The 57,009-nt window shown below is 72.2% G+C and carries 53 protein-coding genes (2 of these 53 only partly in view); 18 read left to right on the plus strand and 35 right to left on the minus strand.

Annotated elements, in window-relative coordinates:
• The 3 genes from WCD41_RS22595 to WCD41_RS22605 all read left to right on the plus strand — a co-directional run.
• Positions 1-367: the 3' portion of an FMN-binding glutamate synthase family protein gene (locus WCD41_RS22595; RefSeq protein ID WP_337716654.1), read on the plus strand. The gene continues 1,043 nt to the left of window position 1, outside the view; 367 of the gene's 1,410 nt are visible here — the last part of the coding sequence; the start codon falls outside the window, past its left edge; the stop codon is at positions 365-367.
• Complete coding sequence (locus WCD41_RS22600; protein ID WP_337716656.1) at positions 360-824, plus strand: hypothetical protein; 465 nt, start codon at positions 360-362, stop codon at positions 822-824. The genes WCD41_RS22595 and WCD41_RS22600 overlap by 8 nt, the downstream gene beginning before the upstream one ends.
• Before the next feature lie 105 nt (positions 825-929).
• Entirely contained in the window at positions 930-2,570 is a 1,641-nt protein-coding gene (locus WCD41_RS22605) for a trimethylamine N-oxide permease (RefSeq protein ID WP_337716658.1), read from the plus strand.
• A gap of 2 nt (positions 2,571-2,572) precedes the next feature.
• Here the strand turns inward: WCD41_RS22605 and WCD41_RS22610 are convergent, their stop codons facing one another.
• From WCD41_RS22610 to WCD41_RS22620, 3 genes are read right to left on the minus strand one after another with little or no spacing between them, the layout of a single operon-like run.
• Positions 2,573-3,226, minus strand: coding sequence for a helix-turn-helix domain-containing protein (locus WCD41_RS22610; protein WP_337716661.1), 654 nt, complete (start codon positions 3,224-3,226; stop codon positions 2,573-2,575).
• A complete protein-coding gene (locus WCD41_RS22615; RefSeq protein WP_337716663.1) occupies positions 3,223-3,927 on the minus strand; it encodes a type 1 glutamine amidotransferase in 705 nt (234 codons plus the stop codon). The genes WCD41_RS22610 and WCD41_RS22615 overlap by 4 nt, the downstream gene beginning before the upstream one ends.
• A 23-nt stretch (positions 3,928-3,950) precedes the next feature.
• The gene (locus WCD41_RS22620) at positions 3,951-5,666 is read right to left on the minus strand and encodes a serine/threonine-protein kinase (RefSeq protein WP_337716665.1); all 1,716 of its coding nucleotides are present in this window, start codon (positions 5,664-5,666) and stop codon (positions 3,951-3,953) included.
• A 171-nt stretch (positions 5,667-5,837) separates the two neighbouring features.
• Here WCD41_RS22620 and WCD41_RS22625 point away from each other — a divergent pair, with 171 nt between their 5' ends.
• Entirely contained in the window at positions 5,838-7,202 is a 1,365-nt protein-coding gene (locus tag WCD41_RS22625) for a GntP family permease (RefSeq protein ID WP_337716667.1), read from the plus strand.
• A gap of 113 nt (positions 7,203-7,315) precedes the next feature.
• Here WCD41_RS22625 and WCD41_RS22630 read toward each other — a convergent pair whose 3' ends face one another.
• The 5 genes from WCD41_RS22630 to WCD41_RS22650 form a co-directional block, all read right to left on the minus strand.
• Entirely contained in the window at positions 7,316-10,822 is a 3,507-nt protein-coding gene (locus WCD41_RS22630) for a tetratricopeptide repeat protein (protein ID WP_337716669.1), read from the minus strand.
• Positions 10,823-10,912: 90 nt separating this feature from the next.
• On the minus strand, positions 10,913-11,605 hold the full coding sequence (locus tag WCD41_RS22635; RefSeq protein ID WP_337716670.1) for a CDP-alcohol phosphatidyltransferase family protein: 693 nt from the start codon (positions 11,603-11,605) through the stop codon (positions 10,913-10,915).
• Entirely contained in the window at positions 11,592-12,389 is a 798-nt protein-coding gene (locus WCD41_RS22640) for an endonuclease/exonuclease/phosphatase family protein (RefSeq protein ID WP_337716672.1), read from the minus strand. The genes WCD41_RS22635 and WCD41_RS22640 overlap by 14 nt, the downstream gene beginning before the upstream one ends.
• Before the next feature lie 26 nt (positions 12,390-12,415).
• Positions 12,416-13,114 carry a hypothetical protein gene (locus WCD41_RS22645; RefSeq protein ID WP_337716674.1) on the minus strand — a complete coding sequence of 233 codons (699 nt, stop codon included), beginning with the start codon at positions 13,112-13,114 and terminating at the stop codon, positions 12,416-12,418.
• Complete coding sequence (locus WCD41_RS22650; protein ID WP_337716676.1) at positions 13,111-14,373, minus strand: helix-turn-helix domain-containing protein; 1,263 nt, start codon at positions 14,371-14,373, stop codon at positions 13,111-13,113. Before WCD41_RS22650 ends, WCD41_RS22645 begins: the two co-directional genes overlap by 4 nt.
• 309 nt (positions 14,374-14,682) lie before the next feature.
• Between WCD41_RS22650 and WCD41_RS22655 the strand changes: the two genes are divergently transcribed.
• The gene (locus WCD41_RS22655) at positions 14,683-15,234 is read left to right on the plus strand and encodes a hypothetical protein (protein ID WP_337716678.1); all 552 of its coding nucleotides are present in this window, start codon (positions 14,683-14,685) and stop codon (positions 15,232-15,234) included.
• Here the strand turns inward: WCD41_RS22655 and WCD41_RS22660 are convergent.
• Positions 15,228-17,408: a phosphatase domain-containing protein gene (locus WCD41_RS22660; protein WP_337716680.1), complete on the minus strand. Its 2,181-nt coding sequence runs from the start codon at positions 17,406-17,408 to the stop codon at positions 15,228-15,230. The two genes, WCD41_RS22655 and WCD41_RS22660, sit on opposite strands and share 7 nt — an antisense overlap.
• A 71-nt stretch (positions 17,409-17,479) precedes the next feature.
• On the opposite strand from WCD41_RS22660, the gene WCD41_RS22665 reads away from it, so the two are divergent.
• Entirely contained in the window at positions 17,480-17,935 is a 456-nt protein-coding gene (locus WCD41_RS22665; protein ID WP_337716682.1) for a pyridoxamine 5'-phosphate oxidase family protein, read from the plus strand.
• Positions 17,936-17,940: 5 nt separating this feature from the next.
• On the opposite strand, the gene WCD41_RS22670 is transcribed toward WCD41_RS22665, so the two are convergent.
• The 7 genes from WCD41_RS22670 to WCD41_RS31170 form a co-directional block, all read right to left on the minus strand.
• Entirely contained in the window at positions 17,941-19,299 is a 1,359-nt protein-coding gene (locus tag WCD41_RS22670; RefSeq protein ID WP_337716684.1) for an APC family permease, read from the minus strand.
• Between the two features lie 62 nt (positions 19,300-19,361).
• Entirely contained in the window at positions 19,362-19,847 is a 486-nt protein-coding gene (locus WCD41_RS22675; RefSeq protein WP_337716686.1) for an SRPBCC family protein, read from the minus strand.
• Positions 19,844-20,521: a hemerythrin domain-containing protein gene (locus WCD41_RS22680; protein WP_337716688.1), complete on the minus strand. Its 678-nt coding sequence runs from the start codon at positions 20,519-20,521 to the stop codon at positions 19,844-19,846. Before WCD41_RS22680 ends, WCD41_RS22675 begins: the two co-directional genes overlap by 4 nt.
• The gene (locus tag WCD41_RS22685) at positions 20,518-21,141 is read right to left on the minus strand and encodes a TetR/AcrR family transcriptional regulator (protein WP_337716690.1); all 624 of its coding nucleotides are present in this window, start codon (positions 21,139-21,141) and stop codon (positions 20,518-20,520) included. Before WCD41_RS22685 ends, WCD41_RS22680 begins: the two co-directional genes overlap by 4 nt.
• Before the next feature lie 87 nt (positions 21,142-21,228).
• Complete coding sequence (locus tag WCD41_RS22690) at positions 21,229-22,017, minus strand: methyltransferase domain-containing protein (RefSeq protein WP_337716692.1); 789 nt, start codon at positions 22,015-22,017, stop codon at positions 21,229-21,231.
• A 53-nt stretch (positions 22,018-22,070) separates the two neighbouring features.
• Positions 22,071-23,279, minus strand: coding sequence for an acyl-CoA dehydrogenase family protein (locus WCD41_RS22695; RefSeq protein WP_337716694.1), 1,209 nt, complete (start codon positions 23,277-23,279; stop codon positions 22,071-22,073).
• 100 nt (positions 23,280-23,379) lie between these two features.
• Positions 23,380-23,457, minus strand: coding sequence for a putative leader peptide (locus WCD41_RS31170; RefSeq protein ID WP_373695181.1), 78 nt, complete (start codon positions 23,455-23,457; stop codon positions 23,380-23,382).
• A gap of 424 nt (positions 23,458-23,881) precedes the next feature.
• On the opposite strand from WCD41_RS31170, the gene WCD41_RS22700 reads away from it, so the two are divergent.
• Positions 23,882-26,014, plus strand: a complete 2,133-nt coding sequence (locus WCD41_RS22700; RefSeq protein ID WP_337716696.1) for a DEAD/DEAH box helicase — start codon at positions 23,882-23,884, stop codon at positions 26,012-26,014.
• A 67-nt stretch (positions 26,015-26,081) separates the two neighbouring features.
• Positions 26,082-26,957: an esterase/lipase family protein gene (locus WCD41_RS22705; protein ID WP_337716698.1), complete on the plus strand. Its 876-nt coding sequence runs from the start codon at positions 26,082-26,084 to the stop codon at positions 26,955-26,957.
• A 7-nt stretch (positions 26,958-26,964) separates the two neighbouring features.
• Here the strand turns inward: WCD41_RS22705 and WCD41_RS22710 are convergent, their stop codons facing one another.
• From WCD41_RS22710 to WCD41_RS22740, 7 genes are all read right to left on the minus strand, one after another.
• Positions 26,965-27,627 (minus strand): NADPH-dependent F420 reductase, encoded by a 663-nt coding sequence (locus WCD41_RS22710; RefSeq protein WP_337716700.1) that lies wholly within the window; start codon positions 27,625-27,627, stop codon positions 26,965-26,967.
• A gap of 251 nt (positions 27,628-27,878) precedes the next feature.
• The gene (locus WCD41_RS22715) at positions 27,879-28,382 is read right to left on the minus strand and encodes a flavin reductase family protein (protein ID WP_337716702.1); all 504 of its coding nucleotides are present in this window, start codon (positions 28,380-28,382) and stop codon (positions 27,879-27,881) included.
• Complete coding sequence (locus tag WCD41_RS22720; protein WP_337716704.1) at positions 28,379-28,690, minus strand: hypothetical protein; 312 nt, start codon at positions 28,688-28,690, stop codon at positions 28,379-28,381. The genes WCD41_RS22715 and WCD41_RS22720 overlap by 4 nt, the downstream gene beginning before the upstream one ends.
• A gap of 19 nt (positions 28,691-28,709) precedes the next feature.
• Complete coding sequence (locus WCD41_RS22725) at positions 28,710-30,089, minus strand: phenylacetate--CoA ligase family protein (RefSeq protein WP_337716706.1); 1,380 nt, start codon at positions 30,087-30,089, stop codon at positions 28,710-28,712.
• Positions 30,086-30,898 carry an SDR family NAD(P)-dependent oxidoreductase gene (locus WCD41_RS22730; protein ID WP_337716708.1) on the minus strand — a complete coding sequence of 271 codons (813 nt, stop codon included), beginning with the start codon at positions 30,896-30,898 and terminating at the stop codon, positions 30,086-30,088. The genes WCD41_RS22725 and WCD41_RS22730 overlap by 4 nt, the downstream gene beginning before the upstream one ends.
• A gap of 89 nt (positions 30,899-30,987) precedes the next feature.
• The gene (locus WCD41_RS22735; protein ID WP_337716709.1) at positions 30,988-31,761 is read right to left on the minus strand and encodes an SDR family NAD(P)-dependent oxidoreductase; all 774 of its coding nucleotides are present in this window, start codon (positions 31,759-31,761) and stop codon (positions 30,988-30,990) included.
• Positions 31,761-32,870, minus strand: coding sequence for an LLM class flavin-dependent oxidoreductase (locus WCD41_RS22740; protein ID WP_337716711.1), 1,110 nt, complete (start codon positions 32,868-32,870; stop codon positions 31,761-31,763). Before WCD41_RS22740 ends, WCD41_RS22735 begins: the two co-directional genes overlap by 1 nt.
• Before the next feature lie 236 nt (positions 32,871-33,106).
• On the opposite strand from WCD41_RS22740, the gene WCD41_RS22745 reads away from it, so the two are divergent.
• Genes WCD41_RS22745 through WCD41_RS22770 form a run of 6 tightly spaced genes read left to right on the plus strand, consistent with a single transcriptional unit; the run spans position 33,107 to position 38,745 of the window.
• Positions 33,107-33,478: a Zn-ribbon domain-containing OB-fold protein gene (locus WCD41_RS22745; protein ID WP_337716713.1), complete on the plus strand. Its 372-nt coding sequence runs from the start codon at positions 33,107-33,109 to the stop codon at positions 33,476-33,478.
• Entirely contained in the window at positions 33,475-34,602 is a 1,128-nt protein-coding gene (locus WCD41_RS22750; protein ID WP_337716715.1) for a thiolase family protein, read from the plus strand. Before WCD41_RS22745 ends, WCD41_RS22750 begins: the two co-directional genes overlap by 4 nt.
• Positions 34,599-35,840, plus strand: coding sequence for a cytochrome P450 (locus tag WCD41_RS22755; protein WP_337716717.1), 1,242 nt, complete (start codon positions 34,599-34,601; stop codon positions 35,838-35,840). The genes WCD41_RS22750 and WCD41_RS22755 overlap by 4 nt, the downstream gene beginning before the upstream one ends.
• Before the next feature lie 15 nt (positions 35,841-35,855).
• Positions 35,856-36,497 carry a TetR/AcrR family transcriptional regulator gene (locus WCD41_RS22760; protein ID WP_337716720.1) on the plus strand — a complete coding sequence of 214 codons (642 nt, stop codon included), beginning with the start codon at positions 35,856-35,858 and terminating at the stop codon, positions 36,495-36,497.
• Positions 36,494-37,255 (plus strand): SDR family NAD(P)-dependent oxidoreductase, encoded by a 762-nt coding sequence (locus tag WCD41_RS22765; RefSeq protein WP_337716722.1) that lies wholly within the window; start codon positions 36,494-36,496, stop codon positions 37,253-37,255. Before WCD41_RS22760 ends, WCD41_RS22765 begins: the two co-directional genes overlap by 4 nt.
• A gap of 11 nt (positions 37,256-37,266) precedes the next feature.
• Positions 37,267-38,745, plus strand: a complete 1,479-nt coding sequence (locus tag WCD41_RS22770) for a class I adenylate-forming enzyme family protein (protein ID WP_337716724.1) — start codon at positions 37,267-37,269, stop codon at positions 38,743-38,745.
• A 6-nt stretch (positions 38,746-38,751) separates the two neighbouring features.
• Here WCD41_RS22770 and WCD41_RS22775 read toward each other — a convergent pair whose 3' ends face one another.
• Positions 38,752-39,876: an alcohol dehydrogenase catalytic domain-containing protein gene (locus tag WCD41_RS22775; protein WP_337716726.1), complete on the minus strand. Its 1,125-nt coding sequence runs from the start codon at positions 39,874-39,876 to the stop codon at positions 38,752-38,754.
• 182 nt (positions 39,877-40,058) lie between these two features.
• Between WCD41_RS22775 and WCD41_RS22780 the strand changes: the two genes are divergently transcribed.
• The gene (locus WCD41_RS22780; RefSeq protein WP_337716728.1) at positions 40,059-40,994 is read left to right on the plus strand and encodes a LysR family transcriptional regulator; all 936 of its coding nucleotides are present in this window, start codon (positions 40,059-40,061) and stop codon (positions 40,992-40,994) included.
• 14 nt (positions 40,995-41,008) lie between these two features.
• On the opposite strand, the gene WCD41_RS22785 is transcribed toward WCD41_RS22780, so the two are convergent.
• A complete protein-coding gene (locus tag WCD41_RS22785) occupies positions 41,009-42,034 on the minus strand; it encodes a 6-phosphofructokinase (protein WP_337716729.1) in 1,026 nt (341 codons plus the stop codon).
• A 273-nt stretch (positions 42,035-42,307) separates the two neighbouring features.
• Between WCD41_RS22785 and WCD41_RS22790 the strand changes: the two genes are divergently transcribed.
• On the plus strand, positions 42,308-42,877 hold the full coding sequence (locus WCD41_RS22790; protein WP_337716730.1) for a hypothetical protein: 570 nt from the start codon (positions 42,308-42,310) through the stop codon (positions 42,875-42,877).
• Positions 42,878-43,105: 228 nt separating this feature from the next.
• Here the strand turns inward: WCD41_RS22790 and WCD41_RS22795 are convergent, their stop codons facing one another.
• The gene (locus WCD41_RS22795; protein ID WP_337716732.1) at positions 43,106-44,260 is read right to left on the minus strand and encodes a glycosyltransferase; all 1,155 of its coding nucleotides are present in this window, start codon (positions 44,258-44,260) and stop codon (positions 43,106-43,108) included.
• A gap of 37 nt (positions 44,261-44,297) precedes the next feature.
• The gene (locus WCD41_RS22800) at positions 44,298-45,173 is read right to left on the minus strand and encodes a hypothetical protein (RefSeq protein ID WP_337716733.1); all 876 of its coding nucleotides are present in this window, start codon (positions 45,171-45,173) and stop codon (positions 44,298-44,300) included.
• A 264-nt stretch (positions 45,174-45,437) separates the two neighbouring features.
• On the opposite strand from WCD41_RS22800, the gene WCD41_RS22805 reads away from it, so the two are divergent.
• Entirely contained in the window at positions 45,438-46,364 is a 927-nt protein-coding gene (locus WCD41_RS22805) for a hypothetical protein (protein ID WP_337716735.1), read from the plus strand.
• 34 nt (positions 46,365-46,398) lie between these two features.
• Here WCD41_RS22805 and WCD41_RS22810 read toward each other — a convergent pair whose 3' ends face one another.
• The 6 genes from WCD41_RS22810 to WCD41_RS22835 all read right to left on the minus strand — a co-directional run bounded on the left by WCD41_RS22810 (position 46,399) and on the right by WCD41_RS22835 (position 52,846).
• On the minus strand, positions 46,399-46,815 hold the full coding sequence (locus WCD41_RS22810) for a hypothetical protein (protein ID WP_337716737.1): 417 nt from the start codon (positions 46,813-46,815) through the stop codon (positions 46,399-46,401).
• Positions 46,812-48,188: an Nramp family divalent metal transporter gene (locus WCD41_RS22815; protein ID WP_337716739.1), complete on the minus strand. Its 1,377-nt coding sequence runs from the start codon at positions 48,186-48,188 to the stop codon at positions 46,812-46,814. Before WCD41_RS22815 ends, WCD41_RS22810 begins: the two co-directional genes overlap by 4 nt.
• Before the next feature lie 139 nt (positions 48,189-48,327).
• Complete coding sequence (locus WCD41_RS22820) at positions 48,328-49,089, minus strand: dihydrodipicolinate synthase family protein (protein WP_337716741.1); 762 nt, start codon at positions 49,087-49,089, stop codon at positions 48,328-48,330.
• 39 nt (positions 49,090-49,128) lie between these two features.
• Complete coding sequence (locus tag WCD41_RS22825) at positions 49,129-50,835, minus strand: IlvD/Edd family dehydratase (RefSeq protein ID WP_337716742.1); 1,707 nt, start codon at positions 50,833-50,835, stop codon at positions 49,129-49,131.
• On the minus strand, positions 50,832-51,536 hold the full coding sequence (locus WCD41_RS22830) for a FadR/GntR family transcriptional regulator (RefSeq protein WP_337716744.1): 705 nt from the start codon (positions 51,534-51,536) through the stop codon (positions 50,832-50,834). The genes WCD41_RS22825 and WCD41_RS22830 overlap by 4 nt, the downstream gene beginning before the upstream one ends.
• Positions 51,533-52,846 carry an enolase C-terminal domain-like protein gene (locus WCD41_RS22835; protein ID WP_337716746.1) on the minus strand — a complete coding sequence of 438 codons (1,314 nt, stop codon included), beginning with the start codon at positions 52,844-52,846 and terminating at the stop codon, positions 51,533-51,535. Before WCD41_RS22835 ends, WCD41_RS22830 begins: the two co-directional genes overlap by 4 nt.
• Positions 52,847-53,106: 260 nt before the next feature.
• Between WCD41_RS22835 and WCD41_RS22840 the strand changes: the two genes are divergently transcribed.
• Positions 53,107-53,316, plus strand: coding sequence for a hypothetical protein (locus WCD41_RS22840; protein WP_337716748.1), 210 nt, complete (start codon positions 53,107-53,109; stop codon positions 53,314-53,316).
• Between the two features lie 408 nt (positions 53,317-53,724).
• Here WCD41_RS22840 and WCD41_RS22845 read toward each other — a convergent pair whose 3' ends face one another.
• Together WCD41_RS22845 and WCD41_RS22850 are read right to left on the minus strand one after the other, a co-directional pair.
• A complete protein-coding gene (locus tag WCD41_RS22845; RefSeq protein ID WP_337716750.1) occupies positions 53,725-54,780 on the minus strand; it encodes a hypothetical protein in 1,056 nt (351 codons plus the stop codon).
• A 965-nt stretch (positions 54,781-55,745) separates the two neighbouring features.
• Positions 55,746-57,009 carry the 3' portion of an APC family permease gene (locus tag WCD41_RS22850; protein WP_337716752.1) on the minus strand. It continues 140 nt past the right edge of the window, so the window shows 1,264 of its 1,404 coding nt (coding positions 141-1,404); its start codon lies off the right edge, out of view; the stop codon is at positions 55,746-55,748.

The following is a 57,009-nucleotide window of genomic DNA, read 5'->3' on the forward strand; positions in this document are numbered from 1 at the left end:
CTTCGGCGTCTCGGCGGCCGAGTTCTACCACTGGCACACCGGGAAGGACCCGGCCGGCATCACCACGCAGGACCCGGAGCTGCGCAAGCGCCTCGACGTCGACGAGGGCGCCACGCGGGTCTACAACTTCCTGCACACCCTGACCCTCGAGGTCCAGATGCTCGCCCGGGCCTGCGGCAAGACCGACGTGCACAGCCTCGAGCCCGAGGACCTCGCGGCGCTGACCACCGAGGCGGCGGCGATGGCGCGGGTGCCGCTCGCCGGCACCAGCTACATCCCGGGTGTCACGGAGTCGCAGACCCTCGAGGAGATCAAGAACCTGCTTGCCAAGCACGTCGCCAACGACGGAAGGGGCTCGGATGTCTGAGGACCCCCAGAAGCTCTTCGACCTGTCCCAGCGGCGGCTGACCACCCGCCAGGGCATCGACACCGAGGAGCTCACCGGGCGGACGTTCCCGTACCAGTTCGACCCGGCGCTCGTCGAGGACATCGATCTGCAGGCCGCGACCCCGGGTGACGACCTGAACTGGCTCGAGGACATCCACCTCATGTCCGAGGACGGCATCCCGGCCGTCTTCGACCGGTACACGAACGCCTTCCTGAAGATTCACTTCGACATCCCGGAGGGCCGGGAGGACGAGTTCGCGCGGAAGGTGCTCATCAAGCACCTGCAGGAGGGCAATTCCTACGGGATCTGGCTCAAGCACCAGCACGCGAAGTTCCCCCAGCCCGAGCTCGGTCCGTGGCTGACCGAATCGGCCACCGTCGGGGAGAACTGGACCCCGCCGACCATGGCGAGCTGGGAGAAGTCGTTCACCTTCTGAACCACACGAAGTCACATCTGGGAACGGGCAATCCGACAGGGGACGAGCATCCGGAGACGCCCGACGACACCGACTGACGCACCGCGCAGGACGGAGGAACGGGCGATGGCCGAGACGACGCGGGAACCGGAACCGCAACGGACGCCGAACATCCCGGACACCGGGGGCGGCGGCATCGACCGCGGTCTGCACCGCACCCTGGACTGGAAAGGGGCCTTCTGGATCGCCAGCGGCGTCCCGGCCCTCGTCCTCTTCTCCATCGGCGCGATCGCGGCCACGGTCGGCGCCCCGTCGCCGCTGGTCTGGACCGTGTCGATCATCTTCGGCCTGCTCCAGTCCTTTGTCTGGGCCGAGATCGCGGGGCTCTTCCCGAGCAAGTCCGGCGGCGCCTCGGTCTACGGCGCGATGGCCTGGGTGCGGTACGCGAAGCCCGTCGCCCCGCTCTCGGTGTGGTGCAACTGGCTCGCCTGGTCGCCGGTGCTCACCGTCGGGTCCGGGCTCGCCGCGGGCTACGTGCTCACGGCGCTCTTCCCGGCCGAGGCGACGATCAACACCTGGTCGATGACCCTGCTCCCGCTGGGCTTCATCCAGGAGGGTCTCGAGGTCCGCCTCAACGCCCAGTTCGTCATCGCGGCGCTGTTCCTGCTGCTGGTCTTCGGCCTGCAGCACGGCGGCATCCTGCGGGCGGCCCGGGTGCAGACGGTGATCGGCCTCGCGGTCCTCGTGCCGCTGCTCGTGATCGGCGTCGTGCCCCTGATCACCGGCGACGTCGTCGCCGCCAACTTCGCGCCGTTCGTCCCGCTCTCCGGCGCCTGGGACGCGAGCGGGTGGACGCTCTTCGCCGGCGGGCTCTTCCTCGCCGCGTGGTCGGCGTACGCCTTCGAGACCTCGATCTGCTACACGGCCGAGTTCCGGAACCCCGGTCGCGACACCGTGCGGGCGATCCTCTCGGCGGGCATCGCCTGCCTGGTCATCTACACGCTCGTGCCGTTCGCCTTCCAGGGTGCCCTCGGCGTCGAGCGCCTGACCCAGGACGACATCGTCGACGGCAACGGGGTCGGCCAGGCGATGACCGAGATCGTCGGCGGCGGCCCGGTCGTCGCCAACCTGCTCATCGTCATGCTCGTCCTCGCGCTGCTGCTGACGATCATGACGACGATGGCCGGTTCGTCGCGCACCCTCTACCAGGGCTCGCGCGACGGGTGGCTCCCGCGCTTCCTGTCGCGCACCAACCAGCACGGTGCCCCGACGCGGGCGATGTGGACCGACCTCGGGTTCAACCTCGTCCTGCTGCTGCTCAGCGACTACGTGTTCGTCCTGGCCACGTCCACCGTCTGCTACATGATCTTCAACTTCCTCAACCTCAACGCCGGGTGGATGCACCGGGTCGACAACCCGGACGCACCGCGGCCGTACCGCGCGCCGACCGCGCTCATCGCGATCGGCACCGTCCTCGCGTTCGTCAACGCCCTGCTGCTGGGCTGGGGCGCGAACGTGTACGGCGGCGGCGCGCTGGCGACCGGCCTCATCGCGGCGGCGATCGTCGTCCCGGTCTTCTACTACCGCCACAAGGTCGTCGATGGTGGCGTCTTCCCGCCGTCCTTCAGCGACGACCTGCCCGCGGAGAACGGCGAGGCCGGGGCCGTGGTGCTCCCGCGCCGCGCCGGCATCCGGCCCTACCTCGTGCTGGGGGGCGGCGTCGTCGTCGTGATCATCGGGCAGCTGCTCGCCGCCGCGGGGAGCTGACGTCAGGGCACGGCCGGCATGTGCCCGTAGCCCGTGACCGTCAGGAACGTGATCGGGAGCGTCACCAGCTCGGACGGGCCGTGCGGGCCCTCGCCGTCGAAGATCAGCGAGTCGCCCGCGTGCATCTCGTACTGCGCGTCGCCGTGGACGTAGCGCATGACCCCGTCGAGCACGTGGAGGAACTCGGTGCCGGGGTGCTGGAACAGCGGGAAGACCTCGCTCGCCTCGGTGAGCGTGCACAGCAGCGGCTCGAGGCGCTTGTGCTGGCCGCGGAGGGCGCCGAGCATCCGGTAGACGTGCCCGACGTTGCTGCCGCGGCGTGAGATCTCCGCGCCGTGGCCCGCCCGGGTGAAGACGGCCTCGCGGTCGGAGTCGATTCCGCGGAACAGGGCGGTCACCGGGATCTCCAGCGCCGCGGCCAGGCGCGAGAGCACCGAGAGGCTGCACGAGGTCTGGGCGTTCTCGATCTTCGAGAGCATCGCCTTGGACATGCCGACCCGACGCGCCAGCGACGTCATCGTCAGGCCCTTGGCGATCCGGTACTCCCGGGTCCGGGAGGCGATCACGTGCTCGAGCTCGCCCAGCCCCGGAGCGGCCGGCTCCTCCGGGATCGGCGCGGGCTCGGCGGCGCCCGGGTCGTCGGTCGCTGACGTCACCGCCCCAGAGTAGTCCCCGTACCCGCAGAGGAAACGCCGTTGACCATCCGGTCGAGCAGCGCGGCGGCCCGTTCGCGGGACTCGGCCTGCCGATGAACGGTCTCGTCGAGCAGTGTCTCGCCGTCGATCCCCGCGGCGGCGAGCGCCGCCCCGTACTTCGCGGCCCACGCGCCGGCGCTCTCCGGCGTCGCCTCCGGGTGGAACTGGACCCCGAGGTGCGGACCCTGGCGGAACGCCTGCACGGCGAGGCCGGTGGTGGCGAGCAGGTCGGCGTCCGGCGGGCAGTCGAACGCGTCGAGGTGCCAGACCAGCCAGGGACCGGGCCCGACGACCTCGGGGTCGGTGGCGTCGACCTCCAGCCAGCCGATCTCGGGGCGCTCGAGGGGACGCACCCGCGCGCCCAGCACGGTCGCGAGGAGCTGCGCGCCGAAGCAGACCCCGAGCACCGGGACGCCGGCCCCGACGGCCCGCGCGAGGAGGGCCCGCTCGGTGGCGAGGTAGGCGACCGACCCGTCCAGCGTCGAGTCGTCGGACCCGAGGGACACGACGAACGCGTAGGGCGTCGGGTCCTCGGGGCGGTCGGTGCGGGCGAGGTCGGCGATCTCCACCGAGTACCCGAGCTCCCGCGCCCGGTCCCCGAGGTAGCCGGGCCCGCAGTCGTCCTGGTGCTGCAGGAACAGCACCCGCCGGTCGTCGCTCATCCGTCCCCGTCGTGTCGTGTCCGTCAGCCGCCGATCTCGGTCCGCGGACGGAAGCGCAGCTGCTGCCACACCGCCCACGACTGGTCCATCGTCGCGGTACGGATTTCCCAGCTGTACGCCATCCCCTCGTAGATGCCGGTCGAGTACACCGTCCCGTCCCGCTCCGCGGTGTACAGCGGGCCCTGCGGGACGTCACCGGCGTTCCACGTCGCGTACTGGTCCACACGCGGGCCCAGCGACTCGGTGTCCTGGTACCAGGCCCGGGCACCGGCGGCGTCGGGCCAGCGCGCGTAGATGACCTGGGCGCTCGGGTCGACGTCGGGGTACACGCACACGATCGCCTCGAGGGGGTTCACCCCCGTGCTCGTGGTCAGCCGGTCGCCGGAGTTCGCGGGTCGGCAGTCCGCCCCGCCGGCGGTCGGGAAGACCTCGGCGAGGGCGAGCTGCCCCGCCGGCGCAGTCGGGGCCGCCGGGGCCGCGGGCGTTGAGGTCCCGTTCTGCGCAGTCAGGACGAGCACGCCGGCGCCGAGCACCAGCAGGAGCGCGGCGAGGCCGGCGACGAGCGCCACGACCTTGCCCCGGCCGCGTCGCGGCGGCTGCGGAGCCGGCCCGGTCGGGTAGGCGAAGGGTGAGGGTGGCGGCGGGAGCGGCGGGGGGCCGGCCGGCTGCCACGGCGGGACGTGCTGCGTGCCCGAGGGCGGAGGCGCCGCGCGGGGGCCGGGGACGTGGGTGGGGGTCGCGCCGGGGCGCGCCGCGGGCGGCGGCGTGCCGGGGTGGACCGTCGTGGCGGCGGCGTCGGGCACGGCGGTGGGTCCCGGGGCGGCTCCCGCGACGGCTCCAGAAGCGGCTCCCGAGGCGGCTTCCGTGACGGTGGCGCCCGGCGTCGCGCGGGCGGCGGCGTCGGCGAGCTCGCCCGCGGTCGCGGGGCGCTGCGCCGGGTCCTTGGCCATCGCCCGCGCGATCACCGCGTCGAGCTCCGGCGGCACGCCGGGCACGAGGGCGGAGAGCTGCGGCGGCGCCTCGTCGAGGTGGGCGTACATGAGCGCCGGCCCCTCGGACACGAACGGCGGGCGCCCGGCGATCGCCTCGAACAGCAGGCAGCCCAGCGCGTACACGTCGACCCGGCGATCCAGCTCGCCGCCGACGAACACCTCCGGAGCCATGTAGGCGAGCGTCCCGATCGCCAGCCCCGTGCCGGTGAGGGCGTTGCTGTCGGCCCGGCCGGCCACGCCGCGGACGATGCCGAAGTCGACGAGGTAGACGAAGTCGCGGCCCCGCTGCTGGGCGATGAGCACGTTCGACGGCTTGACGTCACGGTGGATCAGCCCGTCGTCGTGCGCGGTGTCGAGGGCGTCGGCGATCTGCCGGACGATCTCCACGGCGCGCGCCGGCTCCAGGCGGCCGTTCTTCTCGATGACGCCGGAGAGGTCGTCGCCGGACACGAGACGCATGTCGATGTACAGGTGGCCGTCGATCGTGCCGAAGTCGTGGATCGGGATGACGTGCGGCGACGACAGCCGCGCGACGGTCCGCGACTCGCGGCGGAAGCGTTCGCGGTACTCGTCGTCGTCACCGAGGCCCGCGTGCAGGCGCTTCACCGCGACGGTGCGCTCGCGGGAGGTGTCGAAGGCCCGGTAGACCTCGCCCATCCCGCCGCGTCCGATGCGCTCCTCGAGGCGGTACGGCCCGAAGGTCTCCGTCCCGGCGTCGGCGGTCGGGGGCACGTGGCCGGTGCTCATGCGGCGCTCTCCTGCGTCGTGGGCGGCCCGGCTCACCTCAGCCCCCCGGCTCGATGTCACGCTGAGTATGCAATACCGGGCGACGCAGGGCCAGCAGGGGCGCGAACAGCGCAATAGTCTCACCGAGAGTGATCGAGCGTGGGCGGGCGGTTTGCGTCAGACTCCCGCCCCATGCCCGGCTGGTACCTCGTGACGGCGACCGCCGCGGTCGTCGTGCTCGCCGTCCTGTTGATCGTGCGGGTGCGCATCCACCCCGCCGTGGTCCTCGCGCTCGCGGCGGCGACCGTCGGCCTCGTCACCGGCCTCGGTGTCGAGGGCACCGTCGACGCCGTCACCACCGGCTTCGGCGACATCATGGCCGACGCCGGCCTGCTGATCGCGTTCGGCGTGCTCATCGGCGCGCTGCTGCGCGCGGTGGGGGCGATCGAACGCCTGGTGGCGACGTTGCTGCGCTGGTTCGGCCCGCGGCGCATGCCGATGACCATGACGGTGGCGTGTGCGACGGTCCTGCAGCCGATCTTCGTGGACGTCCTCATCGTCATCGCGGCGCCCCTGGCCCGGCGCATCGCCGCGCGGATCGGGCCGACCGGCGTCCCGCGCATGGCGGCGGCGATCGCGATCGGCTGCGAATGCGGGATCGTGATGATGGTGCCGGGGATCGGCACGGTGGCCATCGCCGGTGTCCTCGGCGTCCCGCTCGGGCGGATGCTGATCTTCGGGCTCGTGGTGCTCGTGCCGACGGTGGTGATCGCCTCCGCGCTCACCGGCGCGATCCTCTCGCGCTGGTGGGACCCGGCGCGGGACGAGCCGGTGGTCGAGCATGAGCCCGAGGTCGAGGACGGGGACGGGGACGAGAGCGGGGTCGAGGACGAGGTGGTCGTCCCGACCTCCACCACTCCCCTGGCGGTCCTGCTCGCGCCCCTGCTGGGCGCCCTGACCCTCATCGCCGCCGGCGCGATCGTCGAGGCGGCCGGCGCGTCGGTGCCCGTGCTCGCCTTCGTCGCGGCGCCGCCGATCGCGCTGCTGCTCGGCGTGCTGGGCACCATGGCCGTGGCGCGCCGGGAGCTGGGCCGCGACGGGATCGAGGGCCCGCTCACCGAGGGCTTCCGCGAGAGCGGGCTGATCCTCGTGCTCACCGGTGTCGGCGGCTCGCTCGCCGAGGCGATCAAGCAGTCGGGGCTGGGCGAGGTGCTCGGCGGGCTGTTCTCGGCCAACACCGCGCTGCCGCTGGCGACGGTCTGGCTCACGGCCGCCGTCCTGCACGTCGCCGTGGGATCGGTGACGATCTCCGCGATCACCGCGGCGGGGGTGCTCGCGCCCGTCGCGCCGGCGATCGGGCTCGACCCGGTCCTCATCGCCCTGGCCGCCGGCACGGGCGCGCTGTTCCTCGTGCACGTCACGAGCAACACGTTCTGGCTGCTGCAGTCGCTGCTCGGGCAGACGGTGCGGGGCGCGCTGAAGACCTGCTCGTTCGGCGTCTCGGTCGCCTCGGTCGTCGGGCTGGGCGCCACGCTCGCCCTGGGCGCGGTGCTCTGAGATGGCCGGGTCGCCACGACCTCCACGGGCGCGACCGGCACGTTTGGCATGATCATCGGGCCTCGCGACCTGCCGAACGTGCCTCTCGCCCCAGCCACCCGAGCGCCGGCCGGTCACGAGCTCTCCCGGACCATCTCCTCGAGTTCCTCGTCGCCGCCGGCTGCTGTCTCCGCCCTGTGCAGGACCTCGGTCCGGGTGGGCTCGTCCAGGACCCCGGCGAGCGTCAGCAGGCAGAAGACGTGCAAGCGGGCGCCTCCGGGGAGGTCGTCCGCGAGTGCGCCGGCGACCTCGACGGCTTCGGTGGCCACCGCCACGGCCTCGGCGTCGCGTCCGACGTCCCGCATCGTGTCGGCGAGGTTGTTGAGCGACTCGGCGAGCTCCAGCCGTCCCAGAGCTGTTGCGTCGGCCCGCTGCCGCCGTAGTGCCACCGCCTCGGTGATCAACTCGAGGGCGACCACGTGCTCGCCCAGCTCGCTGCGGCAGAGGGCCTCGTCGTGGAGCACCGTCGAGAGCAGGTCAGGATCACCGGTGACGCGTCGCCGCACCTCGGCGAAGAGGGGAGCGGCGACGGCGTGCTCGCCGGCCTCGTCGAGGTGCTGGGCGAGTCCGTGCAGCGCGACGTTCAGGTCGTGGTCCCCGTCCGGCGAGCCGTCCGCCAGCTCGCGCAGGATCGCCACGGCCTCCTCGGCCGGCTCCGGGTCGCTCGTGGCCTTCGCGAGCTCGTGCAGGGCCCCGGCGAGCATCTGCCGTCGCGCGCGGCCTCGCCCGTCGGCGTGCCGTCGCATCAGCTCGACGGCCTCCTCGGCGTCCTCGACGGCTCCGGCGACGTCCTTCATCGCCAGTCGAGGTCCGACCCGTGCTCGCAGCGTCTCGGCGAGCTCGACCGCGTCCGAGCCCTCGGGGCCCGGACCGGCGATCTTGCGGAAGATGTCGACCGCCTCGTCGTAGCGGTCGAGCGCCGCGGACACGCGCCCCACATCGTCGAGCGCGCTCCCGAGGTTGTGCAGGGCTGCGGCGAGCGACGACAGCGAGACCGCCGGACGGGCGTCGGCGAGGTCCCGGTAGACGAGCACGGCCTCCGTCAGCCGGATGATGGCGGCCTCGGGGTCACCCGTCCGACGCAGCGCCGTGGCGCTGTTGTTGAGGGCGTCCGCCAGCGCGTCGAGATGTCGGTCGCCGTACCGCCCGACCAGGCCGCGCGCGAGCACGATGGCGCCGTCGGCCAGGGCAGCAGCCTTGGCGTGCTCCCGCCGCTCGGCGTACACCGCGCCGAGGTTCACCAGTGCCTGGATGTGGTCCTCGCGGTACCGGTCGGGCTGCTCGTCGGCGAGCTCCGCGCGGAGGGCCTCGGATGCGGACGCCGCTTCCAGCGCCGCGTCGAGATGCGCATCATCGAGGTGCGCGAGATCGAGGTGCGCGACGGCCAGGTTGGTCAGGATCGCCGCACGCTGGTCGAGCTCCTCGACCTCGGGATCGGTGGAGACGCGGGCCGCCTCGAGGGCGGCTTCCAGCGCCGCGACGGCCTCGCCGGGCCGATGCACGTTTCCGAGGAGGTTGCCGCGGGTGGCCATCAGTGTCGCGCGGTGGTGCGACGGTGCATCCGCGGGCAGCAGCGCCAGGCCCTGCTCGACACGGTCGAGGGCGTCATGGTGCTGGCCGAGGGCGTAGAGCACGGTCGCGAGGGTGTCGAGGGCCATCGCCGTGGCGGTCGGCTCCCTCAGCGTTCGGTACAGGTCGACGGCCGCGACGGCCTCGGCGAGGGCGTGCTCGGACTCGCCGATGTGATTGAGCCTGACGGCCAGATCGTGCGTCAGCCGGGCCCGCGTGACGGGATCCGGGTGGCTGCTGTTCTCCTCGCGACGCAAGGACGCCCGGGTCGCCACGACGGCGAGCCCCGCGAGCGCCGAGCTCCGGTCGGGAAGCTGGTCGAGTACGTCGGGACCGGCGTCCTCACCGACGAGACCCGACAGGACACGCCCGAGCGTGTCGTCGTCGAGGAGGTCGCCGGTGGAGACGGCGATCGCCAGCGGCACGTTGGTCGTCGGGTCGGCGCGCATCATCGCCGTCAGCGCGCGCTCGAGGTGAGGATGGCGGCCGGCCGCCCTGCTCAGGACGGTCAGAGCACGCGTGACGTCGCGGGTCCCGAAGGACGTCGCGATCCGGTCCGGGAGGTCCGGATGGTCGGCCAGCGTGTCGGAGACGAGCTCCTCGCCGAGCCGATCGGGTCGTAGCGACGAGAACGGAGGGGCATCCGGGTACGCCTCGGCGTGCCACCGCAGGTAGGGCACCGGATCGGCCGTCCGCAGCGCGTCGGCCACCAGGCTTCCCGCGTCCGCGTCGGGTGGAGCGGCCGTGAGGGTCGCGCAGGTGACGACGACGGCCAGGTGGTCGTCCGGCTCGGGATCGAGGCCGTGGGGCCGCGCCACGGACGCCCAGAAGCGGCGCTCATGGGCGAGGACCCGGCGCACGGGGTCCACGCTGCTCGTCGCGGGATGCGTGCGATCGAGCAGCTCGGCGAGCGCCGCAGCGTGGACGTCGAGGGCGTGGACGACGTCCAGCCGTGACGGCGAACGCGGCCGGCGAGCACCGGGAAGATGGTCGATGAAGGCGTCGAGAGCCCGCTCGAACTCGGCGACCGGATCGTTCGGCGCCAGCGGAGCGAGCGGCGTCCCGACAAGGCTCTCCGCGAGAGCCGCGACGTGCTCGTCGCGATGGCGCGCCAGGCGTTGACGCCACCGTCCCGCCGTCCTGGCGAGGAGCAGGACGCGCAGTGGGGCCGTCGCCGTTGCGGCGAGGAGGGCCCCGACCTGATCGGAACGGCCCTCCGCGTAGTCGACGACGACCAACGTCGGTACCCGCAGCGTGGCGAGGAGCGCCGGGTCGGCATCCTCGGCCAGCAACCCGGCCGGCCATCCCCGTTCGTGAGCGCAGGACACCAGGCGGAGCGCCAGTCGGGTCTTCCCCACGCCGCCACGACCTGTGCGGAGGCGCACCGGTTCACCTGCGACGGAGTCGAGCCAGCCGTCGAGGTCGGTCAGCTCCTCGTCTCGCCCGGCGAAGGGAACGATCCCGAACTCGGGCCGGAGGAGCGCGCTCGGCGACAGCTCTGCGGGGCGCACCGGTGGCGCCTCGAACACGCGGTGGACGGCGAGCTCGGGCACGAGCCGCAGGAGCCGGTCGATCAGGGCACCGGTGTCGCCGGTCAGGTCTCGGTGTCGCAATGGAGCCGTCTGGACGTCCTCCAGCCCGGCGAGCTCCCCGTCGAGCCCGAGCTCCGCCGGGCCGCTCGCTCCGTCGAGCACGACGGGAACGACGGGGACGTCTCGCCGGAGCGCGTGGAGGATCTCTCGGCGCACCCAGTCACCGGGGTCGTCGATGCGCCGGCTTCCCGGTCGGCCTGTGCCTGCCCAGGCGGGACCGATCACAGCGACGAGGACACGGGCCTCGTCCAGCGCCGACGTCAGCGCGTCCGGCCAGGGCGCACCCGGGAGCAGGGTGTCGGAGTCGCGGAACACCTGATCGGGACCGACCACCTCTGCGAGCCGCCCGGCGAGGTGTGCCGCGGCGATACCGCCGTCTGCGGTGCGGTAGCTGATGAAGACGTCAGGCCCTCGACCCACCCCACCCGCTCCCCCCGTCCGCGACCCACGCGCAGCAGCGTAGCGAGCTGCTGTCGTGCTTCCTGTCGCACAAGGCACGCGTGCCCGGTCTCAACCGTCGAGGTCGCTCAGGTTCCGCGGGCGTCCGTGCAGCTTCCGGCGGACGTTGACGACGAGCTGCCCGGTTGCGACGACGGCGAGCAGGGTCCACACCGCCGCTGCGACCGTCACCGTCACGCCGGCGACATCCGGCACGAGCCCCGCCACGAGGAACGCGAGACCACCGAGGAGCAGGCGGGCCGGGCGCTCGGGGAAGCTCACGAGACCGACCGCGCCCACGCCCTCGGCGGCCGCGCTCCCCCGGATCGACTCGTCGAGCACCGTGAGGACGGCGGCCGCGGCGCACAGCAGCCCGGGCGCTCCGAGGGCCCACAACCCGACGACCATGCTGAGGTCGCCGACCCGGTCGACCAGCTGGTCGACGACGCGACCCCAGGCCGTCGAGGAGTCCGTCAGCTGGGCGACGGCCCCGTCGACGCCGTCGAGCACCGCCACCACCACGACGAGGGCCGCGGCGAGCACCGGCCAGCGTCCGCCGAGCGCGGCGACGGCACCGACGGCGATCGCACCCACGCCGCCGACCAGCGTGACCGTGGTCGGCGAGACCCCGCGACGGGCGAGCGGGGCTCCGAAGAAGTGGGCGACACGCAACCAGGCCCGGGTGGGCCGGGAGCCGCGGACGTCGTAGCCGCCGTGGGCCCGCGACCAGCGGTCGAAGTAGCCCTCGAGGTCATCGACGTCCACCCGCATCACCCCGCGAGCACTGTAGTCGTCGTTCCCCGGACAGCCCGAGATCGGCGACCACCGGGTCGTGATCGCTCGCCCCGGTGCCGCGCACGATCCACGAGCCCCCGACGTCCCAGTCGCCGCTCGCGAGGATCCAGTCCAGGCGCAGCCGACCGCGGTGGAAGCGGCGCGCCACCGCCGCGTCGAGCCGCCCGAACCCGTGGAAGGTGTCCTCGTCCTGGACGCACGTGTCCGCGTATCCCTGGGCGAGCAGGGTCCGGTGCGCCGCCGAGCCGGGCGGGCAGTTGAAGTCGCCGGTGACGACGGTCGGCTCCGCGCTGCCCGCCAGCCGGTGGAGCAGCAGGGCGACGCTCTCCACCCGGGCGCGGTCGCTCCAGTGGTCGAGGTGCACGTTGACGTGCCGGAAGGTGGTGTCGGTGCCGCGGACCCCGAACCGCACCCAGTTCAGCGCGCGCACGTTCCGCGAGTCCCACGACGCCGACGGGACCTCGGGGGTCGCGCTGAGCCAGAACCCGCCGGAGCCGAGCACCTCGAGCCGGTCGCGGGCGTAGAGGATCGCGTTGTGCTCCGGGCGCCATCGCGGGCCCGCGGCCGGACCGAGGACGAGCCCGTAGCCGGGCAGCTCGTCGCGGTAGGTCGCGAGCGCCGGGCGCTGCAGTTCCTGGACGCCGAGCACGTCGGGCGCCTGGTCGAGAACGGTCGCGACGCTGGCGCGCGCCCGGTGCGACCAGCCGTGTCGGCCGTCCACGGGCGTCGTGAACCCGCGGATGTTGAACGTCATGAACCGCAGGCGTGCCGGTCCCGGGATCAGAGCTCCGCGAGGGTCGTGTCGAGCAGCGCGCAGAGCTCGCTCTTCGCGAGGTCCCGGGGAGGGCGGTCGGGCGCCTGGTCGGGACGTCGGTAGACCTCGGTGACCGAGGCGCGGTCCGCACCCTGGAGGACCAGCGTCGCGACGAGGCCGCGCCCCAGGGGCTCGGCGGTGTGCACGACGCTCGTGTCGCACCGGTAGACGTCGCCGGCCGGACGGACGACGACGGGGCTCGACCGCAGGGTGGCCGTGCCGGCGGGCTGCAGCCCGTCGAGCTCGGGTCCCCAGCGGAAGCGGTCGTGCTCGAGGCCGTCGGGATGCTGCACGAAGTGCTGCACCTCGAGACCGGCGCCGCAGATGACCGTGGAGGCGAAGTCCCACCGGTGGCTGTGGGCGTTCGTCTCCCCCCGCGGCGCGACGCCGAGGTCGGCCGCCGGCCACACGTGCAGCCGCATCCGGAAGCGGGGAAGCACGGCCTCGTGGAGAACGATCTTCGCGAACCCGTTCGGGTGCCAGCACGACGCCTTGGCGACCTCGGTGAGACGGGGGTCGTCGTCGCGGAGTGCCCGCAGGAGCGCCCACTGCGCCGCGGGTTCCGCCCGCACCGTCGCGATGGCCGCGGTCAGCTCGTCGAGGGTCGGCTCGGCGGACAGGCAGGCGGCGATGCCGTCGTGGAGCGCGCTCTCCGGTCCGCTCACGGCTGCTGGTCCGGGACAGCTCGGGGCTGGGGCACGATCGCATGACGTTCGGCGGCCAGCCGGGTTGCCGTGACGGCGTCATATTGCAGCCAGATGGGGACGTCGCCGTTGGGCCACACGAACAGCCCGAGACCGGCGTCGTAGAAGCTCCACAGCGAGTCGAGCAGCACCTGGATGCGGGGCCACGGCGGGTCCTCGACGAGACACAGTGCGCGGGCGACCAGCGCCGGGGTGAAGTGCCGGATCTCCAGGTCGCGCACCCGTCCGTGCTCGTCCTTGGGCTCCAGGTTCTCGCGGATCACGTCGTCGTGGGAGCCCGAGAGCAGCCACTGGGTACCCGCCGCGACGGCCTCGTCGACCTCGTCCGCGTCGGTGGCGGCGCCGGTCGCACGCAGGATCCGCAGGGCGATCACGGCGCGGGCCGTGTGGGCCGCCGACGGTCGAGGGCGTCCGCCGACCGCACCGGAGGTCTTCTCCGGCCACACCCCGAGCGTTCCCTCGGCCTGCCGCAGCGCGAGCAGGTCACGGACGGTCCGGCGCGTGAACGCGCTGTCCGGGCGCATCCGGGCGAGCACCTCGAGCACGCTGGTGAGGATGAAGGTGTTCGCGCGCGCGGGCCCGGACGTCAGCGACTCCAGGACGTCCAGGGAGGGACCGAGCGGCTTCGGACCGCCGATGTGGCTCAGCGCGTCGATGACGACCGCGGTGGCCTCCGGCCGGGGTCCCGACCCTCGGGAGGTCCACCCGCCCCCGCGCTCCTGGGCGCCGTGGAGCCAGGTGCCGAGGGCGTGTGGGTCGACGTAGGGGGCGTCGATCAGCGCGAGTGTCTTGATCGCGTAGGCCGAGCTCAGCGGCGTCACGCCGAGGTCGCGGCGGAAGTCGCGGGTCCATCCCTGGGGCGAGCCGTTCCCGTCGACGACGAGGTTGTCGACGATCGCCCGACCCAGAGCCTGGTACACGTCGCGCAGGGTCGTCGGGGTCGGGGCGACCGGCGCCGCGACCTCGTCGTCGACCTCCCCCCGGATCGAGGCGGCGAGCTCGACCAGCGCCCGCCGCGCACCCAGGAGCGTGTCGAGGTGGTCGACCTTGCCCGGCGACGGCAGGTGGCGCCCCGTCTCCCACTGGGACAGCGTGGCGCGCTTGACGCGGAGGGTGTCGGCGAGCTGCTGCTGCGTCCGCCCCGCACGGACCCGGTGCTCGCGCAGGACACGACCGAAGGCCTCGGCGTTGAGGCTCCCGCTCGTTCCGACGGCCGTCATCACATCACCTACCTCGGTAGGCCATCGATCCGGCCAGCGTAGCGACCCCACCAAGCGCGGCGCCCGGCTGCCACCAGCGTGTCCATCGCCTGCACGCGATCTTCCCTTCGGTGGATCAGTCACGGTTGCGTCCCGATCCCTTCGGCGGCAGCAAAGTAGGTAGGTGTACGACCCTTACCCTACCTACTCTCTTACCTACTGTAGGTCGGCGTCGGGGAGTCGCGTCATGACGGTCACCACCAGCTCTCAGCGCACCAGTCGGTCCCGCGGCCGTGCACCGCGTCCGATCCCGACCGGGACGGGGACGTCGTGAGCACCCGGCGCCACGACCCCGGCAGCCGGGGCCAGTGGCCGATCCCGACCGACCCGCAGGGAGTCGGCTGGGCGCTGCTCCGCCACCGGTCCCTCGTCGTCGCCCTGCTCTGGGTCATCGGACCACTCGCCGTCGTGTGGGTGGCCACCGGGTCCTGGGAGGTCATGGCCGCGCTCGCCGGGTGCCAGGCGGCGGCGCTCGCCGTCCCCGACCTCCGCGACGCCCTCGGTGCCCAGGTACGGCGGCTCGTGATCGAGCGCCGGCTCCGGACCGCCTTCCTCGAGCTCCCGGTGTGCAACCGCTCGGGGACGGTCCCGACGGTGGTGCGCAGCGCGGCCCGGACGAACGGGACCTACGTCCTGGTGTGGTGCCCGGCCGGCGTCACGGTCGCGCAGCTCGGTGCGGAGGCGGCAGCGCTCGCCGAGGCGTGCTTCGTCGACGAGGTCGTGGTGGAGCCCCACTCGCGGTGGCCGAACATGGCGGTGCTGTTCGTCGTGCGGCACGGGCTCGGGACGACCACGGGCTCGTCGGACGGGCCCGTTCAGTAGGTCCGCTGCAGTCGCGCGCTCAGCGGGCGGCCGTCGGGGTCGAGCACCATCCGGTAGGCGGGGCCGGTGATCCACCGACGTCGCAGGGTCAGCTCCACCTGCTCGTGGGCGGGAGTGTGGCGGCGCATCCGGCCCGGCGGCCGCGGGCCCTGCTCGCCCCCGGCGTGCCAGGCGTCGAGCGCCGCGGCGCGGGAGCGCACGAGCTCGGCGGCGTGGTCGGGGTCGAGCAGTGCGGCGTCGTCGGGCTCGCCCAGGTGCTCGCGCATCAGCTCGAGGCGCAGCCGGCGGGCCAGGACGCGGGCGCCGTCGCCCAGCCCGCCCGGGTCGGCGGGAGCGCGCCGGTCGCGCTCCTCGTCGAGGATCGCGGTCACCAGCTCCGAGTCGTGCGTCCACGACCGGGAGTTGAAGTTGTTGCTGCCGACGGTGCACCACACGTCGTCGACGACGCAGATCTTGGCGTGCACGTAGACCGGGCTCGCCTCGTCGTTCTCGACGTCGAGGATCTGCACGCGGTCGCCACCGGCCTCGTGCACCATCGCGACCGCCTCCGCCTGCCCGATCATCGCGGGGCTCGGACCGGCGTCGGCGTGCGGGCGCGGCACCACCGCGACCAGGTGCAGCTGGGGCGCGCGGCGCAGCGCGGCCGCGAAGACCCGGGCCACGTCGGCCGACCAGAGGTACTGGTCCTCGACGTAGACCAGCCGCTGTGCCCGCCCCAGGGCCTTGATGAACGCCCGGGCGACGCTGCGCTCGCCCCACGGCGCGTACGGCAGCGGCGGGGTCCGGCGGGGGTAGGTGCGCAGGACCTGGATCGCGCAGCGCCCCGCGGCGGGTGGGTCGGGGGTCGGGGGCGGGAGGACGGCGCCCCGTCGCGGCAGGCGGTGGACGAGGTCGGGGACGACGTGCCACGGCAGCCGCACCAGCGGCGTCGGGTCGATCCAGCGCTCCAGGAACACCTCGTGGAGGTCCCGGACGACGGGTCCGCGCAGCTCGAGCTGGGCGTCGTGGCGGGGATCGCGGTCGTAGGCGTCGCCGGACGCGACCGACTGCGGATCTCCGCGGTGGACGATGTCGTCACGAGCGCCGAGGACGAGGTCGATGCCGCCGACGTAGGCGACGTCGCCGGCCGGGTCGGTGTCGCCGCGGATCACCACGAGCTTCTGGTGGTGGCTGCCCAGCGGCCGGATGCGCTGGTCGAGCAGGACCTCGCCGCCGGCCGCGCGCAGGGCCGCGGCGAGACGGCGGTTCTGGGTGACGTGGTAGCCGAACACCGACAGGTGCGAGCGCCACAGCAGCCCGCACACCCGCGTCCCGCAGCGCGCGGCGTCCGCCAGGGCCTCGGCGACGGTCGGCCCGTCGTCGACGAGCTGCTGGTCGCCGTCGCCGCGCCAGCCCAGGAACAGCACCTGGTCGCCGGGGCCGGTCGCGGCCAGGCGCTCGGCGAGGGTCGCGTAGTAGGCGTGGCCGTGGACGCGCAGCCGGACGTCGTTGCCCTCGGTCCACGGCCGGAGCCGTGTCGCGGGGTTGCCGCGCTCCTGCTCGGTGAGGAACCAGTCGTCGATCCGCGGTTCCCCCGTGGGCTCGTGGAGTCCCAGCGCCGCGCGCAGTCCCGGCAGCATCTCCTCGCCGTTCGGGGCCTCGACGACCGGTGGGCTGTCGTCGCGGGCGACCGGCGAGTCGGACCGCACCACGTCGACGAGGCGGCGCAGGGCGATCGCAGCGACCCGGTCGGGGTGGTCGCGGGCGAAGTCGGCGAAGAGCTGGGGGTCGTGACCGGCGTCGTCGCCGACGAGCACCCAGGAGACGTCCGGATGCTCGACGGCGAGGCGCTCGAGGGCGTCGCGCTTGGCCTCGAGCCCCGCCCCGAACAGCCATCCCGAGAAGAGGCGGCGCCCGGCCATCAGCAGCGTGCCCGGCGGGTACTGGTCGTGGCGCAGCGCCGCCCGCACGACGCGGGCGAGCCGGATCGGCAGACCCGTCAGGAAGTAGACCTCGGCGCCCGGCGCCGCGACCGTCCGCAGCACCCGCTGCATCCCCAGCAGTGAGCGCCGGTCGTGCGGGCCGCGGGTGGCCAGGGCGCGGAGGCGGCCCCACTGGCGCCGCAGCGGCGCCACGCGCAGGACACCGTCGACGTCGTAGACGACCCCGAGCGTGGTCGGCGGTGTCGGGGTCACCGTTCGCATCGTGGCCGGACGGCCGATGCGGGACAAGGTGCCCTGTCGGACCCCGGTGCCATCATCGCCGCGTGACCAGCTGGCAGGACGTCGAGAAGGCCGCGCCGGAGTTCGCCGGGCGCGTGCGGGCGCTCTTCGAGGCCCACAAGCACAAGACCCTGGCGACGCTGCGCGCCGACGGGTCGCCGCGGATCTCCGGCATCGAGACGGAGTTCACCGACGGTGAGCTGACGTTCGGCTCGATGTCCGCCGCCCGGAAGGGCGCCGACCTGCGCCGCGACCCCCGCTTCGCCCTGCACAGCGCCACCGTCGATCCCGTGGAGGGCGCGGAGGCGCAGTGGCCGGGCGAGGCGAAGATCGCCGGCCGCGCGGTCGCCGCGGGCGCCGTCACCGAGGGGCCGGGCGGCGACCTCTTCCACGCCGACATCACCGAGGTCGTCCACACCCACCTCAACGCCCAGGCGACGCTCCTCGTCGTGGAGTGGTGGACGCCCGCGCGGGGGCTGCGCACGGTCGAGCGCGAGTAGGCCGGTCAGAAGGTCAACGTCGTCTCGTGCGGGCCCTGGTCGAAGCGGCGCCGCCCGATGCGCGCGAGGAGGAACAGGATCGTGCCCACCACGACGAACGCGGCCCCGAGCAACCAGATCTCCAGCGACTGCTGGGTCAACAGCACGATGCTGGCGATGATCGCGAGCACGGGGATGATCGTGGGCACCCGGAAGTGCTCGTGGGGCACCTCGTCCTTCTTGAGCACCAGGCACGAGACGTTCGTCGAGATGAAGACGAACAACAGGAGGAGCACCGTGGTGTCGGCGAGGGTGCCGATGTTGCCGACGAAGCTCATGCCGATCGTGGCCGCGCCGACGGCGAGGATCGCGACCCAGGGCGTCCGCCGTGTCGGCGCGACGTTGCCGAAGATCGACGGCAGCAGGCCGACCTCGGCGAGCCCGTAGGTCGCCCGGCTCGCCATCACCATGAACAGCAGCGCGCCGTTGGCGATGGCGACGAGCGCGATCAGGGAGAACAGCCAGCCGGGAATGGGCAGCCCGGATGCGGTGATCACCTCGAGGAGCGGGCCGGTGGACTCGGCCATCACGTTCGGGTCGACGACGATGGCGGAGCCGAGCGCGATGAGCAGGTAGATGACGCCGGCGGTGCTGATCGCCCCGAACAGTGCCCTCGGATATGCCCGGCTCGGCTCCTTGACCTCCTCGGCCATGTTCGCGGCCGCCTCGAAGCCCAGGAACGAGAAGAACGCGACCACCGAGGCGGCGAAGGCGCCGACGAGGATCGGCTGGTCGGGCGACGGCATCAGGATGCGCGCCGGGTCGCCACCGCCACTGCCGAAGACGATCGCCGCGACGACGATGACCATCACCAGACCGGTGGTCTCGATGATCGTCGCGACCGTGTTCGCGGCCAGGGACTCCCGGACGCCCCGGAGGTTGATCCCGATGAGGACCAGGAGGAACACCACGGTGACCGGCGCGGCCGGCACGTCGACGAGCGTCGTGAAGTAGTCGCCCGCGAACGCGTTGGCGAGCAGTGCGGCGGTGACGATTCCGGACGAGAGCATGAAGAACCCGACGATGAAGGTCAGGAACGGCTTCTTGTAGGCGCGTTCCGCATAGCGCGCGGCGCCTCCGGCGTGCGGGTACTTCGAGATCATCTCGGCGTAGGTCCCCGCCGTCAGCAGCGCGACGACCAGCGCGATCACCAGAGGCAGCCACAGCATGCCGCCGACGTCCTCGGCCATCGTGCCGACGAGGGTGTAGATGCCCGCGCCGAGGGTGTCGCCCACGATGAAGAAGAACAGCAGCACCGTGCCGACGTTCCGTGCCAGCTTGGTCTCCTGCGCCGGCGGCTCGGTCGTCTGCCCGGTGTCGGTCATGTGCGGAATGGTCGGTCAGAAGCGGACAGAACGCACGTTCAGCACCGATCCGAAACATGACCTCAACACGATGACGCGACCGTCGCGGCGACCTCGCCGAGGCGCTCGAGGTCCCCGCGCAGCGCAGGGAGGCGGTCACGATGGGCGGGGAGGACGGTGGCGATCAGATGGTCGACGGGCGCCGGGAGGGAGACGACGGTGAACTCCTGCCGGATACGGGTGGCGGCGCCGGCGGGCTCGAGACGCACGGTCCAGTCCGTGGAGTCGCCGAGGAGCCGCGGGCCGTGGGTGCGCCACGCGAGCTCGCGCGGGGCGTCGACGACGCGCAGCGTGCAGACCCGCGCCCATCGGATCCGTCCGGCCTCGTTGGCGCCCCGGAAGCGGACACCGGGCGCCGCCGCCGTCGCGCCGCCGAGCCACTCCGCGCGGGAGCACTCGTGGCTCCACTCCCCGATCCTGGTGACATCGGCGAGGACCGCCCAGACCGCCTCCGGTGGGGCGTCGACGACCACCTCGACGGCGCCGTGGCGGGGCAGCCGCGGGATCACGACGACACCCCGACCGACGTGCCGGCCCAGCGGGCCGCCGCGCGGCGTCGGTACCCGGGACCGAAGACGTGCAGGACGATCTGGCGCGGCAGCCACGCCACCTCGGCCTCGACGACCGCCCGACGGTCCGGGTCCAGGCCGTCGAGCAGCCAGTTGCCCTCCTCGGCCAGCGTCGGCAACGACTTCGGCGCGATGTTGAAGCGCTGGTCCCAGGTGTGCCACTCGCGGTGGGTGATGGTGGCCGAGACCAGGGGCATCGCCTCGTTCTCCTCGCGGTCGAGGTGCGGCAGCAGCACGGCCTCGAGGTCGTCGAGCGCGGCGAGCAGCGCCCGCCGGTCGTCGTCGGCGCCCGAGTCGCCCCACCGGGCGGCGGCCGTGCGCAGCGCGTCCATGGCGGGGTCGATGGCGGCGTGGTCCTCGGCCATGACGTCCAGGAGGTCGGCCGCTTCCGGGCTCTTCGAGCGGACGAGGGGGTAGAGACCGTCGTCCTCCCCGGTGTGGTGGGCGTGCAGGAGGTCCATCAGCCAGGCGAGGTGTGCGGCGAGGGCCCGCCGTCGTCGCGGGGGTGGGGTGCCGGCCAGGGCGTGGCGGGTCCGTCCGAGATCGCGGCGCAGCGCGTCGTGGACGATCCCCATCATGCGGGTGTCGGCCTGGCCGTCCCATGTCATCGTCATGATCCGTTCTCCAGTTCTGTGATCAGGGTGAGGACCCACTGCTGGTACTGCTCGACGCTCCAGCCCGAGCGGTGTACGAGGAGCTCGTAGACCTCGGGACAGGTCTGCGCCCAGAACAGGTCGACCTCGCGGTCGTCGACCGGGCGGCCGAGGACGAGCCGCAGCCCGTCGGCCGTGGAACCACGCCGGCCCTGTTCCTGCGTGGTCCGCAGCTCCGCGAGGGCCGGTTCGCTCCCGGCGCCCTCGCGGAGGGCGAGGTGCAGGCCGATGGTGCGGACGTGGATGTCGGTGATCAGCGCGGCACCGGCCGCGGCGCGGGCGGCGAGGTCGCCCTCCCCCAGCGCGCGGAACAGGGGCCGCTCGGCCAGGGGCACCGGCTCGTCGTCGCCGACGACGGCGCCGTCGAGGGCCGCCGTCAGCAGCCCGACCTTGCCGCCCAGCGTCCCGTAGATCGTCTCGACGGATACCTGGGCGGCCCGGGCGACGTCGCGCATGCCGGTGGCGGCCCAGCCCTTCTCGGCGAACAGCTCGCGCGCGGCGCGCAGGACCGCGGTGCGCGTCTGCGCGGCCTGCAACGCCCGCCGCGGGGACCGGTACGCCCGGGTCGTCGGCTCTGCCATACCGCCGAAGGTAGAACGGCTATGCAGTGAATACAAACATGTTACCGAGCGGCGCCGACCGACTCCCCTGAGCGACGTCGTCGCAGGTCAGGGCGGGTCGTCCACCGCGAGGGCGACGAAGCAGTACCGGTTGAGGCTGAAGAGGTAGTCGGTGCCCCGGGAGCGGAGGTCGGCGGCCCAGCGCGCGACGTCGTCCTCGGTGAGCCCCTGCCGGCCGGCGACGAAGGCGGCGATCGTGCCGATCGTCCCGGCGCTGTAGGTGTCCTCGTCGTGGACCGGGTTGAACAGCGGGATCAGCCGCCGCTCGACGACCCGGAACCCCGCCCGTTCCAGCAGCCCCGGCAGGGTCCGGGGCAGGCGCGGATCGACGAGGTGCTCCTCCCACGCCGCCATGACCCGGCGGTGCAGCTCCCGGTCGGCGGCGTGCCACACCACCGAGTCCCAGTCGGTGTCCAGCAGGAGCACCCGCCCGCCCGGTCGCAGGACCCGCCGGACCTCGACGAGCGCCCCCGGGACGTCGGCGACGTACTCGTAGACCTGCGTGGACACGACGGCGTCGACGGCCGCCGCGCCGTAGGGCAGCGCCTCGGCGCTCCCCTCGTCGATGCCGACCCAGGCGAGGTCACCGCACCGGGCCTGCGCGAGGGCGTTCATGGCGGGGCTGGGTTCGAGGCCCCGCGCCGTGCCGTTCGGGCCGACGGCCTCGGCGATCGCGCGCAGCAGGAAGCCGGGCCCGGACCCGATGTCGAGCACGTCCTCGCCCGGCGCGGGCGCGAGCAGCTCGAGCACCTGCTCGCGCTGCGCCACCACGTCGCGCGTGGCGTAGACGCGCTCGATCCGCCGGGCGGCGTCGTCGCCGAACTCCAGCAGGGACACCGCGACAGGATAGGGACGCTGCGCGGCCCCGAACGCCGCCGTTCGGCCGCAGGTCAGCGGCGTCCCGCGCTCCAGGCGTAGGGCAGCTCCGCACCGTTGAGCACGTGGTCACCGACGGTCTGCAGCTTGTAGATCAGCGGGTTGTGCACCGAGATCGTGCGCGCGTTGCGCCAGTGCCGGTCGAGGCGCAGCTTCTCCGACGTGATCGAGGCGCCGCCCACCTCGAACAGCTGGGTGGTCGCGTCGAGGACGGTCGGGATCACGACGGCCTGGGCGCGCGCCACGTCGAACTCGACGCGGTCGAGCAGCTCGGCGTCGCCGCTGTCGTTCGCGAGCAGGTGGTCGAGCTGGTCGGCGATGTCCAGGACCAGCGTGCGCGCCGCGTAGGCGGTGGCCGACAGCCGTCCGATGACCTGCTGGACCAGCGGGTCGTGCCGGGGCAGGTCGGCGGCGGCGTGGGTGAAGGTGCGGGTGCGGTCCCGCACCCAGCCGGCGACGTCGTCGGTGGCCCGCTGCGCGATGCCGGCGAGCACCGAGAGCTGCACCAGCTGGAGGTACGACGTCCCGTACGTCCGGCCCGGTGTCCCGTACCCGGGGCCGAGGACGCGGTCGGACGGTACGGCGACGTCGCTGAACTCGGTGGTCCCGCTCGCGGTGAGGCGCTGACCGAAGCCGTCCCAGTCGTCGTACTGCGTGACCCCGTCGGCGTCGGCGTCCACGAGGACGGCCACCCGGTCGCCGTCCTGGTCGGCGGCGACGACGATGTGGTCGGCGTAGAGGCTGCCGGTGCTGTAGTACTTCGTGCCGCTCAGACGCAGGGCGTTGTCGGAGGAGCCGTCCGGCGTCACCGCCGTGCTGTACCGGTCGATGGCCCCGACCCCCGGCTCCGAGATCGCGTTGCCGACGAGCACGCCGTCGGCCGCGGCCCGCAGCCACCGCTCGCGCTCCGGACCGTCCTCGGCGAGCAGCTGCTCCTCGACGAACCACCAGTGCACCCGCAGCGCCTGGGGCAGGTTCGACTCGGCCGCCGCGAGCAGGACGAGCTGGCGGAAGAGCTGGCGCACCGACGCGCCGTAGCCGCCGAGCTCGACCGGCACGCGCAGCGCCCCGAAGCGGACCTCCTTCAGCGCGGCGACCTCGTCGTGGGCCAGGGAGCGGTCCTGCTCGCGCTGCACCGCGCCCTCGGCGATGCGGGCGTAGACCGGGGTGAAGATCTCGTCGAGCTGCTCGTCGGTGTAGCGGGAGACGGCCGTCGCGGTCACGGAGGTGTCCTTTCGCAGGGGGCCTCGCCGGGACGGCGCGCGGCGGCAGGGAGCCGGGCCGGCGGTCCGGGGCGAGGAGGAAGGAAGAGGCGAGCGGGGCTCAGCGGCGACAGAGGGCCGACGACACGCGCGCGAGGTCGACGTGACCCCGGGTGGTCAGTCGGACACGGCCGAGCATGCGGGGAGCCTAACCGCCACGCCGCCCGAGCCCAAGATCGTCGGCGGTCGGGAGGTCACCGCTCACCTCGCCGGGCCATCCGGTCCGTCGGCGACCCGTGTCCTCGGGACACGGGTCGCGAACAGTGACCGCAGGAATGGAGCGGTCACCGCCCGCGTTCTCCCGACGTCACCCGCCGGACGGGCGCGCCGTGCGCCGCAGCGGCGGCGGAACGGGTAACCTGCCCGGTGACAGTCGTTCGCCGCCACCGCCCCTCGGCCGGTGCGGCGACCATCACGGGTCGCGCCAGCGGCCCGGACCCGGGACGCGCCCCATCTGACGGGCCCGCGGACCGGACCCGCATCGCGGGAGGAGCCACCCCGGCGCCGCCCACGATCACGACACCGACGTCCGGTGGGACCACCGGGCGCGCCGGAGGAGGCACATGGCTCGTCGAGGCCAGCCCCAGAACAACAGGGCTCGCGGCGGCGCTCCCAGCAACAACAACCGGCGGCGCGGCCGCCGGCGCGAGGACATCACCTCGGTGCTCTCGCAGGCCGTCGACGAGATCGGCGCGGCCCTGCGCAAGGGCCGCCCGACCTCGGCGACCCGCACGAAGTTCCAGGCCGTCGCACTGCTGCTGCGCGACGAGCGCGTCCGCGTCCGGGCGAACGAGGAGCTCAGCGACGCGCGCCGGAACGACCAGCTCAAGCGGCTCGACGACCTCGCGACCTCGCTCGCGAAGACCGCCGTCCGCGACCAGGCGCTGCTCGCGCTGCTCGGCGAGGACGCCGTCGTCACCGACGAGGCCCGCTCGCTCGAGCACGACATGATGCGCCGCGCCGGCATCGCGCCGCCCCGCGAGGAGGCACCCCCCGCCGAGGAGGAGGAGACGCCCGCGGCGTCCGCCAAGCAGGGTGTCGTGCCGCAGTCGGTCATCTCGCGGCAGATGGCGAACCCCTTCCTCGCCCCCGACTTCTCCGCGGCCCGGCCCACCGGGCACCGCCCCACACGCCTGGACGGCTGGGAGCTGCTCGACCCGCTGCTGCGGTCCTTCGAGCGCTCGGGCGACGGCTCGGCGTGCATGACGCTGCCGACGGGCGGCTCGCGCAAGGTGCACGGCGGCCAGGAGCTCATGCCCCACCAGGCGGGCGTCGTCGCGGCCGCCGCGGACGGCCACCGGACCTTCCTGCTCGCCGACGAGCCGGGACTCGGCAAGACCGCGCAGGCGCTGCTCGCCGCCGAGGCCGCGAAGGCGTACCCCCTGCTCGTCGTCGCACCGAACGTCGTCAAGACGAACTGGGTGCGCGAGGCCGGGCTCTGGTCGACCCGCCGCAAGGCCACCGCGATCCAGGGCGACGGCGACAACGTCGACGGCTTCGCCGACATCGTCGTCGTCAACTACGAGGTGCTCGACCGCCACGTCGGGTGGCTGCGCACCTTCGGGTTCCGCGGGATGGTCGTCGACGAGGCGCACTTCATCAAGAACAAGTCGTCGCAGCGCTCGCAGCACGTGCTCTCGCTCGCCGAGCGCATCCGCTCCTTCACCGCCGACCCGCTGTTGATGGCGCTCACCGGCACGCCGCTGATCAACGACATCGAGGACTTCCTGGCCATCTGGGAGTTCCTCGGCTGGATCGACGAGAAGAAGCCGCGCTCCGAGCTGATGGACGCCCTCACCGAGACGGGCCTGACGCCGGCCGACCGGGGCTTCTATCCCGCGGCGCGCTCCGCCGTCGTCGATCGCGGCATCGTGCGTCGCCGCAAGGTCGACGTGGCCGCCGACATCCCCGCACGCCGCATCGCCGACCTCCCCGTCGAGCTCGACGGCCCGACCGGGCGCTCGATCCGGGCGGCCGAGCGCGACCTGGCCCGACGGATGGTCGCGCGCTACACCGACGCGATCGCGGCCCGCGGCGTCGCCGTCGACGGGATCGACCACGAGCTGGTGTCCCGGGTGGCCACCTGGGAGCAGAAGGACGCGGCGGGCGCGTCGAACGGCGACAACGTGTTCAGCATGATGCGCCGCATCGGCACGGCGAAGGCGACGCTCGCCGCCGACTACGCCGCCCAGCTCGCGCGCAGCGCCGGCAAGGTCGTGTTCTTCGCCAAGCACGTCGACGTCATGGACGCCGCCGAGGAGACGTTCGCCAAGCAGGGCGTGCGGTTCTCCTCGATCCGCGGCGACCAGACCCCGACCGTGCGGCAGCGCAACATCGACGCCTTCGTCGACGACCCCGAGGTCGGCGTCGCGGTCTGCTCGCTCACCGCGGCCGGGGTGGGCATCAACCTGCAGGTCGCGTCGAACATCGTGCTCGCCGAGCTGCCCTGGACCGCCGCGGAGCAGACCCAGGCCATCGACCGCTGTCACCGCATCGGCCAGACCGAGCCGGTCACGGCCTGGCGCATCCTGGCCGCGCAGACCATCGACGCCCGCATCGCCGACCTGCTCGGCGAGAAGGCCAACCTCGCCGCCGTCGCCCTCGACGGCGCCGACGAGGAGCTCGGGGCGTCGAGCGACGCCCAGCACGCGGCCCTCGTGGCGCTGCTGACGGAGGAGCTGTCCTCCCCCGCCTGACCGTTGACGTCCCCGAATACTGGGTGTTCGGGGGTCGTCGCGGACCCCGCGGAGCAGGGGAACGCGCATGGCCGCTCCACGACGACCAGCTCGGGACCGGTGGCCGGCGTGGGCACCGTTCTCCGACCGTGCGCCGCTGCGGCGGGTGTTCCTCGTCGTCGTGACCGCCCTGCTCGTGGTGGCGGGGTCGCTCGTGACGGGTGCGGTCGCGCGCGAGTGGGGCGTGCCGCCCGCCGCGGACCCGCGCGACAAGGGTGCCGTGGTGCTGGTCCCCGGTTACGGCGGCGCCCGTGACGCGCTGGTCGGGCTCGCGTTCCGGCTGCGCGTCGTCGGTCGCCCGGCCGTGGTCATGGCGCTGCCCGCGAACGGCACCGGGGACCTCCGGACGCAGGCCGCGATGATCGACGGCACGGTCCGCGACCTGCTGCGGCACGGCACCCCGACCGTCGACCTCGTCGGCTTCTCCTCGGGCGGGGTGGCGGTGTGGCAGTACCTCGCGACCGGCCGCACCGCGCCGGCCGTGCGTCGCGTCGTCACCCTCGGCTCGCCGCTGCGCGGCACGCAGATCGCCGCGGCCGGAACGGCGCTGACCCCCGAGGTGTGCGAGCAGGCGTGCCGCCAGCTCGTGCCCGGCAGCGCGCTGCTCACCGGGCTCGCCGCGCTCCCCCGGCCGGCGATCCCGTGGCTCTCGATCTGGACCGAGACCGACGGGGTCATCACACCGCCCGACTCCGCGGCGCTGCCCGGGATCACCGCGATCCGGCTGCAGTCGATCTGCCCGGCCGCGCGGACGCCGCACGCCTCGCTGCCCGGGTCCCGGCTGGTCATGGGCCTCGTCCTCCGGGCCCTCGGGACCCGCCCGCTCCCCCGCCCCACCGACGCCGACTGCCTGACGCTGCAGGCCGAGGGCGTCGGCTACCCGGTGCTGGTGGGGACCGAGTAGGGCCGGATCACGCGGCGCGGAAGCCCTCCGGACGCTCCGCCGGCGCCTCGGCCAGGGCCCGGCGGACGCCGTCGGCGTCGAGGTCGGCGCCGTACACCGGCGTGCCCGGCTGCTGACGCCACGACTCCTCGAGCGGACCGGCGTCGACGGGGTCGAACCCCAGCTCGTCGATCAGCGCGAGGACCGTCTCCTTCGCCGGACCCTCCGCGCCCGCGACCGGGAGGGCGATGCGGCCCGCCTCCCCGCGGGCGACGCCGCGGTCGAGCAGGTGCTTCCAGTTGATGCCGTTGAACGCCTTGTACACCGGGACACCGAGGTGCCCGGAGACCCAGACGCTCTCCGGCGTGCCGTCCTCGAGGGCGTCGATCCGGCCGTCGCGCTGCTGCGGGTAGTAGTTGTTGGTCTCGATCACGGGCGCGCCGGGCTTCGCCGACGTCACGATCCCCGCCGCGAGGTCGGGCGTGTTCTTCTGCGGGATGCTGACGATCACCACGTCCGCGTCGACCGCGGCCTCGGACGCCCACACGGCCGTCGCGCCGGTCTCCGCGGCGAGCTCGGCCAGGGTCTCGGGGGCCCGGGAGTTCGCGACCCGGACCTCGTGGCCCAGCGCGGCCAGCCGCCGCGTCAGCGTTCCGCCGATCTTGCCTGCACCGATGATGCCGATCCTCATGAGCGGGGAACCCCGTGCCGCAGACCGGCATTCCGCGCTCCGGCCTGCGACGTCGAGATCGCGGATCCGGTGACGGAACCCCGCGTTTCTGCGGCGTCTCGTCACCGAGTTCGTGACCACGTCGGCCCCGCGCGAGCGCCGACCGGGTCGCTCCGTCTCCCGCCCCGGACGCCTCCCCCGGCGAGCGAACGGGGAGTTCGCGCGCCAAGAAGCAGCGAACAGCGCGTTCGCTGCACCCGGCCGGCGAGCCGTCAGGCCGCCACGAGGGGCCGCAGGGCGCTGCGGTGGAACACCAGCGGGCCGTGGCCGTCGTCGACGAGCACCTCGTCGACGCGGCACACGGCGATGAGGTGGTCGCCGGCCACGACGTCGTCGATGACGCGGACGCGCAGGGACAGCGGCGCCTCGGTGACGAAGAGCGCGCCGGCGTCCCGCCGCTCGGTGGCGACGTCACGGAAGCGGTGCTCCGCGGGCCCGGCGAGTGCGCGGGCGACGCCCTCGTGGTGCGCCCCGAGGACGCTGATGCCGAGTCCCGGCGCCCGGCGGAGCAGCGGCCACGTCGCCGATGCGGTCCGCACGCAGATGCTGACCAGCGGCGGGTCGAGCGACACCGGGACGAAGGTGCTCACCGCGATGCCGACGGGCGCGCCGTCCACCTCGGCGCACACCGCGACCACCCCGGTCGGGAACCGGCCGTAGACCTGCCGCAGGTCGTCGCCGGTCAGGGGCACGCGGACCTTCGCCGGCGCGGTCACGCGGACGCCCCGTACTCGACGTGGGCGCGGACGGCGGCGCCGTCGGCCGTGACCCAGCCCTTCGTCCCCGCGTAGTCGATCATCGTGGTCCACTTCTCGTCCCAGCCCGGCTCCTGCGCCCCGGCCCGGGCGCGTGACCGCAGGGTCTCCAGGTCGAGCAGGGCGCCCTCGGCGTCGCCCCGACCGATGCCCGACGCGCGCAGGGCGTCGTCGACCGCATCGGTCGGCAGCGAGGTCGCCACGTGCAGGCGGGTGCAGTCGTCGGGCTCGGCCACATGGGCGGAGCCCGCGGACAGCTGGACGATCACGGATCGGCTCCTCGGGGTGTCAGGGCTTCGGCCGCTGGTCGACGACGCGGCGGGCCTTGAACGTCGTCTCCGGCAGGGTGCCGGGCTCGAGCAGCGTGACCGGCACGCGGATCTGGAGGCTCCGGCGCAGCGCGTCCTCGACACGGCCGACCAGCTCGTCACGCGGAGCGTCACTCGCCGCCGTCGGCGACAGCTCCGCCTCGACCGTCATCTCGTCGAGCGCTCCCACCTTGCTCACGAGGATGCGGAACTCGGGCCCGAGCTCGGGGATCGTGCGCAGGCCGGTCTCGACGGCGCTGGGGAAGACGTTCGCGCCGCGGATGACGAGCATGTCGTCGAGGCGGCCGAGGATCCCTTCCGGCAGGCGCGGGTAGGTGCGCCCGCACGGGCAGGGGTCGGTCGCCAGGTACGTCTCGTCGCCCGGCGCGAAACGGATCATGGGCTGGGAACCGCGCCAGAGGTGGGTGTAGACGACCGCGCCGCGCTCACCGGTCGGGACGGCCGCGTTCAGGTCGTCCGCGGCCACGACCTCGGTGAACACCTCGTCGGTGATGAGGTGGGTGCCCGTGCCGGCCTCGCAGCCGACGCTGGTCTGGAACGGGTACATCTCCGAGGTCGAGCCGGCGTCGCTGACGATCGCGCCCCAGCCCGCCTCGATGATCTTCCGCGTGCCCGGGAGGCTGCCGCCGGGCTCCCCGCCGACGAGGATGCGGCGCACGCTGCTCGCGGCCAGGTCGATGCCGAGGCGCTCGGCGACCGAGAGCAGGTGGATGCAGTACGACGGCGTGGCGCTGAAGACCGTGGAGCCCAGGGTGGTGATCAGCTCGAGGTGGCGCTCGGAGTCGGTCACCCCGAGCGGGAAGACGGTGGCCCCGATCCGCTCGGCGCCCTGCACGACACCCCAGCCGCCGAAGAACAGGCCGAACGGGAAGCCGACCTGCACGAGGTCGTCCGGCCGGATCCCGGCGCACCACTGGGCCATGGCGTGCACGTCAGCGGCGCGCTGCCAGTCGCCGTGGGAGACCGCGTACATCGTCGGCGTCCCGGAGGTCCCGGACGAGCCGTGGATGCGCGCGATCTGTCCGGGCGCGAACTCGGGGGTGTAGCTGCCGAACGGCGGGTGCTCGCGCTGATCGGCGATCAGCATCTTCTTGGTGATCACCGGGACCCTGGCGGTGAAGTCCTCGAGCGAGCGCACCTGGTCGGGATGGAAGCCGTGGGCGTCGTAGTGGCGCCGGTAGAACGGGAGCTCCGCGTAGGCGTGGTGCAGCTGGTGCTGCATGCGCTCGAGGATGATCCGGTCGCGCTCCGCGGGGTCGCGGGTCTCCCGCTCGGCGTCCCAGAACCGGGGGAACCCCCGGTCGTCGACGGCCGCGACCGGGCGTGCCTCGGTCGTCACGACGTCGGCCGCGCGACGATGCCCTGCGCCTCGGCCACGTCCCAGTAGGAGTGCAGGCCGCGCACGTGCTGGCCGCCGTCGACGGGGATGAAATGGCCGGTGATCCGCCCTGCCGTCGGCGACATGAGGAACAGGGCCACGTCCGCGATGTCCGACGGCTCCTGGTGACGGGGCGGCCCGACCAGGGTGCGGTCGAGGAACTCCTGGCCGATCTGCCCGACGGTGAAGCCGGCGCCGAGGGGTGTGTTGACGGTGCCGGGCCCGATCGCGTTGACCCGGATGCCGTGGCGCCCGAGCTCCCCGGCGGCGACCTTGGTGAAGTTCATGACGCCGGCCTTGGCGGCGCAGTAGTGCCCCAGGCCGTCGGTCGCGGCGATCGCGTTGAGCGACGAGATGTTGACGACCGTGCCGCCCCGACCCGCGGCGAGCGCCCGCCGGGCGAAGGCCTTCGTGCACAGGAACGTGCCCTTGAGGCAGGTGTCGACGATGAGGTCCCACTCCTCCTCGGGGCAGTCGACGATCAGCGACAGCGACGCGGTGCCGGCGTTGTTCACCAGGTGGTCGACCGTGCCGAAACGGCTCTCGGCGAGGTCGAAGGCGGCCTCGACGTCGGCGGCGACGGACACCGAGCCCTCCGACCAGGCCAGGCGGTCACCGCCGGCGAGCTCCTCGCCCGCCGCCTTGATGTTGGCCGGCTCGATCTCGAGCCCGACGACGTTCGCCCCGCCCGCGAGCAGCGCCGCGGCGATGCCCTTGCCGATGCCGCTGCCGGCGCCGGTGACCACGGCGGTCTGTCCGGTCAGGTCCATGGGTCTCCTTCGGATGGTCGCTGGGTCGTCGGGACGCACGGGGCCGGCGCCCCGGGGGGTGGGGCGCCGGTCCCGTGCTGCGCCGGCCGTCAGCCGGCGCTGCCCTTGGTGTTCCAGCCGCCGTCGACCGGGAGGATCTCCCCGGTGCAGAAGGCGGCGTCGTCGGAGAACAGGAAGGCCGCCGCCGCGGCGATGTCCTCCGGTCGCCCGAGGCGCGGGATGATGTGCGCGGCCTCGAAGTTCTTGCGCATGCCCTCGGTGATCCCCGCGAGGATCGGGGTGTCGATGGTGCCGGGGCAGATGCAGTTGATGCGGACGCCCCGCGGCCCGTACTCCATGGCCGCCTGCTGGGTCAGGCTGACCACCCCGCCCTTCGCCGCGGAGTAGGCCGCCAGGTTCTCGAGACCCTTGAGCGCGGCCATCGACCCGATGTTGACGATGCTTCCGCCGCCGTTCTCGAGCATCCGCGGGATGGCGGCCTGCATGCCGAGCCAGACGCCCTTCAGGTCGGTGCCCACGACGTGGTCCCAGCCGATGTCGTCGAGGTCGACGACGTTGTCGGGACCGAACGTGTTGGTGACGCCGGCGATGTTGCCGAGCATGTCGAGCCGTCCGTGACCACCGATCGCCTCGTCCATGAGGCGCTTCCAGTCGTCCCGCTGGCGGGTGTCCATGACGATGTGGGTGGCCTGTCCGCCGTCGGCGACGATCTGCTTGGCGGTGGAGTCGTCGTCCTGGAGGTCACCGATGATCACGGCGGCGCCCTCGGCGGCGACGCGCAGCGCCACCGCGCGGCCGATCCCCTGCACCCCGCCGGTGATCACGGCCACCCGCCCCTCGAGGCGGGTGATCCCTGGCGCCATCAGGCGATGCCCAGCGCGACGTTGGCCATCTTCTGACGGCGGGCCATGCGCTGGTTGGCCTGGAAGTTCGGCATGACGTAGCGGGCGAACATCTCCAGGGAGCGGTTCCACTTGTCGGTGGTGACCCAGTCGCGGCAGTTGATCAGCAGCGTGCCGAAGCCGCCGGTCTCCTCCTCGAGCTCCTTGATCTGGCGGGTGCACTCCTCGGGGCTGCCGACGATCCACGGGATGTTCTCGACCATCCAGTCGAGCGTCAGGTCGGCGTCGGTCATCCCGTCGCCGATCTTCATCAGGGCGCCGAGACCGAGGCCGAACAGGTAGTCGTAGGACAGCTTGACGCCCTCGCGGATGTCGCGGAGCGCCTGGTCCTTGTTGTCGGTGACGTACACCTCGCGCACGACCCGCCAGTTCTCGCGGGTGACGGACTCGGCGATGCCGGCGCGGTTGCCTGCCTCCAGCATCGCGGCGCCCATGGCCTTGAGGTCCGGGGCGTCCATGTACGTGCCGTTGTCGGTGGGCGCGAAGTGCACGGAGAGCGGCTTCCAGCCCTTCTCGCCGCACTTCGCGTAGTTGTGCGTGCCGGTGAGGCCGGCGATCGCGAACGGCGGGACGTCCTGGTACGGACCGACCTGGAGCTGGCGGTTCTCGTACTTCCAGTACACGCCCTCGTAGCTGACCGGGTCCTCGGACGTCAGCAGCTGCCAGATGATCTCCAGCGCCTCGTTGGTCCGCGGCGACGCCTCGGAGGGCTCGAGACCGAACAGCGCCTTGTCGGTGGGCAGCCCGCCCCCGCCGAACCCGTACTCGAGCCGGCCGTGGGTGAGGTGGTCGAGGAACGCGAGGCGCTCGGCGACCATGAACGGGTCCTGGTACGGCAAGTTCACGACGCCCGTGCCGAGCCGGATCCGGTGCGTCAACGCCGACGCCTTGGCGATCATGAACTCCGGCACGGGGACGTTCTCGTACCCGCCGGTGTGGTGCTCACCGATCCAGTACTCCGAGAACCCCAGCCGCTCCGCCTCGACGATCGCGGCGATGTCGCGGTCGTAGGACAGCGTCCAGTTCTCGATCGGCGGGTGCTCCGGCATCGTGAAAAAGCCGAACTTCATCGATCGGTTCCTCCTGCTCGACTCGAGCGCGCACAACGGGGCGAGTGGGCGGCGTTGGCAAACTGCTGTTTGCCATCGGCGGTAGGGCCACTGTGGTCCGGCTCACGGACCGTGTCAAGACTGCTGACGACTACCGAGCCAGACCAGGGCGTCCCGCGCCAAACCTGCGACGTCGACGGTTGTTAACCGACCGATCGTTTGCTTACATGGCCGCCAGCCGAGACGCAGGAGTGCTCATGTCCTCTCCGACGGGCGCCGATCCGCGCCCGGAGATCCGCCGCGACGCCGACGGCGACTGGGTCGTCGTGGGGCGGCGGTGTCGTGCCTGCGCCGAGCCCGTGGCCTACGCCTGGCCGCGGTGCCCGGCGTGCGGCGCGGAGCTGGAGGAGGCGCGCTTCGGCCCGCGGGGCACCGTCTGGAGCAGCACCGTGGTCCGGATCGCCGTGCCCGGACACACCCCTCCCTACGCCCTGGCCTACGTCGACCTCGACGACGGGCCGCGGGTGCTCGCCCACGTGGCCGGGGACGAGCCGGCCCCGATCGGCGGTCCGGCGTGGCTGATCGGGACCTCGGACGAGGGCGACCTGCAGGTGGAGGTGGCCCGGTGAGCGTTGCCGTGGCCGGCGTCGGCACGTCCCACTTCGGCCGCCAGCCCGACCGCGACCTCGTGGCCCTCGCGGACGACGCGGTGAGCGAGGCGTTCGCCGACGCCGGGGTGGACGGCGTCGACGCCGTCTGGGTCGGCACCGTCTTCGCTCCCGCCGGGGTCGCCCAGCGGGTGCTGCGCGCCATGGGGATCACCGGCGTCCCGATCCTCACCGTCGAGAACGCCTGCGCCAGCGGGACGACGGCGTTCGTCGAGGCCCACGAGGCCGTCCGCACCGGGCGCTACGGGCGGGTCCTCGCGCTCGGCCTGGAGCAGATGAGCACCGCGTTCTCCGGCGCCATCACCCCGGAGGCCACCGACCCCGAGGGGCGCACGGGGCTCGCGATGCCGGCGATGTACGCCATGAGCGCCGCCCGCTACCTGCACACCGGCGCGGCGACGCCCGAGCAGCTCGCGGCGGTGTCGGTGAAGAACCACGCGCACGCCGTCCACAACCCGCGCGCCCAGTACTCCGGGACCTACACCGTCGACGAGGTGCTGGCCTCGCGCATGATCGCCGACCCGCTGACGCTGCTGCAGTGCTGCCCGACGTCGGACGGGGCCGCGGCGGCGGTGCTCACGGCCGCGACCGGCGCGGCGGGCGAGGTCGTGGTGCGCGGGGCCGCCCTGCGCAGCGGCGCGCCCTGGAACCACCGCTCCCCCCACGTCTGGGGTCACGACGTCGTCGCCGACACCACCCGCGACGCCCTCGCCGCCGCCGGCCTCGACGCGACGACCGACGTCGACGTCCTCGAGGTCCACGACGCCTTCACGATCGGCGAGATCGTCACCACCGAGGCGCTCGGTCTCGTGCCACCCGGCGACGGCGGGAAGGCCGCGGCCACCGGCGTCACCGCCCTCGGCGGCGCGCACCCCGTCAACCCGTCGGGCGGGCTGCTCTCCCGCGGCCACCCGCTGGGGGCCACCGGGCTGGCGCAGCTCGCGGAGATCACGTGGCAGCTGCGTGGGCAGTGCGGGGCGCGCCAGGTCGAGGGCGCCCGCCTCGGGCTCGTGGAGACGATGGGCGGCGGCGTGTCGGTGCTCGACGGGAACGCCTGCGTCGTGACGGTGCTGGAGGCCCGGTGACCGTCTCCCCCACCGACCTCGCCCACGCCGACCTGCTCGGCGCCGAGGCCGTCGCCGACCCGTACCCGCTGCTCGCCGCCCTGCGCGAGCACGACCCGGTGCACTGGAGCGCCCGGTACCGCTCGTGGTTCGTCACGCGGTACGACGACGTCCTCGCCGCGCTGCGCGACGAGCGGTTCTCCTCCGACCGGATCACGCCCTACCGGCGCGCCAAGCTCGAGGGCCCCGGCGCCGACGCCGGGGTGCGCGCCGCGTTCGAGGTCCTCGAGGGCTGGATGGTGTTCAAGGACCAGCCCGACCACAAGCGGCTGCGCCGCCTGCTCAGCCGTGCCTTCACCCCGCGGGCGGTCACGGGGATGACGTCGTCGGTCGAGGAGATCGCGTCCGAGCTGCTGGACGGGATCGTCGCGACGTCGGGCGGCGACGTCGACCTCATTGGCGACTTCGCCTACCCCCTCACGGCCTCGGTGATCGCCGACATGCTCGGCGTGCCCCGCGCGGACCGCGAGCAGTTCAAGGACTGGTCCGACCAGATCACCGGGCTCGTCTTCGGCGGCATGGGCGACGCGTCGCGCCACGAGGTCGGCGCCCGCGGCATGGCCGAGCTGACGGCCTACCTGTCCGAGCTCGTCCGCGCGCACGAGCGCGAGCCGGCCGACGACCTCATCTCCGCGATGATCAGCGCCCGCGACGACCGCGACGCGCTGAGCCACGACGAGGTCATCTCGACCGGGGTCCTGCTGCTGTTCGCCGGCCACGAGACGACGACGAACCTCATCGGCAGCGGGATCCTGGCGCTGGTGCAGCACCCCGGGCAGCGGGCCCTGCTCGGTGATCACCCCGAGCTCGTCGGCGGGGCCGTCGAGGAGGCCCTGCGGTTCGACGGCCCGGCCAAGACGGTCGCGCGGGTGATGGGTGACGACGTCGAGCTGCGCGGGCGGACGCTGCGCCGCGGCGAGCGCGTGTTCCTCAGCCCGTCGTCGGCCAACCGCGACCCGTCGGTGTTCCCGGACCCCGACGCCTTCGACATCACCCGCGAGAAGTCGGGCCAGCTCGGGTTCGGGATCGGCATGCACTACTGCCTGGGCGCCCCGCTGGCCCGTCTCGAGGCGTCGATCGCGATCCCCCGCGCGTTCGCCCGGCTGCCGGGGCTCCGGCTCACCGACGAGCCGCTGGAGTGGCATCCCGTCCTGCTCTCGCGCGGCATGCAACGCTTCCCCGCGCAGTTCACGCCCTGACCCCGGAGTGTCCCGATGCCCCGTCCCAGCCGCTGGCCGGAAATCCTGCAGGCCGCCGGCCAGGAGTTCCGCGAGCACGGGTACGAGAACGCGACCCTCGAGGGCATCGCCACCCGCGTCGGCATCCTCAAGGGCAGCGTCTACAACTACGTCGACAGCAAGGAGGACCTCCTCCTCGCCGTGGTCGAGCAGCCCGCCCGGGCCCTGCTCGACGAGCTCGAGCGCCTGCTCGCCGACACGGACAGCGGGGTCGCGATCCGCCTGCGGGAGCTGGTGCGGATGCAGGTCAGGATCTTCAGCGAGTACTACCCGGCGGCGTTCGTGTACCTCGAGCACCTCGGCCGGCTCGAGCAGTCGGCCCGGTTCGCCGAGTTCCGGCGGATGGACGCGCGCTACATGGAGGCCGTCGAGGCGCTGGTGGCCGAGGGCGCCGCGTGCGGGGAGTTCTCGCTGGCCGCCGAGCCGCGGATCGTCGCCCGCGCCCTCGTCGGGATGATCGACTGGATGCAGCACTGGTTCACGCCGCACGGCGAGGAGGCCGACATCCGGCTCGCGGACCAGCTGTTCGCGCTGGCCCTGGGGGGTCTCGCGGCCGGGGGCAGCATGCGCGCGATGCTCGGCGCGATGCCCGACCCCCTGGTCGTGGAGTCGCCGTGACGTCCTTCCGCCTCGACGGGCGGGTCGCCGTCGTCACCGGGGCGTCGTCCGGGCTCGGCGCGCACTTCGCGGTGGTCCTCGCGCGCGCCGGCGCGGACGTCGTCGTGGCCGCGCGGCGGGCCGACATGCTCGCCACGGTGGCCGCGGCGGTGGAGGCCGAGGGCCGGCGGTGCCTCGCCGTGCCGACCGACGTCACCGACGCCGCGGCGTGCTCGACGCTGATCGACGCCGCCGTCGACGGGCTCGGCGGCGTGCACGTCGTCGTCAACAACGCCGGCACGGGCTACGGGGGCCGCAGCGATCGCGACGACCTCGCGCAGACGGAGCGCCTCTTCGACGTCAACCTCCGCGGCGCCTACCAGGTGGCCGCCGCCGCGGGCCGGGCGATGATCGCCGGGGAGGGCGGGTCGATCGTCAACGTCTCGTCGGCGCTGGCCCTCGCGACGACCGACGTCCCCCAGGCCGCCTACTCGGCCTCCAAGGCCGGGCTGCTGGGGATGACCCGCGACCTGGCACGGCAGTGGGCCCGCCACGGCATCCGGGTCAACGCCCTCGCGCCGGGCTTCTTCTCCTCCGAGTTGACCGCCCCACTGCTCGCCCACGAGCGCGGCGCCGCGAGCGTCCGCGCCGCCACGCCCCTCGGCCGCGTCGGCCGCCTCGACGAGCTCGACGGGCCCTTGCTGCTGCTCGCGTCGGACGCCGGTTCCTACATCACGGGGACCACGCTCAGCGTCGACGGTGGCATGGCGATGCACTGAAGGGAGTCCACATGCGAGGAACCCTCGGCGCCGAGTTCACTGCGGCGTTCGACCGCTACCGGGACCGGACCGCCGTCGAGGCGGGCGGTCGGCGCTGGACGTTCGCCGACCTCGACCGCTGGTCCGCGGCGGTGGCCCGGCAGCTCCGGGACCACGGGGTCCGCGCCGGCGACCCGGTCGCGCTCCACCTCGGCAACGGCGTCGAGTTCGTCGTCGCCGACGTGGCCGTGGCGCGGCTCGGCGCGGTGAAGGTGCCCGTCAACACCCTGCTGCCCGCCGACACCGTCCGCTACATCGTCGAGGCCGTCGCGGCGCGCGTCGCGATCGTCGATCCGGCGCTCGGCGTGGACGTTCCCGGGCCGGTGATCCCGGTGGGCGACCTCGCCGGACCCTCCGACCCGCCCTTCTCGCCCCCGGCTCCGGTCGCGTCCGACGCCCGGGCGGCTATCTACTTCACCGGCGGGACCACCGGGCGTCCCAAGGGCGTCGTGCACACCCAGGCCTCGGCGGTCGCCGTCCAGTACGCCCAGCTGCTCGAGGCCGAGATCGCGCAGGACGACCGGTTGCTGCTGACGACGCCGCTCGCCCACGCCGCGGGCCTGTTCGCGCAGTCCGCCCTGATCCGCGGCGCGACCTGCGTCATCGAGCCCGGGTTCGACGCCGACCGGGTGCTCGACGCCCTGCGCACCCGCGGGATCACGTGGACGTTCCTCGTCCCGACGATGCTCTACCGGCTGCTCGACGCCGTCGCCGGTCCGGAGGAGTTCGGCGTGCGGACGATCGTCTACGGCGCGGCGCCGATCACGCCCGGCCACCTCGCCCGCGCGCTCGAGGTGTTCGGGCCGGTGTTCGTCCAGCTCTACGGCCAGACCGAGTGCCCGAACTGGGGCACCCGTCTCGCCAAGGACGACCACGACCCGGCCCGTCCCGACCTCCTCGACTCCTGCGGCCGGGCGTCGATCGTGGCGGACGTGATGATCGCGTCCGACGACTCCTCGCCGGTCGCGGCCGGGGAGACCGGCGAGGTGTGCCTGCGCTCGCCCTACCTCCTCCAGGGCTACCTCGACGACCCCGCCGCCACCGCGGAGAAGTTCCTCCCCGGTGGGTGGATCCGCACCGGCGACGTCGGGTTCCTCGACGAGGGCGGCTACCTGCACCTGCGCGACCGCCGCGCCGACATGGTGATCAGCGGCGGGATGAACGTGTACTGCCGCGAGGTCGAGGACGTCCTCGCGGACCATCCCGGGGTCGCCCAGGTCGCCGTGATCGGTGTGCCGCACGACGACTGGGGCGAGGCGGTGCACGCGGTGGTCGTCGGGTCCGTCGACGCGGACGAGCTCCTCGCCTGGAGCCGGGGCCGCCTCGCCGCCTACGCCCGCCCCAAGTCCGCCGAGCTCGCCGACGAGCTCCCGGTCACCCCGTTCGGGAAGGTCGACAAGAAGGCGCTGCGGGCCCCGCACTGGGCCGGGCGGGAGCGGGCGATCGGCTGAGCGCCCCTACGCCGCGAGGGTCACCGGGGGCGTCGCGAACCCGGCCAGCGCCTCGTCGAACACGACCACGCCGCGCTTGAGCAGCCCCGCGTGCATGTCGGCGAAGGCGTGGTCGATCCGGTCGAGGTCGTAGGCCTGCGTGATCATGCGGTCGAGCGGCAGGACCCCGGCCGCGTACTGGCGCAGGATCGACGGGATGTCGAGGCTGGGCCGCGACGACCCGTAGAGGCTGCCGGTGACGATCTTCTCGTCGCGCACCAGCTCCGGCCCGGGCAGCGACGGCCGCGCGTGGACGTCGGGCATCCCGACGCACACGATGGTGCCGCCGGGGATCGTCGCGGCGAACGCCTGGCCGAGGATGCCCTCGCCCCCGGCGGCGTCGATCGCGTAGTCGACGCCCCCGCCGCTGAGGTCGCGGATGCGTTCCACCAGGTGCTCGGAGGGGACGAGCCCGTCGGTCGCCCCGAAGATCTTCGCTTCCTCGAGCTTCGACGCGACGGGGTCGACGACGAGGATCTGCCCGGCCCCGCTGACACGCGCGGCCATGACGGCGCTGAGCCCGACGCCACCGGCGCCGAAGATCAGCACCGAGCTGCCCGGGATGACCCTGGCCTTGTTCACCACGGCGCCGTAGCCGGTGAGGATGCCGCACCCCACAAGGCTCGCCACCGCCAGCGGGACCTCCCGCCCGATGCGGATGGCGCTCGCGGCGGGGACCACGGTGTGGGTCGCGAAGGTCGACAGGAACGAGTAGTGACTGACCGGCCGGCCGTCGCGGTGCAGGCGGACGGTGCCGTCGAGGAGCGTGCCGGCGAGCAGCGCGGGAGCCGCCGCGGTGCACAGCACCGGGCGGCCCGACACGCAGTGGCGGCACACACCGCAGCTGGGCATCCAGGAAAGCGCGACGTGGTCGCCGACGCCCACGTGCGTCACGTTCGCCCCGGCCCGTTCGACGACGCCGGCGCCCTCGTGTCCGAGCACACAGGGTGACGGCGAGGGGATGCGTCCGCTGTGGGTGTGGGCGTCCGAGGCGCAGATGCCCGTCGCCGCGAGACGCACGAGGACCTCGTCGGGTCGGGGATCGTCGAGTTCGAGCGTGACCGTCTCCAACGGCTCGTCCGGAGCGGTCATGACAGAGGCAGTGATGTCCATCGGTCGTCACTCCATTCGGCACGTCGAATCGCGTCGCGCCATTCGAGACGGCGGTCGCGGCATTCTCGGGGAGAGTCGGTTCGTTCTTCGCCACCGATTCTGCCCGACGTGTTCCGCCCACGGCAGTGACAGCTGCTCCAGTCCTGGTTCAGCATCACTTCATGCCGCTCGACCCGCACCGCCTCCTCGTCCTGCGCGCGGTCCACCGGACCGGGAGCGTGCACGGGGCGGCGGCCGCCCTGCACCTCACGGCGTCCGGGGTCTCGCAGCACCTGGCGCGGCTGGAGGCCGAGGCGCGGCTGCCGTTGCTCGACCGCACGCAGCGCGGCGGCGGGCGCACGGTCCGTCTCACCGAGGCCGGGCTCGCACTGGCCCAGCGCGCGGACGACGTCGCGGACGCGCTGGCCGAGGCCCAACGGGAGGCCGAGCGGCTGCGGGCGGGCACGTCGGGCACCGTGCGGATCGGCGGGTTCGCGACGGCGCTGGGCCACCTGGTCGTCCCGACCCTGCAACAGCTCGCGATCACCGACGCGGCCCTGAACGTCCAGGTGATCGAGGTGAACGAGGTCCAGGGCATCAACCTGCTCCGCGCCGGCGACCTCGACCTGCTCATCGGTGAGCGCTACGTCGACCGCACCAGTCCGGCGGCGTCCTATCCCGGACTGGCCGAGGACGAGCTCTATCGTGAGCAGTTCCGCATCGTCTATCCAGAACTGTGGTCGATCCCGACCAGCGTCGAAGAACTCCTCGCGGGGACATGGGTGACGTCGCCGAGTGACCGACCCACCCGCCAGATGCTCGAACGACTCTGCACCGAATACACCATCAAGCCCGGCTATCAGCACATCTGTACCGAGTCGCAGACGATGCTGGCGCTCGTCGCCGCGGGACTCGGCGCGGCGATCGTCCCCGACCTCACGCTGTCCTATCTGCGCACCGAGGGCGTGAGCATCTTCGCCTCCGCGGTCGACGTGGGCTCGCGGATCCTCACCGTGACCGGCTCCCGGCGCGAGAGCCGCACCTCGGCACCGCAGCGGTTCCTCGTGACCCTGCGGGAGGTGATCGGGCGCGTGACCTCGTCGGGGATCACCGGGTGATCGCCGGCAACCGGTCAGCCGAAGAAGACGGCCGCCTCGGCGTAGAGGGTCGGGTCGACGAGCTTGAGCTGCTCGGTCGCCTCGCGCAGCGGGACCATGGTGATGTCGGTGCCGCGCAGCGCCGTCATCTGGCCCCACTGCCCTGCCGCGACGGCGTCGATGGCGTGCAGCCCGAAGCGGGTCGCGAGCCAGCGGTCGCGAGCGCTGGGCGTGCCGCCGCGCTGGACGTGCCCGAGCACCGTCGTACGGGCCTCCTTGCCGGTGCGCGACTCGATCTCGCGGGCGAGCCAGTCGCCGATGCCGCCGAGCCGGGCGTGGCCGAACTCGTCGGTGCCGCCCGCCGCCAGGACGTTCTCGCCCGCCTGGGGCGTCGCCCCCTCGGAGACGACGATGATCGGCGCGTAGTCAAGCCGGAAGCGGCTCTCCACCCAGGTGCAGACCTGCTCGATGTCGAACTGGACCTCGGGGATGAGGATCGCGTTCGCGCCGCCCGCCATCCCGGAGTGCAGCGCGATCCACCCCGCGTGCCGACCCATGACCTCGACGATCAGCGCGCGGTGGTGGGACTCGGCGGTGGTGTGCAGGCGGTCGATCGCCTCGGTCGCGATCCCCACGGCGGTGTCGAAGCCGAAGGTGTAGTCGGTGCCCGAGAGGTCGTTGTCGATCGTCTTCGGCACCCCGACGACCTTGACGCCCCGCTCGTGGAGCTCGCTCGCGACGCCGAGGGTGTCCTCGCCGCCGATGGCGACCAGGGCGTCGACGCCGAGGTTCTGGAGGTTCTGACGGATGCGGTCGACCCCGCCGTCGATGGCGAACGGGTTCGTGCGCGACGAGCCGAGGATCGTGCCGCCGCGCGGGAGCAGGCCCCGCACGGCAGGGATGTCCAGGGGCCGGGTCTCCGCCTCGAGCGGTCCGCGCCAGCCGTCCCGGAAGCCCAGGAACTCGTAGCCGTACTCGGGCACGCCGCGCCGGACGATCGCCCGGATGACCGCATTGAGACCGGGGCAGTCCCCGCCACCGGTCAGCACACCCACGCGCATCTGCTCGCGCCCCCTGTCGTCCGCGTCACGGTCCGCGCATCATGCCGTCAACGGTCCGGGGAAACGCCCGGAGGGGTCGCGCGGTCCCCGTGACGTCCGCGCCGGCCCGCCGCGCACGGTCCCCGGACCACATGGTCACGAACCGGGTGACGGAACCCCGCAGATTCACGTGCTTTCGTCACCGGGACCGCGATCTCGGCGCGCAGCGGCCCGGCAATGACGTCGTAGGGCGGCCGTCTAGCGTGACTCGCCTACCAGATCAGGAGGCGGCGCATGTGGAACTCGCTCGAGATCGTCAAACTGGTCGTCGGCGCCCTCACCCCGCTCCTTGTCGTGGGTCTCGGCGTCTTCGTCACCCGGGCGGTGCGCCGCCTCGAGGACGCTCAGTGGGCGAACCGGAAGGTCGTCGAACGCCGCTTGGAGCTGTACGACAAGATGGCGCCGTTGCTGAACGACATCCTCTGCTTCTTCACGGCGATCGGCCACTTCCGCGACATCGATCCGCCCGCGCTGCTCGCGAAGAAGCGCGAGCTCGACAAGCACTTCTTCGTCAACGAGTACCTCATGTCCGAGGCCTTCGCGCAGCGCTACAAGCAGTTCATCGAGACGTGCTTCCGGCACTACACCGGCGTCGGGAAGGACGCCGAGATCCGCATGGAGGCGGACTACCTCCGCGACGAGCGTGGCGCCGCCGGCTGGGTCTCGGCCTGGGACGACTACTTCGCCGATCCCGCCGAGGTGGCCGAGGAAGGACTCGTCGAGAAGCGCTACCGAGTGCTGATGGAGACGTTCTCGGAGCAGGTCGGAGTGCGGCCGGCGGACGCCGACAGAGCCCGGACCTGACGGTCTCCGAGGTGGCCGGCCGACGACACGTGGTGGCCGGAGCAGCCTCGTGCCGAGGACCTCGTCGGCGGCCGTCCTTCGTCCTCGACACGACCGTGGCGACCGCGATGCGTAGCCGGCGAACTGCCGGGAGGCTGCCCAGCACCCGTCGTTCACGGTGATCCAGGCCAGTGCCACGGTCGCACCGTGGGGCGGCCGGCGGAGGACCGTGCCGGCTCGGCGAAGGCGTCATCCGGCGGAGCCCCCGACAGCGGTGATCACCTCCACGGCCTCGTCGACCGGCGGCAGGGCATGGATCTCGTCGGCGACACGGCGTGCCGCGCCCGCGTACGCGGGGTCGGCCAGCACCTCGGTGATCGCGCGACGCAGATCCGCCGGGTCGACGGTGCCGTCCAGCGCGCCCGACCCGACCGCCACCCCAGCACCGATCGCGGCGACCCGGCGGGCGTTGTCCGGCTGGTCGGCGAACAGCGGCGTGATCACCAGCGGCGCCCCGGCCGCCAGCGCCCCGAGCGTCGTGCCCGACCCGCCGTGGCAGACGACCGCGTCGGCGTGCGCGAGCACGTCGGCCTGCGGCACCCAGGGGGTGATGTGGACGTGCGGTCCGGGCGGGGCGAGCCGGCCCTCCTCGACCCCGTGGCCGGTGGTGAGCAGCACCCGGGCCGGGAGGTCGGCCACTGCCGCCAGCGCGACGTCGTAGATCGGCGCCGCGAACGGGACGCCGGCCGCCACGCTGCCGAACGTCACGTACACCAGCGGTCGGTCGTCACCCGGCCAGTGGTCGGGCGGCGGTTCGGGACGGGACTCCGGCACCCGGAACCGGTGGGTCGGCGACGGGTCGGGGCCGTGCCCGGCGTCGAGCGTCGGCGGGAAGAACGTCAGGTACGGGGTCGCGGCGATCCGGGCCATCAGCCCCGGGCGCCACCCGTCGGCCGCCTCTGCCGCCACGTCCATGATCTGCCGCTGCGCCGAGACCAGCCCGACGCCGACCTGCACGTGCGGGACGCCGTCGGAGTCCGCCACCACCGCAGAGGCGAACTCGGCGGGTTCGCGGACGATGACGTCGGGCCGCCAGGTGCCCACGGTCTCGCGCATCGTGGGCAGCATCGCCCGCACGTTCAGCGTCGCGAAGATCTCTCCGATGACCCGGCGTTCGGCCTCGGGGGTGGACAGGTGCGGGATCCGGGCCCAGATCGGTCCGGTGTCGGCCTCGTCCGGGAGCGCGCCCGCGGCGAACGGCAGGGCCTCCCGCTCGGCGGTCGCGGCGAGTCCGGGCGGGCCCACGAGCAGCACGTCGTGCCCGGCCCGCCGGCAGGCCGCGGCGATCGGGAGCATCGGGGTGACGTGCCCGGCCCCGCCGGTGCTCGCGAACAGGATCCGCATGGAGCACGGTAGCGCCGACGTGCAGGCCCGAGGAGCCTCACATCGACGGTCCGACCATCGTCATCGTCGACACGTTGCCCTCGACGAGGCCCTGGGCTGCCGCCGCGCCGACGCCGCTGGATCGCTCGGCGCTGGCCCAGATACCGAGGTTGAACCCGTACAGGCGCCCCGGGAGCATCGTGAAGGCGACTCTCGACGTGGTGATCGTCTGGTATCCGGTGCTCACCGTGTCGCGCTCCTGGAAGCTGACCCTCTTCCGGAAGAGCTTCACCGACGTGCTGGCCACCACCCGACCGTCCTCGAACACGTAGAGCGTGTAGCCGCCCTCCGCGGTGGCGCTCGATCCGATGCCGTTCGCGGCGACGCTGTAGTGCCAGCGCGCCGAGATCACGGCGCCCGCGCTCATGAAGAAGCGGAACGGCGCGGTCCGGACGATGCCGAAACCGGCGTGCCCGATGGACGGACCGTCCCCACCACCCGCACCGCTGCCCGACCGACAGTCGGCCCCGGCGTAGCCGCTCGAGCGCGTCGTGGTGAGGGTGCGCGGCGCGCCGCCGGCGTGCCATTTCCAGTCGTAGTCGAACGGCGGGTTCGCGGAGATGAAGTTCGACCAGCCCGTCCCCCGAGGGACGATCACGTCCGCCATGAGCGGCACCTCGACCGCGGGCCCGCCCAGCTCGCCGATCTCCGGCGGTGCCACGGGATCGGGGACGTTGATGCCGTCCGATGCCGGTTCCTCGATCGTCGATCGCGTCGCCTCCTCCCACGCGGCGTCCCGCTCCGCCTCCGCACGCCGCCGCTCCTCCTCGACGGAGACCATCGCGGTCACGGAGTCCTGAGCCGCCGTCGACACCTCCGGGCTCGTCTCCGCGTCCCGGAAGCGCACCTCGACATCCGACTGATCTGTGGTCATCCGTGCAGCGTTCCGCAGAGATGTCGCTTTCTGTGGCAGATCGACTGGGCCGAAGAGGTGGACCTGCTGGTCTGATCGATACCGCGTCATCTAGTCCGGACTCGTGTGAATACCGGCGTACGCAATTCTGCCGACGCACGGTGACCAGGTGCGTATTTCCTGCGGCTGTTCGGGTGACGACCGAGGTCGTGCCCCCGCAGATCGTGTGACGCTGAGTTCCCGGGAACGGTGCAGCGCCGCTCTCGACGGCATCGGGGGAAATCCGTGACCACCTTGTTCTTCTATCGCAGCTCGGACGGCCTCGGCGCCGTCACCCACGTCGACGGCAACGGCCAGCTCCAGCAGACCGACTCGGAGCAGGGCATGACCTTCGGCTGGGACCACATCGTGGCCACGGCCGGCCACCTGCTCTTCTACCGCAGCACCGACGGCCTCGGCGCGGTGTGCCACGTCGACGGGGCCGGCAAGCTCCAGCAGACCCAGTCGATGCAGGGGATGACGTTCGACTGGGACCACGTCGTCGCGATCGGCAACCACCTCGTCTTCTACCGCAGCACCGACGGACTCGGCGCGGTGTGCCACATCGACGGCAACGGTGTGCTCCAGCAGACCCAGTCGATGCAGGGGATGACCTTCGGCTGGACCCACATCGTCGCCGTCGGCAACCACCTCGTCTTCTACCGCAGCACCGACGGTCTCGGCGCGGTCTGCCACATCGACGGCAACGGCGTGCTCCAGCAGACCCAGTCGATGCAGGGCATGACCTTCGGCTGGACCCACCTCATCCCCGCCGGCAACCGCTTGCTCTTCTACCGCGCCACCGACGGTCTCGGCGCCGTCTGCCACATCGACGGCAACGGGCAGCTCGCCCAGACCCAGTCCCTGCAAGGGATGACCTTCGACTGGACCCACATCCCGGCCGTCGGCGGGCACCTCGTCTTCTACCGCGGCACCGACGGGCTCGGCGCGGTGTGCCACATCGACGGCAACGGCGTGCTCCAGCAGACCCAGTCGATGCAGGGCATGACGTTCGACTGGACCCACCTCGTCCCCGCCGGCAACCACCTCGTCTTCTACCGCGCCACCGACGGCCTCGGCGCCGTCTGCCACATCGACGGCAACGGGCAGCTCGCGCAGACGCAGTCGATGCAGGGCATGACCTTCGGCTGGGACCACCTCGTCGCGGCGTGACGACGCCGGGGTTCGAGCTCGGTGGCGAGGGCGCTCAGGCGTGGGTGACCTCGTCACCGAGGCGGACCGGCAGCCCCTCGGCGTAGGTGCGGACCCGCCGTGCGCGGAACACCGCGACCAGCGTCGCTGCGGCCGCGATCACCGCCAGGGGCGGCTCGACCAGCAGGAGTCCGCCCGCGAGCAGCAGTCCGGCGACCCCGAGCACCCGCCACTGCCGCTGGGCGGTGCGGCACCGCGCCAGCTCGCGCGCGACCTCGTCAGCAGTGGCAGCGACCGGGGTGGCGGGAGCACGCGGGCCGCGGTCGTCCCGCAGCGCGAGCCACACGTTGGCCGCCGCCGCGAGCGCGAACACCGCCGCCCACACCGGCGCGCCCTGCGCGGCCCGCACCCCGGCGAGGACCAGGAAGCCCACGCCGAGCAGCGCGTACCGCCACGTCACCGTGGTCCTCATGCGATCGCCCCCACCAGCTCGAGGATCGCGACCAGGCCACAGACGGTGAGGAACAGCGAGCCGAGCACGACGAGGGCGCGCAGCGTCCGGCCCATCCGGTAGGGCGTGGGGAGGTTGACCTTGTCGATGTAGAGCAGCCCGGCGCCGTAGATCCCGCAGGCGAAGACGCCGCCCAGGATGGACGCGGGCGTGACCAGGTCGGTGAAGCTCAGGTCGGAGAGGATCGCGACGAGGGCGATGGCGCCGGTCCAGCCGTAGACGAGCGGCCGGATGCCCCGTTGCCCGCGCCGTCGCACCCGTTCCGAGACCGCCGCGAGACTCTCGTACGCGGTCCAGGAGTAGGCCTCCCAGAGCGCGTAGATCGTGCCGAAGAGGACCATGACGATCGCGACGATGTAGAAGTACTCGAACATCGGCGCCACCACGCCGAAGAACTGCGACTGGTAGGTCAGGACGTCGTTCTCCTCGGGCACCTGCTGCTGCGCGCCGAGGATCGTCGCCCCGTTCATCATGAACGCCCCGGCGATGACGCCGAGGGCGAGGAACGCCGCGAGCATGTCGAACAGCGGCGCGCGGCTCCAGGCGCGGGCGTTCGCGACGTCGGCCTGATCGGTGGAGAGCGGGATCGTCGCCCGGTCGTCCTGCGCCGCGAGCTCGTCCTCGATGCGCTCGGCGTCGCGGTGGCCGAGCATCCCCCACTTCTTCTCGCGCAGCATCCCGGTGTAGCCGATGTAGTCGTACATCCCGCCGCCGAGGCCGCCCATGAACACCGCGAGCTCGACCCACACCGACGTCTCCGCGACGTCGGGGTAGCGCTGCCCGACGAACGGGGCGTAGTCGGGGAACACGGGCAGGAGCCCGCGCAGGGCGGCGAGCCAGTCGGGGTTCGACACGAACACCGCGATCAGGACGAGCACCACCATGAGCCCGGCGATCGCCACCTGCACCTTCTCCAGCACGGCGTAGCCGCCGATGAACGACAGCACCGCGGCGAGGACCAGCACGCCGACGGCCCACAGGGTCGCGTTGCCCGCGCCGAGCGCCTCGAGGTAATCGCCGAGGGCGGTCGCCACGCCGCTGGCCCAGCCCGGGAACGACGCGAAGCAGATGATCACGAGCACGATCGGGAACCACCCGCGCGGCCCCGGCATCGCCCGCGCGAAGCGCCGCATCGGGTGCTCGCCGGTGAGGGTGATGTAGCGGTTCGAGGCGTAGACGAGCCCGCCCTTCGCGAGGCACCCCACGACCACGGCCCACAGGACGGCGTAGCCGAAGACCGCGCCCTCACGGGAGGCGAGGATCGATTCCCCGCTCCCGATGGTGAGCGACGCGATGATCGCCCCGGGTCCGAAGTACCGCAGAGCGGTCGCCACCCCCACCCGCCGCCTGCGCAACGCCTCGGGTGCTTCGGGCAACCGGAGCAACGGTCCCGTCGTGGCCCGATCGGTCTCGGAAGTGGCCATGTCGATCACTCAGATCATGTCGGAGGGTGTCGGGAGAGGGCGGGTGGGCTCAGCCCATCCGCACGACCGCGGAGGTGCCGAAGCGCTCGGCGACGAGCTCCTTGACCCCGCGCGGGAAGTCGCGCTCGCAGGCGAGATGGGTCGGGGTGACCTTGCGCAGGGCGTCGGCGTCGCCGGCGAACGCCGCGGCGCACAGCTCCGGGGCGACGTTGGCGAGCGCCAGGATGCCGCCCGCACACCCGAGCGCCCCGACCATGTGGATCAGCGCCGGGTTGCCGGTCCACACCGGTCCGGCGTAGGAATCGGCCGTCGCGAGCAGCCGCGTCGGGTCGCCCGAGGAGTCCTTGACGCCCGCGACGGGCAGCGAGGGCAGCATCTCGACCGGGATGCCGGGCGGGGAGACCGCCGGGAAGTGGTAGGCGAGCACGGGCGTCGAACCTGCGGCGGCGGCCACCTCGCGGTAGTAGCCGGTCGGGTCGACGAGACCGCGCGGGGTCCGCGCGATGACCGCGTCCACGCCGGTGTCACCGGCGCGGGCGGTGAGCCGCGCGGCCTGGTGGGTCGACGACGCCCCGGTGCCGCCCACGACGACGGCGTCCCCGACGGCCCCGCGCACGGCGCTGAACAGGGCGAGGCGCTCGTCGTCGTCCAGGGCGTCGGCCTCGCCGGTCGTGCCGGCGACGACGATCGCGTCGGCGCCCAGCTCGACGAGCCGCGCGGCCAGCCCGGCCGTCGCGTCGGCGTCGAGCGCGCGGTGGTCGTCGAAGAGCGTCACCAGGGCGACGCCGATGCCGGTGAAGACGGGTTCCATCTCTCGCTGTCTCCTCGTGGGGACGTCGGTGCGGATGTGTCAGTGGGACTCGCGCGGCACCTCGGCGCCGCTGTGGCCGACCAGGAAGTCGAGGTCCGCGCCCTGGTCGGCCTGGAGCACGTGCTCGGTGTAGAGGCGGGTCCAGCCGCGGGTGCTCGGGGTGACGGGGGCCTGCCACCGCTCCCGGCGCCGGGCCAGCTCCTCGTCGTCGACGTGCAGGGTCAGCGCGCGGGCCGGGACGTCCAGCTCGATCTCGTCGCCGGTCTCGACCAGCGCGAGCGGTCCTCCGACGGCGGCCTCGGGCGCGACGTGCAGGACGACCGTGCCGTACGCGGTGCCGGACATGCGGCCGTCGGAGATCCGCACCATGTCGCGGACCCCGCGCTCGAGCAGCGGCCGGGGCAGCCCCACGTTGGCGACCTCGGGCATGCCCGGGTAGCCGCGCGGGCCGTTGTTGCGCAGCACCAGCACCGTCGACGGATCGATGTCGAGCTCGTCGCTCACCGCGCGGTACTCCTCGGGCGACTCGAACACGAGCGCACGACCCCGGTGCTGCTGCAGGTCCGGGGACGCCGCCGACTGCTTGATCACCGCGCCGTCGGGCGCGAGGTTGCCGCGCAGCACGGCCGTCCCGCTACCGGGCGGCGCCATCGGCCGGTCGATCGCCCGGATGACCTCGCGGTCCCAGCACGCGGCGTCGGCGATCGCGTCCTTGACCGTGCCGCCGGCCACGGTGGGACGTCCGAGGTGGAGCAGCTCCGCGATCTCGGCCATCACCGCGGGCAGCCCGCCCGCGTAGCAGAAGTCCTCCATGAGGAACCGCCCCGAGGGCTCGAGGTCGACCAGCGTCGGCACGTCGCGTCCGAGCGCGTCGACGTCGTCGAGCGAGAACGGGACGCCCAGGCGCCCGGCGATCGCCTGCAGGTGGATCACGGCGTTGGTGGAGCCGCCGATCGCCGCGTTGACGCGGACCGCGTCCTCGAACGCCTCGCGCGTCATGATCGACGACGGCCGCACGTCGGCCTCGACGAGCTCGACGACGCGCTGCCCCGCGCGCTGGGCGGTCTGGTCGCGGCGGGCGTCGACCGCGGGCCACGTCGCCGAGTACGGCAGCTGCATCCCCAGCGCCTCGGCGAGGCACGCCATCGTCGACGCGGTGCCCATCGTCATGCAGTGCCCGGGCGAGCGGGCCATCGCGCCCTCGGCGACGGCGCACTCGGCCTGCGTGATCGTGCCGGCGGCGAGCTCCTCCTCGAAGCGCCAGACCTGGGTGCCCGACCCCAGCCGGCGTCCCTGGTAGCGGCCGGACAGCATCGGCCCACCGGTCACCATGATCGCCGGGATGTCCACGCTGGACGCGGCCATGAGCAGGCCGGGCGTCGTCTTGTCGCAGCCCGAGAGCAGCACCAGCCCGTCGAGGGGGTTGGCGCGCATCAGCTCCTCGGCCTCCATCGCCAGGAGGTTGCGGTAGAGCATCGCCGTGGGGCGCAGCAACGTCTCCCCCAGGCCCGTGCACGGGAACTCCCGCGGGAACCCGCCGGACTGCCACACGCCGCGCTTGACCGCCTCGGCGACGCGGTGCAGGTGCGCGTTGCACGGCACCAGCTCCGACCACGTCGTGGCGATGCCGATCACCGGGCGCCCGTCGAAGACCTCGTCGGTGACGCCCTGGTTGCGCATCCAGGAGCGGTGGATCATCCCCGACCGGCCCTCGGCGCCGAACCACGCCGTGCTGCGTCCGCTCATGTCGTGCCTCCCGCGCTGCTCAGATGGGCGCGCACCCACTCCTCGACCTCGACGACGTGGGTGGTCGCCGCGGTCCAGGCCGCGAGCGCGTCGCGGGCCCGCAGGGCGCGCAGGATCGCCACGTGCTGGTCGTGGGTCCAGGACAGGACGTCGTGCTCGACGATCGCGCGCCAGATCCGCACGCGGGCGGTACGACCGGCGACCGCCGCGGTCAGCGAGGCGAGCGTCGCGTTGCCGGCCGCCGCGGCGATCGCGGCGTGGAACTCGAGGTCCTCGGCGACCAGGCGTTCGGGCTCGGCGAGCCCCTGCATGCGCGCGAGGCGTTCCTGGAGGTCCTGCAGCGCCGCGTCGTCGATGCGGGTCGCGGCCAGGGCCGTGGCGCCGGGCTCGAGCACACGGCGGCACTCGAACAGCTCGGCCACGCCCTGGTCGCCGGCGAGGTCGAGGAACGTCCCCGTGGCGGCCACCAGGCGGTCGGGGCGCAGGTCGGTCACGAACGTCCCGCTGCCGCGGCGGACCTCGAGCACCCCGGCGCCAGCGAGGGTGCGCACCGCCTCGCGCAGCGACAGCCGCGAGACGTCGAGGGCGTCGGCCAGGTCGGCCTCCGGCGGCAGGCGCTCCCCCGCCGAGAACTCGCCGTTCTCCACGCGGGCGACCAGCGCCCCGATCGCCCGGTCGACGACGCTCCCCGTGCTCGTCATCGCACTCGTCCCGCTCGTCCCGCCCAGACCGGGCCGTCGGGGAAGCGGTACGCCTCCCGCGAGGCGGCGAGGATCTCCGCGCTGTAGCCGGGCCGGGTCGGGGGCAGGTAGGACGCGCCGCGCATCCGGACCGGGTCGGCGAAGTGCTCGTGCAGGTGGTCGACGTACTCGATCATCCGGTCCTCGCGCGACCCGCTGACGGCGACGTAGTCGACCATCGAGAGGTGCTGGACGAGCTCGCACAGCCCGACGCCGCCGGCGTGGGGGCACACGGGGACGTCGTGGGCGGCGGCGAGCAGCAGGACCGCGACGGCCTCGTCGACGCCGCCCGGTCGCGCGGCGTCGAGCTGGCAGACGCCCATCGCGTCGGCCGCGAGGAACTGCTTGAACATCACCGCGTTGTGCGCGTGCTCGCCGGTGGCGACGCGGGTGGGGGCGATGGCCCGGGCGATCGCGGCGTGGGCGAGCACGTCGTCGGGACTGGTCGGCTCCTCGAACCACCAGATCTCGTACGGCGCGAGCGCCTCGGCCCACCGCACGGCGTCGGCGGTGCCGAGCGTCTGGTTGGCGTCGATCATGAGTCGGCGTCCGGGGCCGATCACCTCGCGGGCGAGCGCGCAGCGGCGCACGTCGTCGGCGAGGTCACCGCCGACCTTCAGCTTGACCGCGTCCCACCCGGCGTCGACGGCCTCGCGGCACAGGCGGGCGAGCTTGTCGTCGTCGTAGCCGAGCCAGCCGGCGCTGGTGGTGTAGGCCGGGTAGCCCTCCTCGCGCAGCCGGGCCTCGCGCTCAGCGCGTCCGGGGACCTGCTTCTCGAGCATCTCGAGCGCGGCCTCGGGGGTGAGCGTGTCCCGCAGGTAGCGCCAGTCGACGAGGTCGACCAGCTGCTGCGGGGTCATGTCCGCGAGCACCTTCCACACCGGCTGCCCGACGGCCTTGCCGATGAGGTCCCAGCCGGCGTTGACCACCGCGGCCAGCCCGAGCTGGATCGTGCCCTTGGCCGGTCCGAGCCAGCGCAGCTGGCTGTCGGCCTGCAGGTGCCGGGAGAAGCCGCCCGGGTCGGCGACGAGCTCGGCGACCGGCCACCCCCGCGCCCGGCGGCCGATCGCCTCCGCGGCCGCGACCGCGAGCTCGTTGCCGCGCCCGATGGTGAACGTGAACCCGTGGCCCTCCAGGTCGCCGTCGGCGTGCAGCACGACGTAGGCCGCCGAGTAGTCCGGCGCCTCGTTCATGGCGTCCGAGCCGTCGAGCGCCCGCGACGTCGGGAAGCGGAGGTCGGTGACCTCCACGTCGACGATGGCCCCGTCCATCGGCGGTCCTCTGATCTCTCGGCGCATCAGCGGTAGTTGTGGTGCGTATCACCGCTGTCAGGTCACCGTGCCAGCGCCAGACATCAGATGTCCAGAGCTACTCGAGGGCCGGCACGATGGCTTCGATCAGGCGCGGGCCCGGCTCGGGCCCACCCCGCAGATCGACGTGGGCGCACTCCACACGCTCAGAGCCCACGAAGGCGACACCGACCTGCCGCGACACGGAGACGCTGGTCCGGTGTCACCGTATGCTCAGGCGCGTGACGAGCATCGAGCTCGAGGACGCCACGGCCGCCGCCCTACGGTCCGCCGCCGCGAGAGCCGGTCTGAGCGTGGACGCCTACGTGCGGCACCTGCAGGTCCAGGACTCGATCCGCCAGCACGCGGCGTGGGAAGTCGAGCACGCCGACGAGGCCCTGTGGGCCGCCGAAGAGGCCGAGGCCGCGCAGGCGGAAGCGGGCGCCGCCTGACGGCCCACGAGGGGGCCTTCTGCACACGCCTCGCGAGGCTCTGGGCCATCTGCGCGAACGCCGCGGTCATGTCGACGTCGTCCACGGGATGATCGTCGCACGGTCGGTAATCCTCGCCAGGTGTGGCTTTGAATACCCCGCGGTCCCGACTTAGACACGCCAACCTCGGGCCAGGCGCCGAGTTGAGTAAGGCAAATACAGCGCCTAACTCGCATCGACGTGCGAACGAGCGCCATCTACCTCACCTCACTCACCTCACCCACAAGCATTTCCAACAGACCCGTTCGACTCCTATCACGGGGCTACATGGCGAGGCCAACCACTTGCACGATCACGCGCTGAGTCGAATTTGCGAGTAGTCATTGAAATCCATGCCTCGACGAGCCGCCAGACCAATCTTGCCCAGCGTCAGTCGTCCTCAGGCTGTCGCCTACCGAGGAAGTAGATCTTAAAATCCTTGAACGGCTCGGTCTTACGTAGCTGATCGAGATCGGGATCAACATCTAGAATCCAGGACCGATCTGATTCTTCGAATCCTCCATCGCCACATTCGACAGCCTTCTCGAGCTCGATCACGGCCGCGTCTGCTATGCCGCGTACCGCATCCCCCGTGTGCCATTCCAGTAGGATCGCAATGACACAGGCTGCGTTGTAGTGCTCGTGCCAGGTCCGAATTCCACCACTTCGACCAAACTTCTCTCGGATCCAACCCACTAAGATATCAGGGCTTTGCGGCCACCCAGAATCCATAAGAGAGGTCAACCCGGGAGCGAGGACACACTCATCTACCGCAAATAGAACAGAATTCTTCGACTTCTTGAGCCACCGAGTGTCCGAGTTAATTTCGCCAATAGCGAGCGCAAGGCGAAGTATGGCGCGCGGTAGCAGCAGCTCAACAGATCGTCTCGGGGTGACGTCCTCAAAAGATCCCCTCGTGAAACGAAAGATTGATTGCTCAGAAATAAGGTGCTCCACCTCCCACATGCCGATCATGGAGAAGAATAGCCGAACTCCCGCCCTCCGACACTCGCGCTCCCTGGCGTCCGTGATACTTTCGACGTTCACTTCGAGATACTTCTCGGCTTCCAGTTCGACACGGTGCGATATGCCTTTGAACTGCTCCTCCATGCGAGAGATGGGGACAGCATAGGCGATCTTCATTCTGTTAGCGAGCGAACGCCTGACATCGCCGAGTCTGTCTTGCCGCAGACCTTTGCCAGATTCCTCACCAGCGCCTTCGTTCGTCGGCCACCACTCTGCGCTCAACTGATGCCCAAGTCCCAGAAGCAGCGCGAAACGATACCTGGCAACAAAGACCGTGGGGTCCTCCGAGTCGGGCCGACGAACCCGCCGACGGTCGGACCAGCGGCGATCGACGTTCTCATCCGGCTCGCTGGGATCGGTTGGAGGCGGACCGAAGCGTAGGTTCGCCAGCCGCTTGTCGCTGCGAGCTGCTCGGGTCAAGATCGCATCGTAAGTCTCGAGGGCTTCGAGGAAATCGTTCTTCTGCTCAAGCAGCTTCCCTCTCTCGAGTCGGAGCGCAAGATTGGATCTATCGTGGACTCGAGCCGCTTCCAATGTGGCTAGAGACTTCTCAGGCGAAACCCTGCTCAGGCCCTTCTGATGTTCTCGATAAAGCGCAAAGAGCTCGGGATCAACGCTAAGGCCTTGACGCTCGGACCACGGCGCAGAGCGGGATTGCTTGGTGCGAGGAAGTATTACGGAACATATCCAATCAGTGGCGCTCCCGACCACCTCATCCCAGTTCGATCCCCTGAAGACTTGTTGAGGAAGCGCCAGGCGAGGAGCTCGAGTAAGCTCGACTTTCAACGCGACTAGAGCATCGTCGCCCTCGGCCTCGAGGAGCGAGCACATTACTTCGTAACTAGATCGCGGACTCAAGATTTGAGGAAACCGGAGAACGGCGCTCCAAATGCCGTCTGTGCGAATTCCCGTATCCTCCACAACCTGGACAAAGTCGCGAGCCCGCCCGGGCGACGGAATAGCGGTCGATCCATACAGCTGTGTCTCCATTAAACGCTGCTGCAGCTCCGCCCCGACGTACTCCGCTAGCGACGATTCAGACGTTGAGTTCCGGCCTTCTGGGAGAGCAGCAGGACTCGTATAGTCACGGACGTTGTGAAGAAGTATAGGACCAGGTCGATGGGCGAGAGTCTCCAACCGGAGACGCCAGTACGCGTGGACTGTCAGTCCTGTTAGCCCTGCCGGTATGACGATGGAAGCAAGCGAGCTCAACATCGCCTCGACGGCGGAATTATCTATGGACGTGGTTCCAATAAGGGCGTCAGCCTCAAATCGGAGGAGTACGATCCAACCGAGGAGCGCTATTAGTGACACAGCGAGACGGATCGCCCACTTTGCACGCTGAGTAGGTGGTAGATCAGAAGGTGTCCTGCGCGACTCTCCTGTCATCCTTGGCCGCCACTCTTGCGCCTCGCACGAAGGATGACGAACGGCGCCTGTAGGGCCGCTCCGAGCGCAACCCACAGTACAACGACGACGCTCTCCACAATGGCGTTCGCCAGAAAAGCCACGCTGATCGCCACCGTTATCGTGGTTACCAACGGCAACATAGGAACACGGAACGTGCGTGGCAGATCAGGTCTTCGGTATCGAAGCACTGCGGTGCTAATGGCCAAGATCGCGAACGCAAAGGCGGTCGCGAGGTTCACCACCGTTGTTAAGAAATCAGTATCGAAACCAAACAGCATGATCGGCACCCATAGGATCGAAATTCCACCCGCTAAGAGGCAGTCCCTGCGCAAGATTTGCCTCTTGTGTCGCGCCGTCAAGACTTTACCTGTAGTCCTAGTCAAGATGCCGTCGCGGCGAATGGCACGAAAAATGCGACTGAGCCCGAAGAGCAGGACAACGACTCCAGAGGGAAGGCCGAGAGCTGCTCCGACATAGAAGACGTACGAGATCCAGGAGACGCCTGTCGCTGCAATTAGTGCGTTCAGGTCCGCGTTGACCCCCAGCCTGAACGCTAGCCCGATGTTCACACTAATTAGTGCCAGATAGATCCCCGCGGAAATCGCCAGCGCTACAAGAATGGCGCGAGGGAGGTCGCGGGGCGGGAACCGCGCTTCCTCGGCCGCCGTACCCACCGCATCGAAACCGATGTAGGCGAAGTAGAGCAGAGCAAACGCTGGTAGGACCTCTAGAGTTTCGGGATGTACGTCTACCCTGTTGACAAGTTCGGTGTGAGGGGCAAGGGCGAGGTAGGCGCCCACGACTGCCGCAATCAACAGCGCGACGACCTTCAATGCTACTGAAGCGCCAATCACGACGAAGAGCGATGACGATCTTAGCCGTGAGCGGTCGACAACACTCAGAATGAACGTTGTCCCTAGAAGGAGTAGAGTCGCTAAGATGGCGACGTTGAACGACGTCGAGTCGTTCGGCGCGCTAAGAGGAGATTCAGAAACATAGCGCGCCCAACTGATCGCGACAAAGGTGGTGCCGGCCGAGTACTGCAGGAGAAGCAACCAGCCCACCAGCCACGCGCGCAATTTACCGAGTGTCGCGTAGGTGTATGTGTAGACACTCCCCCCAACGGGGACGATTGACGCCATCTCAGCAAAGCAGATCGCTGCCCCAAGACACGCGATGGCAGCAAGCACAAGAGCAATCCCAGTGGTTAGAACCCCACGCTCGTCGACTGTACTGCCA

Source organism: Actinomycetospora aeridis, assembly GCF_037400275.1.
Taxonomy (GTDB): domain Bacteria; phylum Actinomycetota; class Actinomycetes; order Mycobacteriales; family Pseudonocardiaceae; genus Actinomycetospora; species Actinomycetospora aeridis.

Coding starts and splice junctions, on each gene's coding strand:
- WCD41_RS22775 (WP_337716726.1), bottom strand. CDS start 39,876: ATGACCGCTCCGGACGAGCCGTTGGAGACGGTCACGCTCGAACTCGAC.
- WCD41_RS22615 (WP_337716663.1), bottom strand. CDS start 3,927: ATGAGCGACGACCGGCGGGTGCTGTTCCTGCAGCACCAGGACGACTGC.
- WCD41_RS22735 (WP_337716709.1), bottom strand. CDS start 31,761: ATGGCGCCAGGGATCACCCGCCTCGAGGGGCGGGTGGCCGTGATCACC.
- WCD41_RS22785 (WP_337716729.1), bottom strand. CDS start 42,034: ATGCGCGTGGGTGTGCTGACCGGTGGCGGGGACTGCCCCGGTCTCAAT.
- WCD41_RS22760 (WP_337716720.1), top strand. CDS start 35,856: ATGCCCCGTCCCAGCCGCTGGCCGGAAATCCTGCAGGCCGCCGGCCAG.
- WCD41_RS22730 (WP_337716708.1), bottom strand. CDS start 30,898: ATGGACCTGACCGGACAGACCGCCGTGGTCACCGGCGCCGGCAGCGGC.
- WCD41_RS22830 (WP_337716744.1), bottom strand. CDS start 51,536: ATGACGAGCACGGGGAGCGTCGTCGACCGGGCGATCGGGGCGCTGGTC.
- WCD41_RS22740 (WP_337716711.1), bottom strand. CDS start 32,870: ATGAAGTTCGGCTTTTTCACGATGCCGGAGCACCCGCCGATCGAGAAC.
- WCD41_RS22685 (WP_337716690.1), bottom strand. CDS start 21,141: ATGGCAGAGCCGACGACCCGGGCGTACCGGTCCCCGCGGCGGGCGTTG.
- WCD41_RS22825 (WP_337716742.1), bottom strand. CDS start 50,835: ATGAGCGGACGCAGCACGGCGTGGTTCGGCGCCGAGGGCCGGTCGGGG.
- WCD41_RS22745 (WP_337716713.1), top strand. CDS start 33,107: ATGTCCTCTCCGACGGGCGCCGATCCGCGCCCGGAGATCCGCCGCGAC.
- WCD41_RS22600 (WP_337716656.1), top strand. CDS start 360: ATGTCTGAGGACCCCCAGAAGCTCTTCGACCTGTCCCAGCGGCGGCTG.
- WCD41_RS22800 (WP_337716733.1), bottom strand. CDS start 45,173: ATGACCACAGATCAGTCGGATGTCGAGGTGCGCTTCCGGGACGCGGAG.
- WCD41_RS22780 (WP_337716728.1), top strand. CDS start 40,059: ATGCCGCTCGACCCGCACCGCCTCCTCGTCCTGCGCGCGGTCCACCGG.
- WCD41_RS22625 (WP_337716667.1), top strand. CDS start 5,838: ATGCCCGGCTGGTACCTCGTGACGGCGACCGCCGCGGTCGTCGTGCTC.
- WCD41_RS22835 (WP_337716746.1), bottom strand. CDS start 52,846: ATGGACGGGGCCATCGTCGACGTGGAGGTCACCGACCTCCGCTTCCCG.
- WCD41_RS22710 (WP_337716700.1), bottom strand. CDS start 27,627: ATGAGGATCGGCATCATCGGTGCAGGCAAGATCGGCGGAACGCTGACG.
- WCD41_RS22670 (WP_337716684.1), bottom strand. CDS start 19,299: ATGACCGACACCGGGCAGACGACCGAGCCGCCGGCGCAGGAGACCAAG.
- WCD41_RS31170 (WP_373695181.1), bottom strand. CDS start 23,457: ATGCTCGGCCGTGTCCGACTGACCACCCGGGGTCACGTCGACCTCGCG.
- WCD41_RS22700 (WP_337716696.1), top strand. CDS start 23,882: ATGGCTCGTCGAGGCCAGCCCCAGAACAACAGGGCTCGCGGCGGCGCT.
- WCD41_RS22640 (WP_337716672.1), bottom strand. CDS start 12,389: ATGACGTTCAACATCCGCGGGTTCACGACGCCCGTGGACGGCCGACAC.
- WCD41_RS22795 (WP_337716732.1), bottom strand. CDS start 44,260: ATGCGGATCCTGTTCGCGAGCACCGGCGGGGCCGGGCACGTCACCCCG.
- WCD41_RS22820 (WP_337716741.1), bottom strand. CDS start 49,089: ATGGAACCCGTCTTCACCGGCATCGGCGTCGCCCTGGTGACGCTCTTC.
- WCD41_RS22770 (WP_337716724.1), top strand. CDS start 37,267: ATGCGAGGAACCCTCGGCGCCGAGTTCACTGCGGCGTTCGACCGCTAC.
- WCD41_RS22705 (WP_337716698.1), top strand. CDS start 26,082: ATGGCCGCTCCACGACGACCAGCTCGGGACCGGTGGCCGGCGTGGGCA.
- WCD41_RS22605 (WP_337716658.1), top strand. CDS start 930: ATGGCCGAGACGACGCGGGAACCGGAACCGCAACGGACGCCGAACATC.
- WCD41_RS22620 (WP_337716665.1), bottom strand. CDS start 5,666: ATGAGCACCGGCCACGTGCCCCCGACCGCCGACGCCGGGACGGAGACC.
- WCD41_RS22790 (WP_337716730.1), top strand. CDS start 42,308: ATGTGGAACTCGCTCGAGATCGTCAAACTGGTCGTCGGCGCCCTCACC.
- WCD41_RS22650 (WP_337716676.1), bottom strand. CDS start 14,373: ATGACGGCCGTCGGAACGAGCGGGAGCCTCAACGCCGAGGCCTTCGGT.
- WCD41_RS22680 (WP_337716688.1), bottom strand. CDS start 20,521: ATGACGATGACATGGGACGGCCAGGCCGACACCCGCATGATGGGGATC.
- WCD41_RS22810 (WP_337716737.1), bottom strand. CDS start 46,815: ATGAGGACCACGGTGACGTGGCGGTACGCGCTGCTCGGCGTGGGCTTC.